The following is a 57,671-nucleotide window of genomic DNA, read 5'->3' as shown; positions in this document are numbered from 1 at the left end:
GCGACTCGTGAGTCATGAAGAAGAGGGTGCTGTACCCGTTGTCCTGCAAGATGGTGGGCAGCCCGGCGAAGAAGGGGATGACGGCCCCTTTCATCGAGTTGCGTTTCATGAGGGCCGGGTAGGAGTATAGTGTCGAGTGAATGGCGTGGTTGGTGTGCGTGCCGGCCGAGAAAAATCGGTTGAAGCAGAGCGATTTCGTGGCGATGGTATCGAGGAAGGGGGTCAGTTGCCAGGGGTTGCCGAAGTGCCCCATCAGTTCGGCCGACATCGACTCCATGAAGATGAGCACCACATTCTGGCGGGTTGGTTCGCCCGGATTCTCTACCCGGCGGGCGATGGGCGACACGTCGGGGAGCGAGTCGGTGATGTGGAACTCTCGGCGTACCTGGGCGATAGCCTCGTGGTCGTCCATGAGGTCGATTTCGCGATTCTCCGACTTCGAGGCCTCCAGCGAACTGCGCAGCAGGTTGAATGACGGGCTCACCCCCAGTTGGTTCAGGAACGTGTTGTTGCAATAGTAGGCGGCACTCACCTTGATGGGGTTGTAGCCCACCCGTCCCCGTATGCCGAACATGCACCCGCCTATCAGCACAATCGAGGCCAGCAGCGTGAGCAGCTCGTTGCCCCAATGAAATTTCTCGGCCGATACCCGGTGGATGTCGAGGCAGGTGCGTTGCCGCAGCAGACGGGCCAGATAGACAAACAGGAACGAGAGCGCGAGGAAGAGCACGAAGGCAACGATGTAGGAAAACTCGCCAAACATGAGCCCCAGCGTGGTGCCCGCATAACCGAACCAGTTGAATATCGAGGCGTTGATGTGTTTGAAGAAATAGGCAAAGTAGGGGATATCGGCCGCCGATATGGCAAAGGCCAGTACATAGAATATCGAGAAGAAGATATTCACTCCCTTGAACAGCGCCTTGCCGTAGTAGCCCATCAGAGCGCATACCGATACCACCGTGAGCGGCAGTATCATGATGTAGCAGGCCACCACGTTGTCGAGCCAAAGCCCGCGGGCAAAGGCCTCGGCCCGAGTGAGTACCGACAGGTTCTCACCCGCAAGGTAGTCGTAGCCTTGCAGAAACAACACCAGGCGGAAAGCCGCGAAGAAGAGAAGTCCCAGCAGGTGTATCGACACCAGATAACGCAGGGCATATAGATATCGTTTCATCGGTCGTAATAGGATTAAGCGCTGTAAAGATAGTGAAAGGTGAGAGTCGAGGCAAATGGAAACAGAATTTCCTGCTTTTTGTGTTACTCTGCACTTCCAGCAGGGCCGACCCGGGGGGGGACAGGCCTACTTCATCGGGCGGTAATGTGGAAGCACCCTTGGCGAATCTCGTACTTCACATAGCACTTGTGTGCCTGGCGCAGGTCGTAGAGCACTTCGCCCAGCAGGAGACGCAGGCGGTCGGAGGGAACGGTATAGGTCGAGTCGGTCACGTTGTAGCGGTTGTAGGCAATGTCGAACGTGGTGCCGTAGCGGTGGGCCGAATTTTCGCTGGCGTTGGTGTTGCGCCGGCGTAGCGACCGGATGGACTCGTCGGAGCGGAGTGCGCTGGTGAGGATTATCTGTCGTCCACCCGTGCCGCGACTCATCAGCGAGTCGTTGAAGTTCTTCCCGATGGTCATGAGCAACCATTTGGTCTTGGGGGTGAGGTAGGGAATCGAGTGGGTGAGTTTATCGACGGTGAAGTATTCGCAGCTGTCGATCTTGGCCAGATTCCAAAATCCCAGTTGCCGGGCTTCGTCGAGCGACTCGAGAGGCTCGATGCCGTTTTTGCGGGCACTGGCCAGGTGGCGGTCGTTGAGGTCGTTGAATAGCTTGCGGAAACTGGTATATTGGATGGGACTCTTGGGCCAGCCGGTGACACGGGGTTGAGTTTGCTGCTTCATCTCGAAGGTGTCGATGAGTGAACTCTCGGGATATTCAGGCTCGACCTGCTTGCCTTTGCAGCCGGTGATCAGGAGGATGGAGCAGATGACAAATAGAGACAGTAGGGTGTGACGCATGAGACGAGGTGGTTTCCGGGAGTGGTTATTGAGCCGGATAGCCGACCGTTTGTGTCAATATTACCTTTTGTCGATCGTTCAGTTTCAAGACTTGGGCCAACTCGGCGGCATCGAACGAACCACGCACCACGCTTCCCAATCCGGCCGAGGCACAGTAGAGATAGATGTTTTGGACAATACAGCCGCAATCGACAAACATCATGTCGTTGCCGGGGGCCTTGTCGAGGTCGGCCACAAAAACGATATTGAGCGGAGCTGTGTGAACAAAGGGTTGCATGCCTGCGCTCTTGCGGAAGTCGCCGGCGGCTACCTGTGTCAGCACATTGCGCCGAGCGTCGTAGCCATAGGCTCCCTGGTCGGTAATCACATAGAGCGAAATTTCCTGCCGGTTGAGAGCCGAGGGGGCCGTGCGCTTATCCTCACGGTTGTAGCCCCAGGCTGCCCAAAGCAGGTTGGCCATGGTTTGCGGCTCGATAGCCCGGGTGGTATCGAACTGGCGGGTCGAAGCCCGTTGGGCAAGCGCCTGCATGAGCGGTTGGCCCCCCTGTTTTTGCGGAGCGGGCAACTCAATGTCTTGGGCCGGAGCGAAAAGCGGGGCCATTATGAGTAGTGATAAGAGTAAACCTTTGATTTTCATAATACTTTTTTGTGTGCGATGAGCAAAGATAACGATTTATTTGGAAGAGGCCGATAATAAAATTATAAAAATTATCAAAGTCAAAGAAAATAAAAGAGTGGGCACAAGGGGTAATCGGGTGGAATGTTGTACTTTTACAGCGGTTTTCAATCTCGATGAAAAAAGAGTGCTTATGAAAGTGAAACTATGCGTGATCGCACTGCTCTCGGCTATGTTATGGGGAGCAACCGTGCGGGCGCAAGAGATATCGCAGAGACAAGATTCGATACAACGGGAGGCGGACACGTTGCAGGTGAGCCTGCTCACGTGCGGCCCTGGTACAGAGGTGTATGAGTTGTTTGGCCACACCGCATTGCGGGTGAGAAAATCGGCACCTCGAGCTTTTGACTATGTGTTCAATTACGGGATGTTCGACTTCAACGCGCCCGCTTTTGTGTGGCGCTTTACCAAGGGAGAGACCGACTATTGCCTGGGGGTAAACGATTTCAGGGACTTTCTGCTTAACTATGTCATGCGCGAGTCGCGGGTCGATGAGCAGATTCTCAACCTCACTCCCGAGCAGGAGGCGGCCTTGTATCGGGCCTTGCTCGACAATGCCCAGCCGCAGAATCGGGTATATCGCTATAACTTCCTGTTTGACAACTGTGCCACGCGGCCCCGCAATATGGTCGAGGCAACCCTCGGCAACCGGGTGCGTTATCGCGAACCCGAGGGGGTGTTGCCCACCTTCCGTGAAGAGATTGACCGCTATGCCGAGCGCTGTCCGTGGCTCATATTCGGCATCGACCTGGCGTTGGGCAGCGGGCTGGACCGCCCCATGACCTATCGCGAGCAGATGTTTGGACCTGCAATATTGAAGGAGGCCTTTGACCAGGCCGAGATTCAACTCTCGCCCGATTCGGCCAGTGTGCCGCTGGTGAGTCGTGCCCAGGTGCTCTACGACCCCGAGGTCCCGGCCGAGCCGGGGATAACCCCCTTTTTCCTCACCCCTCTTTTCGTCGCCTGGCTGTTGGCTGCGGTGGTGGCCGGGGTATCGGTCTATGACATCGTTCGGCGACGCAGCTCCCGGGTGTTCGACACGGTATTGTTTGCGGCCTATGGATTGGGAGGGTTGATTATCTTCTTCCTCATGTTCGTTTCGGTACATCCGGCCACCTATCCCAACTATTCGGCCTTTTGGCTCCACCCCCTTTGGTTGCTGGTAGCCCTCTTTATTTGGTTTAAATCTCTTAAAAATATCGTCAGATACTATCATTTTGCTAACTTTGCGGGGCTGTTGATATTCCTGGTGCTGTGGCACTGGATTCCACAGCAGTTCAATGCCGCATTCATTCCGCTGGTGCTGGTGTTGGTGATGCGCTCGTTTACCTACCTGTGGGTAGAACGGGCACCTAAAAAGGCGGAACAGGACGAATATGAAAAATAAAGTATTAGCGACACTACTCCTTTCGCTTCTGGTTGTCCCTTTGGCACAGTCGGCCGACCGCGCTCCACGTCTGGTGGTGGGAATCACGGTCGATCAGCTGCGCACCGACTATCTGGAGGCTCTGCAAAACCTCTTCGGCGAAAAGGGCTTCAAGCGACTGATGAAGGAAGGGGTGGTTTGCGAGAATCTGGTTTTCGATTATCCCAATGTCGATAAGGCTTCGGCCACGGCAACTCTCTATACGGGCACGATGCCTTTCTTTCACGGCATCCCCTCGGAGCGGTTCTTCAACACGACTTTCCAGCGCGAAGAGCTCATCTTGAACGACCCCTCCAAGATAGGCAACTATACCCAGGAGACTTTCTCGCCCGAGCGGCTCAAAACCTCGACCATCAGCGACGAGGTGAAGATTGTGAGCGGTGGCTTGGGTCGGGTCTATTCGGTGGCTCCCGATGCCCAGCAGTCCATCCTCAGTGCCGGGCATGCCGGCAACTGTGCCTTTTGGATCAACGACCGCAACGGCAAGTGGGCCACGACCACCTACTATCGTGATGTGCCCGCCTATATCGAGCAGTTCAATTATGTGCGTTCGCTCTCGGTACGCATCGATACCCTCGCCTGGACGCCGGTCTATACGCCCGACCTCTATACGGCGATACCCTATCTCACCAACGATTTCTCGTTCAAACGCACCTTCTCGCACGACAACCGCGACCGCTTTGTACAGTTCAAGACCACGGCACTGGTCAACCAGGAGATTACCGATGTGGCCGTGGAGTTCCTCGACAAAGGCCTTTTGGGGCGCCGGGGTGTGCTCGACATGCTCAACGTGGGCTATACGGCCGGGGTCTATCTCAATAAAACCGTGCAGGAGTATGGCCTGGAGTTGCAGGATGCCTATGTGCGTCTCGACCGCGACATAGCCCGGCTGCTCGACGAGATCGACAAAACCGTGGGATTCGACCACACGGTCGTGTTCCTGGCCTCGACAGGCTATTTCAAGGGCGAAGCCAAAGAGTCGCCCATCTATAATATCCCCTCGGGCGAGTTCTACCCGAAGCGGGCCGTCGCCCTGCTCAACGTCTATCTCATGGCCCTCTATGGCCAGGGCGACTGGGTAATCGGTTATCAGAACCGGCAGATCTTTCTCAACCGCAAACTCATCAAAGAGCGTGATCTCGATGCCGATGAGATGCGCAACAAGGCGGCCTCGTTTCTCATTCAGATGGCCGGTGTGCAGGATGTATATACCTCGCAACGGCTGTTGTTGAGCCACGGTACCGACCGGCTCGCCTCGATGCGCAACGGTTATTGCCCCAAGCTGTCGGGCGACCTCGTGCTCGACCTTTGTCCCGGTTGGGAGGTGGTGTATGAGGATAATAACGACACTCGCGAGTATGTGCGCATCAATGCCATCCCCGCTCCGTGTTTTATCCTCGCTCCCGACGTGAAACCCGTTCGCATCGCCACTCCCGTGCGGGCTACAGCCATTGCACCCACCGTTTCGCGCCTGTTGCGCATCCGTTCGCCCAACGGTTCTTCCGAGTCTCCGCTCTCCGAAATTCAATACTAATTTCTTCCTTTTTGCGGAGTTAGCAAAATTTGCACTATTTTTGCAGGGACAGATATATCTCCCTGTGTAGGAGGAATCTTTATTAACGAATAAAATAAACACTTTATATGGGATTTAACGATTTAATGAAAAAACTGTTCGGGAACAAGTCGCAGCGCGACTTGAAGGAGATCGAGCCTTATATCCGGAAGATCAAGGCCATATCGCCCGAACTCGAAAAACTTACCAACGATGAGCTGCGCCATCGCATCGATGTAGTCAAGCAGCACATCCAGGATACGGTCGCTCCCGACCGTCAGCGTATCGCCGAGCTCAAAGAGCATGTCGAGACACTCGATTACGACAAGCGTGAATCGACGTGGGAAGAGATTGATAAAATCGAGAAAGAGATCTTGAAAAAGATCGAAGACGTGCTCGACGAGTCGCTCCCCGAAGTCTTTGCCGTCGTGAAAGAGACCGCCCGTCGGTTCTGCAACAACGAGACCATCGAGGTAACGGCCAACGACTTTGACCGCAATCTGGCCGTCGATCACGATTTCGTCCACATCGAAGGCGACAAGGCCATCTATGTGAACCACTGGATGGCCGGTGGCAATGAAGTGGTGTGGGACATGGTACACTACGACGTACAGCTCATTGGTGGCGTGGTGCTGCATAAGGGCAAAATCGCCGAGATGGCAACCGGTGAAGGTAAAACCCTGGTGGCCACCCTGCCGGTATTCCTTAACGCCCTTTCGGGCAACGGTGTACATGTGGTAACCGTCAACGACTACCTGTCGAAACGTGACTCGGAGTGGATGGGCCCGATCTATATGTTCCACGGCCTGTCGGTCGATTGCATCGACAAGCACGAACCCAACTCCGAAGCCCGTCGCAACGCCTACAACGCCGATATTACCTTCGGTACCAACAACGAGTTTGGTTTCGACTACCTGCGTGACAACATGGCCAGTTCGCCGCTCGATCTGGTACAGCGCATGCACAACTACGCCATTGTCGATGAGGTCGATTCGGTGTTGATCGACGACGCCCGTACCCCGTTGATTATTTCGGGCCCTACACCCAAGGGCGACGACCAGATGTTCGAACAGTTCCAACCCAAAGTCGAGGAACTGGTGAAGATGCAGAAAACCTTGGTGACCAAGTTGCTGGCCGAGGCCAAGAGCAAAATAGCCTCCGACGACAAGAAGACCCGCGACGAGGGTGCCGTGTTGCTCTATCGTTGCTTCAAGGGTCTGCCCAAGAATGGAGCTCTCATTAAATACCTCAGCGAGCCGGGCATCAAGCCTTTGATGCTCGAGACCGAGGCTATCTATATGGCCGACAACAATCGCCGTATGCCCGAGATTACCGACGACCTCTATTTCGTGATCGACGAGAAAAACAACAGTATCGACCTCACCGATAAGGGTATCGACGTGATGACCGGCAAGTCGGACGACCCCAACTTCTTCGTGTTGCCCAACATCAGCGAAGAGTTGTCGGACCTCGAGAACCAGGGCCTTTCGCCCGAGGAGAAGCAGAACCGTAAAGACGAGTTGCTGCAGAACTACGCCATCAAGGCCGAGCGCGTTCACACCGTGCATCAGCTGTTGAAGGCCTACACCCTCTTCGAACTCAACGACCAGTATGTGGTTATCGACAACAAGGTGAAAATCGTCGATGAGCAAACCGGTCGTATCATGGAGGGCCGCCGTTACTCCGACGGTCTGCACCAGGCCATCGAGGCCAAGGAACATGTGAAGGTCGAGGCTGCCACGCAGACCTTTGCCACCATCACCTTGCAGAACTACTTCCGCATGTATCACAAGCTGGCCGGTATGACCGGTACGGCCGAGACCGAAGCCGGTGAGTTCTGGGATATCTATAAACTCGACGTTGTGACCATCCCCACCAACAAGCCGGTAGCCCGTATCGATATGAACGACCGGGTTTACAAGACCAAGCGTGCCAAGTACAACGCCGTGATCGAGGAGATTGTGAAGATGGTCGAGGCCGGTCGTCCGGTACTGGTAGGTACCACCTCGGTCGAGATTTCGGAGTTGTTGAGCCGTATGCTCACCATGCGCAAGATTAAGCACAATGTATTGAATGCCAAATACCACCAGCGTGAGGCCGAAATCGTGGCCCAGGCCGGTCAAACGGGAACCGTGACCATTGCCACCAACATGGCCGGTCGTGGTACCGATATCAAGCTGTCGCCTGCCGTGCGCGAGGCCGGTGGTTTGGCCATCATCGGTACCGAGCGTCACGAGTCGCGTCGGGTCGATCGCCAGTTGCGTGGTCGTGCCGGACGTCAGGGCGACCCGGGATCGTCGGTGTTCTTCGTCTCGTTCGAAGATACGGTCATGCGTCTGTTTGCTACCGACCGCGTGGTGAAGATGCTCGACCGTCTAGGACTTAAAGAGGACGAAATGATCGAGCACCGCATGGTGTCCAAGTCGATCGAGAATGCTCAGCGTCGGGTCGAGGAGAACAACTTCGGTATTCGTAAACGGTTGCTCGAGTACGACGACGTGATGAACGCCCAACGTAACGTAATCTATACCAAGCGTCACCATGCCCTCATGGGCGAGCGCATCGGCATCGATATCATGAACATGTTTTACGACACCATCGAGTCGCTGGTTGAGGCTTATGGCGGCAGCAACGACTACGAAGCGCTGTCGATGGAAGTGTTCAAGATTTTTGCCATCGAGATGCCTTTCGACGAGGCCCAGTTCCGTTCGATGCGGAAGAACGAGATTATCGACAGTCTCTACGATGCCGTAGTCACCACCTTCAAGCGCAAGGGCGAACGCATGGCCGAGATTGCCCACATGAATATCAAACCTTTTGTAGAGCAACGGGGCTTGTCAACCGGCATGATACGGGTGCCCATTACCGACGGCAAACGGGTATTCGGTATCGCCTGCGACATCAACGAGGCCTACAAGAGCGAGTCGCAATCGGTGGTTAAGCAGTTCCAGAAAGCCGTGCTGCTCATGACTATCGACGAGGCTTGGAAAGAGCACCTGCGCGAGCTCGACCAGTTGCGTCAGTCGGTACAGAATGCCAGCTACGAGCAGAAAGACCCGCTGTTGATCTACAAGCTCGAGTCGTTCAACCTCTTCAAAGAGATGGTCGAGACGATGAATCGCAAGGCAATCGCCATCCTCATGCGGGGTCAGATCTATATTCAGGAGCCGCAAGATGTGCGCGAGGCTGCTCCCGAGCGTCGCGAGGATTACAGCAAGTACCGCACGCAAAAGGACGACTATCCCGGCCAGACGTCACAAACGGCTCAACCCGGCCAGCCCGGCCAGCCTGCGGCTGCACCGCAACGTCCCCGGGTTACCGAACCTATCAAGGCTGCTCCCCGGGTAGGGCGCAACGATCCCTGTCCCTGCGGTAGCGGTAAGAAGTACAAAAACTGTCACGGGAGAGGTCTTTAATCTCCCTTTTGCCATACGCACGCAACAGGCGATTCCCCTGGGGGGAGTCGCCTGTTGTATTTTTGTGCCACAACGTATGGAGATGGTCGGGTGGAGCAGGAGCTGTGGAGCTCGGGTAGAGGCCGCTGCCGTGACCTTTAGAAGGGATAGCCAATGGCCAGGTGGAAGGCCAGACTGTTCTTGAACGAAGTCATGTTGTAGTATCCCTTGCGACCCGTGTCGTAGGGAGCGTGGATGCCTATACCCAGGTCGCCGCGCAACACCAGCATGCCGATGTCGTAGCGCAGCCCCACGCCGGTGCCCAGGGCAATGTCTTTGAAGAAGGTGCGACCGTCGAGTTCGCCGCCGGGGCGGTTAGGGTCGCGCTTCAGCAGCCAAATGTTACCGGCATCGACAAAGGCGGCCCCGTGCAGGTCGCCCCAGATGGGGAAGCGATATTCGAGGTTGGCCTCGAGTTTGAAGGTTCCCGTCTGGTCGAAGTAGCCGTCAATATCGTCCTGGGGTGGCAGGTAGCTGCCCGGGCCCAGCGAACGGATGGTGAAGGCGCGTATGCTGTTGGCGCCACCTATGTAGAATTGCTCGCTGTACGGCACCTCCTGGGAGTTGCCGTAGGCATGTTCGGCCCCCACGAATACACGGCCCACCAGCCAGTGGTCGGGGCGGAAGCGATGGTAATAGACCATCTCGGCACTCCCCTTGACAAACTGGGAGAAACTGCTGCCGAAAATGCGTTTCTCGCCCTTCTGTCCCAGCAGCGAAGTGATGCCGCTCAGGATATTACCGGCCGACATACCCATCAGCTGCCATACGAAACGGTTATCGACCTCGCGACCGTAGGAGGTATCGTAGGTATAGGTGTAGCTCGACGAGGGGATGAACTGGTCGCGGAAACTGAGGGCAATGGCGGGATTCTCCTCCATCGTCTTGTCGAACGACTCGGTGGTGTTGAGCAGTTTGGTATAGACCAGCTTGAACGGGGTGACCGAGTGGCCGGCCCGCAGCGAGGTGCGGTACTCGTAACTCATCGACCCGTTGAACGATACCATGCGGAAGTAGTGCGGCCGGTTCATGAGGTTGGCTCCCAACTGGAACCGGGTGAAGGCGGGATAGCGGCGGGTACGGGGCATCTGCGGCAGGAATCCCGGCACGATGCGGGGATAGGAGAGCGACGAGTTGAGGCCGAACTCATAGGAGTTGAAGAGCGAGGCTTTGCCGTGTTGCGAGCCTCCGCCCGTTTGCCATTCGTAGCTGCCGTTGAGTTTTACCGACAGCTTCTCGCCCCCACCGAAGAGGTTGTTGTGGTTGATACCCAGGATGAGTCCCGGTCCTATGTAACTGTTCGACTTGGACGACACGTTGGCCTCGATGGTAGCCTCGAGCGGCACATCGAAGGTGGCCTGTATGGTCACGTCGAGCGAATCGCGTTGCGCGAGCGAGTCGAGCGGGGTCACCTCGACATTCACCGAGCGGAATATGCCCAGCCGTCCCAGGTTCGACTGGGTGGTATTCTGGGTCGTCACCGAGTAGATGCTGCCCGGCCTGAAGGTGATGTTGCGGGGCAGGATCCATTGCTTCAGGTGGATGGGCTTGAAATAAGACACCGTCATGTGGGGATACCGGATGGTATCGGGGGTGCCTCCACGTGTAGCCGGGTTGAGCTGCACGTTGATGTGCCCCACATAGTAGGGCTTGAGCGCTTGTGCGGGGATACCCTTCTTGAGAGTCATGCGCAGGGCCACCTTGCCGGGCGAGAGGGTGGTGTCGGCCAGATACTCGATATACTCGGGGCGGAAGTAGAAATAACCGTTGTCGCGCAGGGCACTGGTGATGCGGTTGCGTTCGGCCGAGAGAGAATCGAGGCAGTAGCGGTCGCCCCGTTGCAGCAGGGTGGCGGTGTTGATGCTGTCGATAAAGCGGGTGATGGGGGTGGTGGGTGCCGGCAGTTCGACGGTGTCGAGGGTATAGGCCGGCGGCACCTCTATCTTATAGGAGATGCGGGCTTTGCGGGGATTGCGCTTGTTGTAGATGAGCTCATAGTTAGCCTCGGCCCCAAAGTAGCCGTTGTTGGCCAGGATATCCTTGATGACACTCATGCGCAGCTCGGGCTGTACGCTCGAGACGAGTACCGGTTCTTTGGCCAACTTCTCATAAATCCAGTGTTTCAACCCCTTGTCGCTTTTGGGCTCCAGGTAGTTCCACACCCATAGCCCGATGGGAAAGGGGGTGCGCACATAGGGCGAAAAGAGGGGATTGTTGGGCGCCACCGAGAGGGTGCTCTTGACCTCGGACTTCACGTTGTCGGCAATCTTCACCCCCGAGTCGGGGATGATCTCTATCTTCTTCACGCCCGTGTAGAGTACCTCGTCGTCGGTGAGGCGCCGGGTGGTGGAGCAGCCGATGAAGATTACTGTCGCAACGAGGGCGACCAGACCGTATGCTATTCTCTTTTTCATGGGGCAGCCTCCTTTCGTTGTTTGCGGGAGCGGAAGAGTTCCCAAAGATTGCTCAGCCGTTTCTTCACGACGAAGCCTACGCCGGTTTGGGTGATTTCGCCCTCGAGAATACTCTCGTAGCCGGTGTGACGGAATACCTTGACGTACATGTTGTCGCGCTGGTTGAGGTAATACTCCAGCGAAATGTCGTCGATAAAGTTCTCTTTGAAGTTGACGTCGGCGTTGTCGTCGGGGCTGAGGCTACCGCCGATGACCACCTTCACCCGGTTGTTGAAGAGGCTCTTGGCCGCCCGGTAGGAGTAGTCGGTGCGGGTGTTGATGCCCGACGCATCGGTGTAGGAGTCGATACCAAACGAGAGGTCGATGCCCTTCAGCCCCTGGGCCCACTGGTTGAGCTCTTTTTCGAGGAACGAGTTGAGCGGGTTGCCCAGCAGGTCCGACCGCGTGGTCGAGGTACCGGGGCCGGTGTAGGTGTTGTAGATGAGCAGACTCATGGCTTGCGAGGCCCGTTGCTCGGCGGTGAGCGAGGTGAGCTGGTTTTGCAGGGTGAGGTCTTCGGGAGCCGAGAGGTCGAACGATACCGAGAGGTTCTCGAGCGTGTTTTGAATGATGATGCTGATGTCGAAGTTGACCTGACGCGAGTTCTTGTCGTCCTCGGTAATGGTGGTGCGCACCGTCTCGACGGCGGTAATCGACATCTGGGGGTCGGCGATATTGCCGTTCCACGAGACGAAGCTGCCGTCTTGTATCTTGAAGAGTTTCTCCGAGATGATGGGCGGGTTGTAGCGCACGAATCCTCCCGAGAGGTTGTAACGGCCCGAGAAGCGGCTGTCGCCCAGGGCGTTCATGGTGTAGGTGAGGTTGCCGCCGCCTTCGAGGTCGATGCGGTTCTTCCCGTCGGGCGAGAGGTTTACCCCCATCTTGACGGTGGGCGATATGTTGATGTTGACCTGGATGTCCATGCCCAACATGCTGCTCTGGGGCAGGGTGTCGCTCTCGGTCACCTCGGTGCTGTCGTTGAACGAGACGAAGGTGACGATGTTGTTCTCCTGCTGTTGCAGGGCAAACGGCGAGTCCTGCATCACATAGGTGACCTCGGTGCCGGTGAGCAGACCCACGTTGCCGCCAATCTTCAAGGCGTCGAGCGGGCCGTTTACCCGCATGTTCAGGTCGGCGATGACCGAGCCATAGACTGTGGCTTTGGAACTGCGGGCCGCCTTCACGGGCTGGAAGGCCGACGCGAAAATGTGCAGGTCGGTATTGATTTTTCCGAAATCCTTGAAGTCGATTTGCCCGTCGATGTGCAGCGGGTTTTTGTTGGCTCCGGTAATCTGGTAGTCGTCGAACCGCAATACGTTTTTCTCGACGCGTATGGGGGTAGCGGGGAAGTTGAGGCTTGCCCCCATCGACTTGGAGTTGGCCGCCGCTCCCTCCATTTGCAGGTATCCGTCGAGCAGGGGGGCCGAGGTGCTGCCCCCTATCTGCATCTGTCCGTTGAGGTATCCTTGCAGCTGGGCCATCCCGGCGGGAAGGAAGGGGTTGGCTGTGGCCAGGGGCAGGCGGTCGATATTCATGCGGAGCGAAACGGGCGAATCGGCCTTGTCGTCGAGCAGTCCCGACAGGGTCAGTACCGATACGCTGTCGATTTGCAGGGCGGCCTTCGCCTCCTGTCGTCCGAGCGAGTCGAGCTGGTAATTCACCTTCAGGTCAAAGTCGCCCACCCGTTGCTTGCCATAGTAGAACTGCGATATACCCACGTTGCCGGCCACTTCGGTGCCGCCTTGCGGGAGTTTGACCAGCAGGTTGGCCGACACACTGCCGGCAATTTGCGGCGAGAAGGGCGACAGGGCCAGCCAGGGAGCAATCTCCATGCCGTTGATATCGACCTTGAGCGGCTCTTGTCGATCCAGGTCGTGGCCGGTCTCGTCGTGCAGCGTGGTGACGATGAGGTGCCGGTCGCCGTGGGTGAGGGCGATGTCGGCATCGAAGTGGTTGCTGTAATAGTATGAGAAGAAGTTGTTGGGGTTCAGCGACCAGGTCTCGAAGCCGATGATGGGGTTCTTGGGAAAGAATGACACCTGCACGAGCGAGTCGAGGAAATTGGCCTGGCAACCGATGCGGAATCCTTCTTGTCCCTGCCGGTTCTTCTGTACGCAGAAGAGTTTGGTGGTGTTGCCCGACAGGAATCCGTTGAGAACGACCGAGGCCAGCTGGTCGAGGTTGCCGGGTTTGTTGCCCACCTGGAGTGAATAGTAGAGCCGTTCTTCCCGTTCGTGCCGCTCGAAGAGCGAGAGTTGCAGGGTGTCAATCACAATACCGCCGGTCGAGAAACGATCGACCTGACTCGTGGCGTTGAGCAGCGAGTCGTTGCGGGCGGTGAGGGCGAACTGGTTGAATCCCATGCCCATGCCTTTGAGATATTGTTGCACGGGGTTGTTGCGCTTGGCGCTGACGTTGAGGTCGAACGGGGGCAGGGCCTGGTGCAGGGCTTCCATGTCGAGTCGCTTCTTCTCCTGCACCGAGGCGAGGATGGGCATTGCCTGGTCGAGTTTCTCGAGAAACGGGGTGAGACCTGTTGACGAGGTAAAGCGCATGGCCAGGTCGCCGCTTTGGAGAGAGGCCTGGATGTGGGTCGAGTCGGTCTCGGCCGCCAGCGACAGGTCGCTGGTTTGCACATGGGCTGTAGGTAACAGGGCAGACAGTTTGTCGAGTTGCAGCGAGGCTTGGTATAAATCGTTGTCGGGTTCTACCCGTCCCGAAAGCGAGAGTGATGTCGATATCTGGCAGGTCTCGGGGGTAAACTTCAGGGCTTGGAGGTCGGTGTGAATATCGCCCGAGAGGGCAAAGAGATACCTCTGCGGCAGGAGCGAGGCCGACAGGCTGAGCCCCGTCAGCAGATTGGGGTCGGTACAGGCGATGTATCCTGTAGCCCGGCCTCGGTTGAGGTGGGCATCGACCGTCATTCCCGAGTAGCAGTACCCGGCATATTGGGCCGTGTCGATGGCCAGGTGGGCTGTCAACCGGGCCAGCGAGTCGAGCGGGTTGTATCGCTCTCCGTCGATTTGTGCCGATGCCGAGAGCAGACCCAGCGAATCGTGGGGAAGAAAGTGGTGGAGGGGGAAGCGGTCGATATTCAGCCGTCCCCGATATTGTTGCTGCCGGGTGTCGAGCCGGGCCCGCAGCGAGATGGCCCCTTCGCCGGTCTCTATCCGGGCTTGCGACCGGACAATGGGTCCGGCAAGGCTGGCCCTGCCCGAAAATCGGGTGGGTGGCAGGTAGAGGCGGTTGCGCAGCGAGTCGGGCATGAGGTGGGCGATGAGGGGCGACTCTCTGAGGGCGATGCCCCATTGCAGGTCACCGGCCAGACGCTCGGTGTCGGGTAGATTCTGCACACGGCCGGTGGTGCGGGCGGTCAGAGTCCCGGGCAGAGTCAGGTCGCCCTGGGTGAGGTGCAGGTCGTTCAGTGTACCGTCCATGGCCAGGTCGGATTGCAGGGTGGTCGAGAGGAGCAGTCCTCGGGTATAGGGGCTGTATTGGGGGAAGAGCCCGACGAGGTCGCCCACGGCGATGCGGGCGTGCAGTTGGGCTTTGATGGGGGTTTGAGGCGATTGGGCCAAGATGCCGCTCCCGGCTTCGAGTTGGGCTGATATCTCCGACAGGGAGGTCTGCAACAGAAAGTCGTGCAGAGCGATTCTCGTCGAGTCCATCGTAAAGAGTCCCTGGGTGTGAATCACGGCCAGTCCCGAGCGCTCGACAAAGGCCAACTGCCGGATGGGTACCCGTATCGCACTACCCTGGTTGTAGAGCGAGTCGATAGCTATCTCTATCCCGCTGAGCGAGAGGTAGCCGGGGTCGAGTCCCTTTTGCGGGATCTTTGTCGGCAGGGCATAGAGGGCGCTGTTCTGGTGCAGTCGCAGGCGGTAAACCTGCACGGTCCAGGGGGACGATGCGGTTGTGTCGGCGGGTGCCTCCTCGGTTGTGTCGCCGGCAGTCTCGCCGCTGCCCGGGTAGTAGCGGTAGTCGCCCCGGTCGATGGTCGCCTCGGCTACCTCGACCCGTTGGTGGTAGAGGTCTATGTGGCCCTCTTGCAGGGTAGCCTTTTCAATAGAGGCGTCGAGTTGCTCGATGAGGGGACTCATCTGCATGTTGAAGTGGATTTGCGACAGCTCTATTTGGCCCACGGCGATGCGCCAGTCGAGGGGTTCGCTTGAGGTTTCGGTCGTATCGGGCGATTGGCCCAGGATGTCGAGGGTGATATCGCCCCCTCGCAGTTGGCTCGAGGGGAGCTCGATGCTCGAGTTCTTCAGGTCGATGCGGGCCTGCCGGGTGGCAAACTGCTCGACTCGGGCCGAGAAGGTGAGGGTCGAATCGGCACTCGTGAAGCTGAATCGGCTGCCCTGCAGGGCAATCTCGTTTACCTGTACTTCGCCTCTCAATAGTCGGGCCGGAGCAATGCCTACCTGAACCTTTGCGCTTTGCAACAGAGTGTCGCCGGGCGAGGTGAGCAGCAGGATGTCGTCGATTTGCAGTTTGAAGGGAAAGCGCAGCGAGAGTTCCCCGATAGAGAGTTGCATGCCGGTCGATTGGTTCACATAGCGGCATATCTCGGTTTTCCCCCAGCGCTGCACGGCGGGAATATAGATGCACAGTGGCAGGACCAACAGCAGCGCTAAAAGCGAGGCGAGGGAGATGGCGATATATTTTAGCGCTCGTTTCATGAGGGAGGAATCTTTTTTCAGCTTTTTCGGTACACCATATTTAACGATATTCCCGGGATTGGCATATAAACATTGGCTCGAAGGAATTTGTTTTGGGGATATACCGAAAACCTAAAAACCGAGGTAAATATATGAAAAATTATTTGTATCTGATCGTTTTGTTCTCGATGATTGCATTGGGTATAGGGCCGGGGCGGGGCGAAAACAAAACGGGCGATCGCAAAATCTCACTGTCGGAGCTTCCCCAACCGGCCCGACTATTGCTCAAAACCTATTTCCCGGGAGCCCGGGTGTTGCAGTGTGTACATTCGCGCACGTGGGACGAGTATGGGGTGAAGGTTTCGGGTGGTTACGAACTGGGGTTTGACCGCAAAGGCCATTGGGAGGAGATTGGCTCGGGCGACCGACCGCTCTCGTCCGAGCTGGTGAAGTTGCTTCCCGCTGCGGTAACCGAGTATCTCAATCAACACTATCCCGGAGCCAGGGTCGAAAGCATGGAGCAGCGCAAGAATATCTATAAACTCACGCTCGCCTCTCCCCAAACGCATCTCTATTTTGCCAAGTCGGGCGAGTTTGTCAAGGCCAGGATGGACGATTGACGTTTAGCGTCCCGAGTAGCACATGCCAAAGCCGATGAGCTTGTCGTAGCGTTCGCTTTGCGGGCGGTGATATACCTTCACCAGGTATTCGTTGACGGTTTGGTAGTAGTTGCCCTCGATGGGTGCAGCCGTGGCCGAGCTGGCCCCGTCGGGGAGGAACACATATTGGTAGTTGTAGGAACCCTGTTTCAAGAACAGGGTTTTCTCATATTGGCCCGACTGCGGGTTATACACCATCTCGTTGGAGGGGGTATAGAGGTGGTTGGTGAGGTCGCCGTCGATATAGACCTTGCCCCCCGATATGGGGTCGGAGTCGAGGGTAAAGTGTACCACGAAGTAGTCGGCCTCGGTATCGCTGTCGTTGGCCCCGCTCTGCCGGATGACAAAGCGTCCGTTTTGAGTCTTGTCGTAGAGGTAGCTCGTCTCGGCCCGGGGTTCCGACGTGGTCAATACCACATGGTAATAGGGATCGAAGTGGTAAATGTTTTTGACACCCAGTCCGGCATAGCGGGTGGCTACCATCTCGAACCGGCGGAACTCGTTGCCGGCCTCGAAGATGAGGTTGCGGTCGTGATCAAAGATGACCTGGCTGCCCTGTACCCGCAGGGGGCGGGTTACAATCACCTCCTGGTCGCGGCGGCTGTTGGGGGTGACGCTCACTTTCAACTCGGTATAGGGATTCTGTATGCGGTAGTTGTTGGCGTTGAGAGTGACGCTCACCTGCTGGTGCTCCCGGTTGTAGTCGATGTCGGTGCGCGAGGTCACGCTGGGAGCTACCAGGATATCGTTTTCATAGACCGAGAAACACACTTGCAGCAAGATGTGCTCGGGTTCGTTCTCGGGATAGACCAGCAGCACATAGTTGCCCGATACCTTGAACTGTACATCCTCGTTGGGGAGGGTGAGGCTGTAATGCACATAGTGGGCAAAGGTGGCCATCGAGAAATCGAAATTATCGATGGAGTTGGTGTTGAAGCCGTCGAGGTATTCGAGTTCCGACAGGGCAGAAGGGCGCCAGTCGGCATTGCAGTGGACGATGGAGTATTGCAGGTAGGAGGCCTCCTCGGTCATCTCGTCGAACGAAATAGTGATATGTTCGTTGCTGTTCAATTCGATGATGGGCGGGAAGAGGTCACGCCCCTCGACCTCGGTGCGCAGGGTCCTGAATCGGTCGGAGAAAGCGCGGGTTTCGTAGGGTTGGTTCGGCAGGTTTTGGCCCCATGAGGCCAGCGGGCACGACAAAAAGGCCACGGTTACCAGCGAGTAGAGTATGTGCGTTAGTTTCATAAAGTGTCGGATTGAAAGTTCTTAGTTGCAAATATACGAAATTTCATGCCGGTTTCCTAATAACTGTTACACAAACGACCACTTTGTCGCGTCATATGAAAATAATATCTATATTTGTGGGCTGTTTTTAATTAAAGACCTATATGAATTGTAGATATTTAACTATCGCTTGTGCATTGTCCGTAGCCTCGGTGTGCGCCTGGGCTGGAGAGAATGAGAAAGATTCCGTAGGGTATCAGTTTACCGTTACGAAAGAGTTGAAAACCAATCCTGTGAAGGATCAGAGCCGGTCGGGGACGTGCTGGAGTTTCTCCACGCTGTCGTTTATCGAGGACGATCTTTTGCGTCAGGGAAAGCCTGCCGTCGATTTGTCCGAGATGTTTGTCGTGCGCAACGACTATATTGAGAAAGCCATCAAATATGTGCGCATGCACGGCGACATTGCCTTCTCGGCAGGCGGTAGTGCCTATGACGTACTCTATATCATCGACAAATACGGCATTGTGCCCGAGGAGGTTTACACCGGTCTGAACTACGGGACCGACAAGCATCAGCACGGCGAGCTCGATGCCATACTCAAAGGCTATGTCGATGCCATTATCGCCAATCCCAACAAGAAACTTTCGACGGCCTGGCTCGACGGCTTCAAGGCTGTGCTCGATACCTACCTGGGTAAGGTGCCCGAGAAGTTTACCTACAACGGGGTGGAATACACGCCCAAGTCGTTTGCCGAGTCGCTGGGCATCAAGTCGAGCGATTATATTCCGTTGACTTCGTTTACACACCACGAGTTCTACAAACCGTTTGCCATCGAGGTGCCCGACAACTGGTTGTGGTCGCAATACTACAATATCCCGCTCAACGAGCTCATGGAGACTATCGACTATGCCATCGACAAGGGCTACACGGTGATGTGGGCATCGGATGTGAGCGAGAAGGGATTCCAGTATCTCAAGGGTTTTGCCGTTGTACCGGTTGAGAAGAAGAACGACAATCTCTCGGGCACCGAGTTGGCTCGTTGGGTGAAACTGTCGAAAGCCGAGAAAGAGGGCGAACTCTATAAATTCGAAGCTCCCGAAGAGGAGATGGTTATCGACCAGAAGATACGCCAGGAGGCGTTTGACAACTACGAGACGACCGACGACCACGGCATGGTGTTCGTGGGAACGGCAGTCGATCAGAACGGCACGAAATACTACAAGGTGAAAAACTCGTGGGGGACCGAGCAGATTTATGGCGGATTCTTCTATGCCTCCGAGGCATTTGTCAAGTACAAAACCATGAATATCCTCGTGCGTAAGGATGCTGTTCCCTCCAAGATATTGAAGAAACTGCATCTGGAGTAAAAGTATGAAGCGGCGCTTGGGTGCCGCTTTTCTATTGCTCTTGTGCCTGCCGCTATTGACAATCCCCCTGTGTAACGACAAGGTGGTGGAGCATTATATCAATAAGATATGGTTGCACCGTACCAATACGATAGAAAAGCTGCACGAGTTTGAAGAGGAGTATAAAAATTTTGAGTGCGACGTGCTGTTTGTGCCCGAATTGGCCGATTTCAGAATCGGCCACGATACCCCTTCGTCCGAATCGCTGAAACTCTATCTCGATTTTCTGGGCGCGAATCCCGACCGCGAATTGTGGATTGATTTGAAAAACTTGACCGAGGCCAACTGCCTGAAGGCCGAGTCGCTCTTGACCAAGATGTTGGCGCAATCGGGAGCCTATAAAGATCAACTCATAGTCGAGTCGCGCGACTGGAAAGCCCTGCGGCATTTCACTCAGGAGGGGTATTATACCTCGTGTTACCTCGACATCCCTCATCTCAACGAGATGGACGATCAGGAACGTGCAGCCCGGCTCGACTCGGTGCAGCAGATAGCTCGCAGCGGAGCCGTCGAGGCCATTTCGTTCCCGGCATCGTATTATGTATTTTTGAGAGATCTTGACTTCCACGTCGATATGCTCACCTGGGAGCATCGTCGGTGGGCGTGGCAATTACCCTTCTTTTCTCGTTCGAGGGCTATCCTTAAGGATGGTCGGGTGAAGGTAGTACTGGTCAAGGAGAAGGGCCATTATCACCAGTGAACTCGCTTGTAGAACGAGGTTAATAACCACCTATAAATCCAGGCAATTGCCAGGCAAAGAACCAGATAGAGCAGGCCCGACCATTCGGCGGGGAGCGCCTGGGTGTAAAAGAGTACCCGATCACGCACAAAACTGTGGGTAATAAACAGAGCTGCCGACAGTCCGCCCAACCACAAGGTAACTTTCGCGGCAATCCCTTTTTGGAACAACGGTAGCACGGCAATGACGGGAATCAATGCCAGCACCGGACTGAATACCCACAGATAGGGATTGAAGAGGCTGCACACAAAGAGCAGACATCCCGGCACGAGCCATCGCCACGACAACCGCAGGGGGTGTCGGGCCGCGAGCATCCCGAAGCAGAACACGGGCAGCCATCCCACAAAATTATAGCGGAAGGCAAAGACCCAGCGGTCGAGCCCCAGTCCCTGTAAGACGAGAAGCAACGTCCATGCTGCGGCCGAGGCTATCCACAATGTGCGGTCGGTAGCTCGCCGCAAAAACAGCACATAGACCACATAGAGCTGGAAGGCCATCCCGAAGTACCACCACGGACCGGCGAGAATAAAGCGGTCGGCCAGACCGTTTGCCGTGAAGGTGAGCATGAACAGTATGTCGGTCCATATCTTTTGATTATCCAGATATTGATAGGTAAAGTGGGGGTGACCCGAGTAGCGGTCGAGCAGGAGCAGTAGGGTTATGGGAATAATCCATTTCCATAACTGGATGGCCCGGTGCAATAGAATACGCCACCACACGTCGGGGCTTTGTTCGTAGCGTTTGCACAGTCCGTATCCGCTCACGAATACAAAAATAGAGACACCGTAGTGCCCCAGAAACGAGAAGAGCGACAGCAGAATGGTGCGCACATTACACGATAACATGGCATCGGCAAATCGCGATACATTCTCGGGAATGTATTTGAACTCGCACTCGGGCGGGAATTCGGGAAATGTGTGGAAAAAGTTGTGCAGGATGATGAGTAAGATGCCTATGCCTTTTAGAATTAGAGAATCGTTGCGTGAATATTGTAAATAGGACATAATTGATTAATTGTTTTTATTCTCTTCGTTGAGCTTCTCCCCAATCAATCGGGCAGCCGAGGCTACATAGTCGGCACAAGGCCGGCGCTTGTAGTAGGCTTCGGTGCGGGCTTCGGGAGTTGGGACGTCGCTTTTGTGGTCGAGGCCCAGCAGTTCACGGCAAATAATCGAGCCGTTGAGTGCCTTTGATTTTTCGGCCAGCTCCTGTACTGTGGCATAGACGATTTTTCGTTTGGCCAGGTCGGACGGGACATCGTTCTTATAATACAGGCCGGCAATCATAAACATGCCGCTTACGGCGCCGCATACTTCGCGCAGCCGTCCCATGCCTCCGCCCAACGGAGCGCTTATCGAGGCGGCCAAAGAGGGGTCGAGATTAAACAGATCGCTGTAAGCCAGCACCACCGATTGTGCACAATTATAACCCTCGTGAAACAGTTGGCGTGCCTTTTCGGCTCTTTGTTCTACATCTATCTTTTCCATATGCCTGTATCGTGTATTGAATGATTATTTGCTAAATCATGAGTTTACCATTGGATCGGTTCTATCCCGTGAGCCACCAGGTATTGGTTGGTCTTACTGAAGTGATGGTTCCCAAAGAATCCCCGGTGTGCCGATAGGGGCGAGGGGTGAGGCGATTGCAGCACCAGATGCCGGTTGCGGTCGATGAACTCGCCCTTGCGTTGGGCATAGGCTCCCCACAGGATAAAGACAAGGTGCTCGCGCTCCTCGGCCAGTTTGTGTATGACGGCGTCGGTAAAGGTCTCCCATCCTTTGCCCTGGTGCGAAGCGGCGCGATGAGCCTCGACCGTGAGTGTGGCGTTGAGCAACAGCACTCCTTGCCGGGCCCAGCGGGTGAGATTCCCGCTTTTGGGAACGGGAATACCCAAGTCACTCTCAATCTCCTTGAAAATGTTTTGCAGCGATGGTGGGAAGGGAATCTGGTCATTGACCGAGAAGCAGAGTCCGTGGGCCTGATTGGGTTCGTGATAAGGGTCCTGCCCCAGGATGACTACTTTTACCCGATCGAAGGGACAGGCATCGAATGCGGCGAAAATCTGACTGCCGGGAGGATAGACCGTCTTGGTGGCATACTCGTGCCGCACGAAGTCGGTCAGCTTTTCGAAATAGGGCTTGTCAAACTCCGGCTGCAACCGTTGTTGCCAGCTGGATTCGATGCGAACATACATAATCTTTGTGTGAGATTTTAACCGTAATTGTTTGCAAAGCTACAAATATTTCTTACTTTTGCCACGCAATTGGGAATAGTTTCTCACCAAGGTGGCGAAATTTTTCCCGATTTCGTTTAGCGGCACCCGTAGTTCAATGGATAGAATAAAGGATTCCGGTTCCTTCGATTGGGGTTCGACTCCCCACGGGTGTACAAAGGCGTTCCAAGAGGGGGGATACCCCGCGAGGAACGCTTTTTTATTACTGATAAAATCCATACCTTTGCGGCATGAAAAATAGACAGATCGATTGGAGCCGTACCGATGCACTCATTTTTGATATGGACGGCACTTTGTGGGATGCGGTCGATACCTATGCCCGCATCTGGAACGAAGTCTTTTTGCGGGCTGGCCGGGAGGTTCACGTTACCCGCGAGACCCTCATTGGCTACATAGGCAAGCCCATTCCCCGCATTGTGGAAAACCTTTTCCCCGATATTACCCCCGACGAGGCCGAGCGATTCTCTACTGAGTTGGCCCGTGAGGAGCCCACGTTGCTGGCCCGTTACGGAGGCTCTCCCTATCCGGGTGTGGTCGAGGGGTTGGAGCGGCTGTCGCACAAGTACAAACTCTTTCTGGTGAGCAATTGCGACAGTCACACCCTGCCGGTGTTTATGAACTGCATAGGCATCACCCCTTATATTACCGATGGGGTGGCCTTTGGCAATACCCATAAGCCCAAGGGCGACAACATGTTGCTGCTCAAGGAGAAATACCACCTGCAACAACCTCTCTACATGGGCGATATCGAGGCCGACGGGCAGGAGACCCACCGGGTGGGACTGCCTTTTGTATATGCCCGCTACGGTTTTGGCCAGACCGACGACTATGAACTGGCCTTCGATTCATTCATCGATTTTACCGAATTCTTCTTAAATTGTAAATAGTTATGTTCTCGAGTGAATTTCATGCCGAGATTTTGCGGCGTAGCGAAAAAATTCAGGCAGGTTTGAAGACCGTTGGGGCCGATGCTGCTTTGATTCACACGAATGTCAATCTCTATTACACGTCGGGTCGGGTGTTCAACGGTTACACCTACATCCCGGTAGAGGGTGAGCCGCACTACTTCGTGCGACGTCCCGTGGGGCTGAAAGGCGATACCGTGCACTACATTCACAAGCCCGAGCAGATACCGGCCCTGCTCCCCGAGCTGGGCCTGGCACAGCCACGGCGTATTGCGCTGGAGTGGGATGCTCCGCATGGCGACTATGTGCGGCTGGCGGCTCTCTTCCCCGACGCCGAGGTGGTGAACGCATCGGCCGTGATGCGCGGGGTGCGTGCGGTGAAAACCGAGTATGAGCTGGCCCGGTTGCGGGAGTCGGCCGTGAAACATGCCGAGGTCTATCACCGCATCGAGTCGGTCTATCGCGATGGCATGACCGATATCGAGCTGCAAATCGAAATCGAGCGTCTGTTGCGTCTGCATGGAAACCTGGGCCTCTTCCGCATCAACGGGCAGAGTATGGAGATTTTCATGGGCAATGTGCTGTGTGGCGATAATGCCGACACCCCTACACCCTACGACTTTGCTATGGGCGGTGCCGGTATGGACTGTTCGATTCCGGTGGGAGCCAACGGCACACTCATGCGTCCGGGTATGGCTGTGATGGTCGATATGTGCGGTAACTTTACCGGCTACATGACCGATATGACCCGGGTCTATTCGATTGGGCAGTTGCCCGAGAAAGCTCTCGAGGCCCATCGTTGCTCTATCGAGATACACCGTGAGTTGAGTCGCATGGGCAAGCCGGGTGTGGCTACGGCCGACCTCTATCACCGGGCTGTCGAGATGGCTCGCGAGGCTGGATTTGACGACTACTTCATGGGGCACAGCCAGAAGGCCGGCTTCATAGGTCATGGTGTGGGTCTCGAGGTGAACGAGGCACCGGTGCTGGCACCTCGTTCGAAAGAGGTGTTGGCCGAGAACCAGGTTATCGCCCTGGAGCCCAAGTTTGTCATTCCGCATGTGGGTGCCGTGGGTATCGAGGATACCTATGTGGTTACCCCCAATGGACTGCAGGCAATTACCAACGCACCGGTCGATATCGCACAGCTTTTCTGATATCCCGACTCTCGGCGACAGGCATACAATCCCCATTCGGCGGGCCAGGTGGCTATAGCTCCCTGGCCCGCTTTTTCTTTTGATAAACGGGGGTTTATAAGTTGTTCAAAAATCTTGAGGCAACTGCTTCCTCCTATGCGAATATCTTTGTAACTTTAAGCCCACGAAATTAAATCCTATCTTATTTATGCAACCCTTTGTTCATCTGCACGTTCACTCCCAGTACTCTATACTTGACGGACAGGCTTCGATTCCGGCTTTGGTCGATAAGGCCATGAAAGACGGTATGAAGGGCCTGGCGTTGACCGATCATGGCGACATGTTCGGCATAAAAGAGTTTTTCAATCTGGTGAAGAAGAAAAACGGAGCGGTGAAAGACGATATCAAGGCGGCGCAGAAACGCATTGCGGCAATCGAGAGCGGAGCCGAAGAGGTGGCCGACAAGGAGGCCGAGCTGGCTGCCCTGCGTCAGGAGGTGACTCGCCTCGAGGGAAAGATATTCAAACCGATTTTCGGTTGTGAGATGTATGTGGCCCGTCGCCGACTCACCGACAAGGAAGCCACTCCGCGCGAGGTGCGGGGCGCCGTTGTCAACGAGGTAGAGGGTATCTCGGTACGGAGCGGAGCCGTCGATGAGGGTGGTTATCACCTGGTGGTCCTGGCCAAGAACTTGAAAGGATATCACAATCTTATCAAGCTAGTTTCGAAAGGTTGGACCGAGGGGTTTTATTCCCGGCCGCGTACCGACAAATATGAACTCGAAAAATATCACGAGGGGTTGATTGTCTGCTCGGCCTGTTTGGGCGGTGAGATTCCCCGCAAGATACTTACCGGCGATATCGCCGGGGCCGAGGAGGCCATCCTGTGGTTCAAGCGGGTTTTCGGCGACGACTATTACCTGGAGCTGCAGCGCCACAAGGCGACTGTTCAGCGGGCCAACCACGAGACTTTCGTGTTGCAGAACGAGGTGAACAAACATCTTATCGAGTTGTCGCACAAGCACGGTATCAAGTTGGTGTGTACCAACGATGTACACTTTGTTGAGGAGGAGAATGCCGAGGCTCACGACCGCCTCATCTGCCTGAGTACGGGCAAGGATCTCGACGATCCCACCCGCATGCTCTATACCAAGCAGGAGTGGCTCAAGACCCAGCAGGAGATGAACGACATCTTTGTCGATGTGCCCGAGGCTCTCTCCAATACACTCGAGATTCTCGACAAGGTCGAGTTCTACTCGATAGACCATGCCCCGCTCATGCCTACCTTCCCTATCCCCGAGAGCTTCGGTACCGAGGAGGAGTACCGCCGCAAATATACCGACGAGGATATCTTCAACGAGTTTACGCGCGACGAGAACGGCAATGTGGTGATGGACGAGGAGTCGGCCCGCAAGAAAATCGAGAAGCTGGGCGGCTATGAGAAGCTCTACCGTATCAAGCTCGAGGCCGATTACCTGAAGGAGCTCACCTTCAAGGGAGCGCACGAGCGGTATGGTGAAAACCTCTCGCCCGAGGTGATGGAGCGCATCACCTTCGAGCTGCACATCATGAAGACGATGGGTTTCCCCGGCTACTTCCTCATTGTGCAGGACTTTATCAATGCGGCCCGCAATGAGCTCGACGTGTCGGTAGGGCCCGGCCGTGGTTCGGCCGCCGGTTCGGTGGTGGCCTACTGCCTCAAGATAACCCAGATCGACCCCATGAAGTACGATCTGCTGTTCGAGCGTTTCCTCAACCCCGACCGTATCTCGTTGCCCGATATCGATGTCGATTTCGACGACGATGGCCGCGGCCGCGTGTTGCAGTGGGTAACCGAGAAGTATGGCGCCGAGAAGGTGGCACACATCATCACCTACGGTACAATGGCTACCAAACTGGCCATCAAGGATGTGGCCCGGGTACAGAAACTGCCGCTCTCGGAGTCGGACCGCCTCACCCGTCTCATCCCCGACCGCTTGCCCGAGAAGAACGGCAAGCCCCAAAAGATAAATCTGAAGAACTGTATCGAGAATGTCAAGGAGCTGCAAGATGCCTGCAACTCGAGCGACAAGCTCCTGGCCGATACGATGAAATATGCCCAGATGCTCGAAGGCAACGTGCGCAATACCGGCGTGCACGCCTGCGGTGTCATCATCGGGCGTGACGATATTACCGACTGGGTGCCCGTGAGCACGGCCGATGACAAGGAGACCGGCGAGAAGATGCTCGTGACCCAGTATGAGGGTAGTGTGATTGAAGACACCGGCCTCATCAAGATGGACTTTCTGGGGCTGAAAACCCTGTCGATTATCAAGGAGGCGGTCGAGAATATCAGGCAGACGCGCCATATCGATCTCGATATTGACTCTATCCCCATCGACGACCCCAAGACCTACGAGCTTTACAGCGCCGGCCGCACGACCGGTACCTTCCAGTTCGAGTCGGCCGGCATGCAGAAGTATCTGCGCGAACTGCACCCCTCGACCTTCGAAGACCTCATCGCCATGAACGCCCTCTACCGGCCGGGCCCCATGGAATATATCCCGCAGTTCATTGCCCGCAAGCAGGGCAAGGAGCCCATTGTCTATGATATTCCCATCATGGAGAAGTATCTGAAGGATACCTACGGCATCACCGTGTATCAGGAGCAGGTGATGTTGCTCTCGCGACTGTTGGCCAACTTCACCCGAGGCCAGTCCGACGGTTTGCGTAAAGCCATGGGTAAAAAGCTCAAAGACAAGCTCGATGCCTTGAAACCGCTCTTCATCTCGGGAGGCGAAAAGAACGGCCACAAGAAAGAGGTACTCGAGAAGATTTGGGCCGACTGGGAGAAATTTGCCTCCTACGCCTTCAACAAGAGCCACGCCACCTGCTACTCGTGGGTAGCCTTCCAGACGGCCTACCTCAAGGCCAATTACCCCTCGGAGTATATGGCGGCCGTGCTCAGCCGAAACCTCAACAACATCTCCGAAATCACCAAGTTCATGGACGAGTGCAAGGCCATGAAGATTCAGGTGCTGGGCCCCGATGTCAACGAGAGTCAGTACAAGTTCTCAGTCAACAAGAAGGGGAACATCCGCTTCGGGTTGGGGGCCATCAAAGGAGTGGGCGACTCGGCCGTGCAGGCCATCGTTCGCGAGCGCGAAGCCAATGGTCCCTACAAGGGCATATTCGATTTTGTCGAGCGGGTCAACCTCTCGGCTTGCGGCAAGAAGACCATCGAGTCGCTGGCCATCTCGGGAGCCTTCGACTCGTTCAAGGAGATACATCGCGAGGACTTCTCGGCCCTCAACAGCAAGGGCGAACCCTTCCTCGATACCCTCGTGCGCTATGGCGTGAAGGTGCAGAGCGACAAGCTTTCGCAGGTGGCTTCGCTCTTCGGTAGCGAGGCACCCATCGTCACCACCCCGCCCGAGATTCCCCGGGGAGTACCCCTCTCCGACATCGAGCGACTCGACAAGGAGCGCGAACTCGTGGGTATGTACCTCTCGGCTCACCCCCTCGATGCCTATAAACTCGAGTTGCTCTATGGCTGCAACACCCGCATGACCGACCTGAAGAATCGCGAGGCTCTGCTCGACAAGGAGATAACCTTCGGTGGGGTAGTGGTCGATTACCGCACGGGCATAGGCAAGCGTGGCGGGCAGTATGGATTCCTCAAGATCGAGGACTATTCGGGAGCCGACGACATCCCCCTCTTCGGGCAAGACTTCATCGACTATGGCAAGTATGGCGCCAACAACGGTACATTCGTGTGGGTGCGTGCCCGTTGTGTCCCCTCGAAGTTCACCCCCGGGCGCATCGACCTCAAGATTCTCGAGATGAAACTGCTCTCGGAGCTGAAGGGGACGATGCTCAACTCCATCACCATCGAGATGCCCGCCCGTCTGGTCAAGAACGGCTTCATCCAGACCCTCTCCGATTTCATGCCGCCGGCCCACCAGCACAAGGCCGAACTCAACTTCAAGATCTACGACTCGGAGCTGGGCAAGTCGGTGCGGTTGCGGTCACGCCGTCGTCCCATGATTACCGAGGAGCTTATCGATTTTCTCAACGAGAACGAAGAGGTAACCTTCAAAATAAATGAATAATCGTTTGCGACTCAACCATAGAATCCCTAATTTTGTTCCGTAAAAAGAGACAATAATAAAAATATAAAAAATAACATTATGGCATTGAAAATCAATGATGAAAATGCAAAGGAACTGATTGCTTCGGGCAAACCCGTGGTGATTGATTTCTGGGCAGAGTGGTGTGGCCCCTGCCGGGCTATCGCCCCGTCGATCGAAGAACTTGCCGAGGAGTATGACGGCAAAGTGGTTATTGGTAAATACAATATCGACGACGATGCCGACTTGAGTGTAGAGTACAGCATCCGCAGTATCCCCACCTTGCTCTTCTTCAAAGAGGGCAAATTGGTAGATCGGCATGTAGGTTCGGCCTCGAAAGCCGATATCGAGGCTAAGGTGAAAGCTCTGCTTTAATCGTTGCAAGAAATTTGTAGAACGGGCCGACTCGAAAAATCGAGTCGGCCCGTTGTGTGTTGTGGAGTCGCCCCGCACCACGGTGCGGGGCCCAGTCTTGAGGGCGAAGCGATGGTATTCCCGACCGTGGTATATGGGGAATACCCAACCCGTTACAGTTTCAAATACTCTTTAAGCGCCTCGACATACTGCTCAAAGGCTTCGCGCCCCCGTTCGGTTATCTGGCAGGAGGTGCGGGTCTTTTTACCCACAAACTCCTTGGTCACCTCAATATATCCGGCGGTCGCCAGTTTGTCGAGTTGTACGCTCAGGTTACCCGCTGTGGCACCCGTCTGCTCCTTCAGATAGACAAAGTCGGCCTCTTCGACCGAGAGAAGTATCGAGACGATAGCCAGTCGCAGTTGCGAGTGTAGTAGAGGATCCAGTTCGCGTAACATCACTTGTGGTATTTAGCGTTGAGGTTATGCCCGGGAATAACCATCATAATCAGAAATGAAATGCCAAAATAGAGATGCCAGGTGGCCGGCACATGTTGCAAGGCCGGTAGGGTCATCAGCATGTAGATGGCAAAGACCAGCCCGAAGAGCGGCAGGTAGGCCAGCACCGAGTCTTTAATCACCAGCCCTGTGATCGAAGTGCCTATACCGCAGTAGATGAGGGCCAGCGGCATCATCAGTCCGAAGTTGACACTACCCAGGGCATAGCCCAGAATCATCATGGTCAGCACGGTAATGACAAAGAGGGTGCCTATCACCTTCCACGTCTCGTCGATCATGCGGTCGGTATAGGTAATCACGGTCGGGCGGTGTTTGCGGTCATACACGGTTGTATAGATAAAGGGGGCAAACATGAGAAACCAGGCACTCGCCCACATCGAGCTTCCGGTGGTGCGAACCAGAGCAAAGACCACGACGGCAAGTACCACGGCCAGATAGCCGTAGAGCAGGAATCTGTTCCCGCTGCCAGTCCCGATATTTTTTCGGCTCTGCCGTATCATTTGGGTGATGAGCTCCAGACTCTCTTTTTCGTTCAGTTTTTTCTCTTCCATACGTCGAATTTTAAGGTTTGCAAATTGGTTTATTTTATAAACTATATAGCTATATGTTTTCTCTTTTGCTGTTTTGAATATTGCAAATATAAATCGGTTTATAATATAAACCAAATATTTTGGAATATTTTTTTATGTGAGGGTAGATTTTTTTTGAGGGAGGGGGGCCGCTCTGCATCCGATGGGGGCTTTGTGCCACCTGCACTCCGATGCGCACTGTGTCACCCCGCACCCCGATGCGGGGTCCAGCTTCTGGAGGTGGCAGTGGGTGGAGTAGGGACGCACGGCTCGCGTCCTGAGTTATATCTTGCCCGGATATTTCTGGATTCCGCGTCGTAGCGCGGAATGACGAGAGTGTCACCCCGCACCCCGATGCGGGGTCCAGAGGGTGCAGGCGGGGAATTTATTTACGTAGTCTCTTGCCGGTGAATCATGGGGGTGTGCTTAACGAGAGGTGCCGATTTTGTTTTTTTAAGAAAAAGCACTACTTTTGTTTCGTTCGCCCGAGGGGCGGGCAGACATATTACGACATAAAAAGCGCATTGGCTTTTCTTTCTTACTGATGAAACTTGGCGGTTTAATTGGATAAAGAAAAAGCAAAGTTGATGCTCGCGCTGTTCATACGGCGTGGGCGTTTGCATTATCTCTTTATCCAGGTACGCCAAGACCTCATCAGTGGATATGCAAATTGTCCACGTTTTTTTTGTCTGGAGTAGCACTAAGTTTAATCCTTAATATTTACTGTTATGAAGACAAAATTTTTTATGATGATGGCGCTGGTTGTCCTGCTGATAGGGGGCAATGCCTGTACGGAGGAGGATAAGGGGCTTGTTCCGGATGATGGTACCTCATTGGGGAATGGAGGTGATGCAGTTCCCGATCCAGAGGGGACAATCCTTGTTTCGGTTCGTAACGCGAACAATGGTAAAACAGTTGTCGGTCTGTTTGAGACTGGTGGTTTTTATATTGATGGAGGAGATAATTTCGTTCCTTACCATTATGGCTATTATGCTGATGATATTGACTTTTGTTCGGTAGGAGCGGTCAATGGCTTGGGTAATGTGCGAGAGGCTCCCTCCAAAGGGTGGGCTTCTACGGTTGCTGTACAAGAGGGACATGGTTATTTTGTTCGATATAAAACGAATAACGGTTATTACGTCTATGCACGTTTGTATGTGGAGAAATATATTTTGTCGGCAGCCAACACGATATTGGGGGCCTATGTCAAATACCAGTCGCCGTATGAACCTGAAAATATAGAAGATATTCTCGTGGATATTCCTGATGCACAATTCAGGGCATATCTTGCTGCAGAGTTCGATACAAATTCCGATGGTATATTGACACCTCAGGAGGCCGTTTCGGTTACGGCTATCTGGTGTTCCAGTCGTCAAATATCTTCTTTACAGGGGATAGAGCTATTTACAAATTTGACAATATTGGATTGTTCGTTTAATGAGATAACAGAATTTGCCCCAATTGCCTTCCAAGCTAACGACATTGAATTGCTCGAGTAATAATATAGCAGGATTAACCAATTTGCCTACCACACTGACGACGTTGAAATGTGCATATAATGATTTGTCTTCTTTTGATTTTTCAAAGCTGACGACTTTGAAAAATTTGGAAGAGTTGGATTGATCGTCTAATAACTTAGTTGAGTTTAATGTACCTGATTTAGATAACTTGAAGATATTGAAGCTTTCGGGCAATCAATTTACACAATTATCTGTATCTCTCTCAAAATTGGAAGAATTGAACTGTAATGATAACCAATTGACCGATTTGGATGTTTCATCTTGTAGTCGGTTGTATGATCTTATGTGTAATAATAATCTTTTGACTCAGCTATCTCTTCAAAGCAATAAGGCACTTACATTCCTTTATTGCGAATCGAATCAATTGACGGAATTGGATTTGAGCCAATGTGGGTTGATTTTTTACAGTAATATGGGTGTTTTGGATAAAAATCAACAGCGGATATATGCATACTGTACGGGAAATCCCGATTTGGCCGTTATCTATCTGTCGGCCAGTACGCCTCAATATTCGACGGATATGATAAAAAAAGACGATTTTACGCAGATAGCCTATAAGTAAACACACAACAGGCGGGAGGTTCTTCAAAGAGTCTCCCGCCTGTTTGGCTTATTCAACAATAACTAACTGTTTGTTACAAGATGCCTTGTGCCATCATGGCCTTGGCCACTTTCATGAAGCCGGCGATGTTGGCGCCCTTCACGTAGTTGGTATAGGTATCGCTCTCTTTACCGTAGCGGGTACACTGCTCGTGAATGTCGTGCATGATTTGTTTCAGTTTCTGGTCCACCTCTTCGGCTGTCCAGCTTATCTTCATGGAGTTCTGTGTCATCTCCAATCCGCTCACCGACACGCCACCGGCGTTGGCGGCTTTGCCCGGAGCGTAGAGAATCTTGGCGGCGAGGAACTGCTCGATAGCCTCGGGGGTTGAGGGCATGTTGGCTCCCTCCGACACGGCGAAACATCCGTTGGCCAGCAGCGTGCGGGCGTCGTCGCCGTCGAGCTCGTTCTGAGTAGCGCTGGGCATGGCGATATCACACTTCTCGCCCCAGGGACGTCCGCCCTCGACATATTTGCAACCATACTCTTCGGCATATTCGCGTATGCGACCGCGGTAGAGGTTCTTGAGTTCGAAGATATAGGCCAGTTTCTTCTCGTCGATACCGTCGGGGTCGTAGATGTAGCCGTCGCTGTCGGACATGGTCACCACTTTGGCCCCCAGTGAGATGAGCTTCTGCACGGTGTATTGGGCCACATTACCCGAGCCCGATACCGTAACCACCTTGCCTTTGAGGTCGATGCCGCGGGTCTTGAGCATCTCGAGCAGGAAATAGACGTTGCCGTAGCCGGTAGCCTCGGGGCGGATGAGCGAGCCTCCAAATTCGAGACCTTTGCCGGTGAAGGTTCCCGTGTTTTCGCGGGCCAGTTTCTTGTACATGCCATACATGTAGCTTACCTCGCGGCCGCCTACGCCGATATCGCCTGCGGGTACGTCGGTGTCGGGGCCGATGTAGCGCCACAGTTCGGTGACGAAGGCCTGGCAGAAGCGCATGATTTCCATGTCGGATTTCCCTTTGGGGTTGAAGTCCGACCCTCCTTTACCGCCACCCATGGGCAGGGTGGTGAGGGCGTTTTTAAAGGTTTGTTCAAAGGCGAGGAACTTGAGGATAGAAGGATTGACCGACGAGTGGAAGCGGATACCTCCCTTGTACGGGCCGATGGCGTTGTTGTGTTGCACGCGGTAGCCCATGTTGGTTTGTACGCGGCCCTGGTCATCGACCCAGGTTACTCGGAACGAGAAGATGCGGTCGGGGATACACAGGCGTTCGATCAGGTTGTAGCGGTCGAATTCGGGGTGCTGGTTATAGACCTCCTCGATTGTCGATAATACCTCTTCCACAGCTTGGTGGTACTCCGGCTCGTTGGGGAACCGGCGCTTCAGTTCGTTCAATACTTCTGTCGTTTTCATTGATAAGTATGTTTTTTGGTTTGATGGATGTCGTAGCTGGTGCAACTCACTGCATGTCGATAGCTATCTGGTTGTGGCATAATGCCATTTGGTTGTCAAGTCTGGTAGCAATTTGTCTTGCAAAACTCGACTTGACTTTTGGTTGTGCCGGCAAAGATAATAAAAATAAATAAAGTGAAAGCTTTTTCGAATAAAAACTTCCACTTTATAAATAAAATTGACAGAACTATATCTTTTTGAGCGATTTATTCGGTAAAATGTAAAAATATTTTATATCTATTCTATTTCGCAACCGGTTGCAGGCCCATGGTTGCAGCGGTCTCGAGCATGAATTGGCGGGCAGCTTCGTGTTCGTTGGGAATCTTCCCGTCGAGAATGGCCTCTTTGATGGCCGACAGAATTTCGCCTACCGGTCGCGAGGGAGGTAGTCCGAAGGTCTCCATAATCTCCTCGCCGCGGACGGGCAATTTCATGTTGCGTATGCTATCCTTTTCTTCGATTTCGCGCAGCTTGGTGCGCACGAGTTCGAAGTTGTCGAGAAACCGTTTCACCTTTTCGCGATTCTTCGAGGTGATGTCCGATTCGCACAGCGTCATGAGGTCGTCGATATCGTCGCCCGCGTCGAAGAGCAGCCGGCGTACGGCCGAGTCGGTAACCACCTCTTCGGCCAGGACGATGGGACGCATGTGCAGTCCCACAAGTTTCTGCACATATTTCATCTTGTCGTTGAGCGGCAGTTTCATGCGGCGGAAGATACCGGGAATCATCTTTTCGCCCACGTAGTTGTGGTTGTGGAAAGTCCAACCCAGGCGGGCGTCGTAGCGTTTGGTGCGGGGTTTGCCAATATCGTGCAGCAGGGCGGCCCACCGCAACCACTCGTTGCGGCTGCGCAGCGCCACATTGTCGAGCACGGCGAGCGAGTGGTAGAAGTTGTCTTTGTGGCCGCGACCCTCGACGGTTTCAACTCCTTTGAGAGCCGCCACTTCGGGGAAGATGATGGGCAGCAGTTTGCAGTCGTCGAGCAGGATGAATCCCTTCGAGGGGATGTCGGAGCGGATGATCTTGCCCAGTTCGTCGATGATGCGCTCTTTTGAGATGATTTCGATGCGCGAGCGGTTGCGCTTAATGGCGGCGAAGGTCTCGCTCTCGATGCGGAAGTTGAGTTGGGTGGCAAAGCGTATGGCCCGCATCATGCGCAGAGGATCGTCGCTGAAGGTGACGTCGGGGTCGAGTGGCGTGCGTATGATGCCATGCTCCAGGTCGTCCATGCCGCCGAATGGATCGACCAGTTCGCCCCAGCGGTCGTGGTTCAGACACAGGGCCAGGGCGTTGATGGTGAAGTCGCGCCGGTTCTGGTCGTCCTGCAAGGTGCCATCCTCGACCACCGGTTTGCGCGAGTCGTGGCTATACGACTCCTTGCGGGCTCCCACAAATTCGATTTCGAAATTTTCGCCCCGCCGGTTGTACTTCACCTGCGCCGTGCCGAAGTTGCGGAAGGTCGAGAGGTGGGCCCGTTTGCCCAGTCGGGCGGTGAGGGCCTCGGCCAGTTCGATGCCGCTGCCCAGGGTCACAATGTCGATATCTTTGGAGGGGCGGTTGAGAAAGATGTCGCGCACATAGCCGCCTATGACGAAGCAGGGGCGGTTCATGGCGTCGGCCACCTCGCCGATGAGGTGGAATATGGGTTGATCCAGATGATCGAGTATAAGCTGTTTGTCGGCTTGCATAATTGTGGGGTTAATCGTGGGGTAAAAGTACGATTTTTTCGCCATTGCGGCAAGCGGGTCCCCCGGTTAATACCAGTCGAGACGATCGTAGGAGTTGCCTCGTTTGTCATACTTGAGGTCTTGCAGCAGCGACGATTTCACGCTGATGTGGAAGTTGTATGACTTGTAGGGCCCCACGGGCACGAAGCTGGCACTCATCGACCAGCAGTGCAGGTCGCGGGTGATGTTGCAGTTCATGTAGGCAATCTTCTTGGCTTCGAAATCGTAGCTGGCCGAGAAGTTGAACGACCAGTTTTTCGTGAGGTTGATATTGCCCGATAGACTGAGGTTCTGGGTGAACTTGCCGTTGTACTCCATCTTCTTGCGGTTGAAGGTACCGTAGCCATAGTTGATCGAGTAGTTGATTGACAGACTCCACGGCACCTCCCAGATGGCGTAACCGTCGGGTCCGAATTGTACCTCGTCGTTGCCCGAGCTATCCTCTTCTTCTTCGTCCATGTTGGGGTCGGGCGGCATGTTGGGCTGTTGCAAGGGCTGTTGTGCCTTTTTGTCGCTGGAGCCTTTATCTTTCTTTTTGAACGTGTCGTTGTTGAAGGTGTAGGAGAACGAGGTACCGGTGCTCGAGAGTCGTCCCAGACCCTTGCCTACGGTCCAGCGGGGTTTGTTCACCCGCACGGGGTTGCCATAGCGGTCGAGCTGGTAGGTATAGGTATCCCAGGTGGCACTCATCTGCAGGTTGAAACTCTTGGTGAGCTTGATAAGAATCGAGGTGTTCAGGTTGCTCCACTTCATCGAGTCGGCAGCCATGTTGTAGCTCATGTTGGCCGAGAGGTTTTCGATGAGCGAGATTTTGCGCACACCGGTCGAGTCGCGGTCCGACTTGACCTTCATCTCCAGGTTGTTCGATACGGCAAACGATACCGTTCCCTGCTTGCCTTGCGACACGGTGCCATATACCCCGTTTGAGAAGGGTGAGTATTTGGTGGTTACCGTTTCGCCCTGGGCATTGACATAGGAGTAGGAGTCCCAGAAACCATATCGCGGAGCACTGAAGTCGGGGGCTGCACTGAACGATACCGAGGGGGTGAAGATGTGGCGGATGGCCTGCACCTTGTCGCCGAAAATTTTCCACGGGGTGTAGAAACCATAGAGTTTGGTATCGGCACTCAGCGAACCATAGTAGTTATAGACGTTGTAGAATCCATAAACGGTATCTTGCACGACGCGTGCCTGTTGGGTGTCCCACGACTGCATCACCTTGTTGGAGTACATGCGGTCGGTAAAGTTGAAGCTGGCGGTGAGGTTGAGGTACTTGAGCACGTTGAACGTGGCCGAGATGGGTATGTTGTGGTACATGCCGTTGCGCCAGTCTTTGATGAGGTTCGACTTGAGTATCTGGTCTTGTTTGGTGAGAATCGAGTTTTGGAATCGTCCGCTGTACGACATCTGTATCCTTTCGTACCAACGCTCGTTGCCCACTACCGTTTTGCGCTTGAAGGGGTAAATCTGTCCCATCGAGATGGTGAGGTTGGGGAACGAGACATTTAGCGTAGAGTCTTGGGTACGCTGAGTCACATTGGCCGTGGCCGAGAAACTCCACGGCGAGTTGGGAATACGATAGGTCATGTTGACCGTCGAACTCTTGGTATTCTCGGTAAAGCTGTTGGCGTTGTAATAGCTGTTCAGGTCGTTTCGGGTGTAACCACTGGTGGTGTAGTTCACACTGGCCGAGAGCGACATGTTGGGGTTGTTTTTGGTATCTTGGGTGTGGGTCCAGGCAATTTTGAAGTTCTTCATCTTGGAGTAGTCGGGCAATCCCTTGTCGCCTGTGATGGTGGTGATGAAGCTCAAATCGACGTTACCCGAGTATTTGTATCGTTTGATATAGGCCGACTTGGCATTGACTCCCCACGATCCTTTGGTGTAGATTTCGCCGGTGAGGGCCAAATCGACATAGTCGTTGATGGCAAAGTAGTAACCGCCGTCGCGCAGGTAGTAGCCGCGCGCCAACTCGTCGCCGAAGGTGGGCATGATGATACCCGACGAATATTTCTCGGTGAAAGGGAAGAATCCGAAGGGAATGGCCAGGGGCAATGGCACGTCGGCCAGCACCATGTAGGCGGGACCTGTGACAATGTTTTTCTTGGGACGCACCTTGGCCTGGGTCAGTTGCAGGTAGAAGTGGGGATGCTCGTGATTGTCGCAGGTGGTGTATTTGCCGTCCTTCATGTAGAACTCGTCGTTGTCCATCTTCTTGGTCTTTCCGCCGGTGAGGTATCCCTCGCCCTGTTGGGTCACGATGTTGGTGATATATCCCTTCTTGGTCTTGAAGTTGTAGTTCATGGTCTCCGACTCGTACTCGCCGCTCTTATCCTTGAATACCGGGCGACCCACGATGTCGCCTACCGAGTCGGGACGGCCCACGGCATAGACTAGACTGCTGTCCATGTTCATCTCTATCTGGTCGGCGTTCAGCTCCATGCCGTCGAACTGTACCACGCCTTTGCCATACATATAGACCTCGTTGCCGTTGGTAAAGACAATCGAGTCGTTGGCCTTGTAGTCAACGACCGAGGTGAGTCCCGCCTTTTTCTTTTTTGGGGGCACCGAGTCGGCTACCAGAGAATCGGTAGCGAGCGAGTCGGTTGCCAGTGAGTCGATGGAGATGCTGTCGGGGAGTGGCGGCAGGACGAGACGATTGTCTGCGGTGCTGTCGCTGCCTGCTGTCGTATCGGACGATAAAGACTGGTTATAACCCGAATACCTGTCTTGTGCAATGAGCGGCACAAACAGGGAAGAGAATAGAAGCGATAGAAGTATGGCGTATTTCTTGCTCTCTTTTGGCATCGGGCTGTCCATCTGTAATCAACGTGCAAAAATACACATTTTCTATGACTTATCGGCTTTTGGACTTTATTTAATATATTTTATTCTATATTGTGGAGGGACCGTAGCAAGGCCTTAACTCCTTGCTGGTTAGAGAAAGAGTGCAGCCAGTTCTTCGAATCGACGCAGCGAATCCTCGCCATATCGGGCTACGCTTTTACGCACTTTGTCGAGGGGCTTTTCCCGGTCGGGATTCGATTTGGAGTAGAACTTGTCGGCAAAGCAGACGAGTTTCTCTTCGAGGCTCACCGGACACATGTCGCGGTGGGGCAGGGGCAGGTTTTGGGCTATGATGTCGGCGACGGTAAGTCCCGTGCCGGTGTGACGTTCGCACACAAGAGCGTGACGGGGGTAGCCGTCGGCCCGCATCAGCTCGGCTCCCAATACACCGTGACAGATGTAGGGCTGGTCGCCCATGCAATAGATTTCGGGGGCGTGGGTGAGAAATACCCCGATGTCGTGAAGCATGGCGGCTTCGTAAACAAAATCTTTGTCGATGGCGAGCTCGGGGTGTGCCTGGGCCAGTTGCAGAGCTTTGTCGGCCACCAGTTTGCTGTGCGACCACACGCTGTGATAGAGGGGGGTGCCGGGTTGGTAGTATTTGTTGAAAACAGTTTGGATATCCATGATGGTGATGTGGGACGATAAAACAGCAGCCCGAAGCGTATGCCTTCGGGCTGCCTGAATATGGTTTTTGGTAATTACTCTACGATGGTCACCCAATTGTGGGTATCGGGCTCGTCGCCATATTGTATGGCACGCAGCTTGTGATACAGTTTCTCGCAAATGGGGCCGGGTTTGCCGTCTTTGGAGAATACATACGACTTGTTCTCGTCGAGATCGTCGATGCGGGCGATAGGGCTGATAACAGCGGCTGTTCCGCAAGCACCGGCTTCGTCGAACGTGGCGAGCTCTTCCTCGGGAACCTGACGAACCTCGACGGTCATGCCCAGGTCTTCGGCCAGTTGCATGAGGCTTTTGTTGGTAATCGAGGGGAGAATCGAGGTCGATTTAGGCGTGATGTAGCTGTTGCCACGGATACCGAAGAAGTTGGCCGGGCCGCACTCGTCGATATATTTCTTCTCTTTTGCGTCGAGGTAAAGCACTGCCGAGTAGCCCATGGCGTGGGCTTTCTCGCCCGATACCAGACTGGCGGCATAGTTGCCTCCCACTTTGTAGCGTCCCGTGCCGAGCGGTGCGGCGCGGTCGTATTGGCGCAGGATAACCATGGGGGTGGGCTTGAATCCCTCTTTGAAGTAGGGGCCTACCGGCGAAACGAAAACGATGAAGAGGTACTCTTTGGCCGGTTTTACACCTACCTGGGCCGAAGTGCCTATGAGCAACGGGCGAATATAGAGCGAGGCTCCACTTTCGTAGGGGGGCACAAAGCGCTCGTTTTTCTTAACCACCGTGAGAATGGCTTCGTTGAACTTCTCGGTGGGCAGCTCGGGCATCATGATACCCCGGCACGAACTTTGCAAGCGGGCGGCGTTCTCGTCCATGCGGAAGATGCGAATCTTACCGTCCTTGCCCCGGAAGGCTTTCATACCCTCGAATGCCTCTTGCCCGTAGTGCAGGCAGGTGGCAGCCATGTGTATTTCGAATGTTTGAGAACTGGTAACTGTGATGTCGCCCCATTTCCCGTCTTTGTAGGTGCATCGTACGTTGTAGTCGGTGGGCATATAGCCGAATGACAGGTTTGACCAATCGATACTTTCCATAGTTTCGTTGTTTTTGTGTTTGACTTTATAGGTACAAAGATAGTAAAAGGTACAGGTAAAAAGCCAAGCTGAGCTGAGTTTTTTACTGAACTCGCCTTCTGTTCCTACAAAGATAGCGATAAAAGCCGAAAATCGAAACTTGAGCCCTATTAGTTTGGGCTAAATTTCAGCTTCTTGTAAAGGTCGGTTTGATGTTTTTTGCGGTTGGGGTGGCTGAAGTGATATGAGTCGGTGCGGGCGGCTGTCGCAGCCAGGTCGTGTCGCCGATGGACTACAAGGCCACTTTCTGGGTTTTGCCTTCGATTTTGACGAGGTAGATACCACGGGTGCCGATTTTCAACTCCGAGATGCCCGGGTTGAGTGTGCGCTCGGTAACGATTTGTCCCAGAATGGTATAGACCGTGACTTGTACTCGCCGAGGGGTGCGGATGTAGATATTCCCGTCTTTGCTCGAGACTTCGATCTCATTGTCGCGGACGTTGTCGTCTGTGCGGTCTCCTTCACTGAGAGACCACGCCGTCCTCTCTGTCAAGGCTTGTGCCGAAGCTTGCAGAGCAGCACCGCAACCGAGTGCCAATGCCAATAGAATAGCGTATAGATGTTTCATGACGACAACAATATCTTTTGCAAAGATAACCTTTTTTTGGTTTATTGTTGCAGGATAGGCCGTTAAATGTAACGCTTTTGGCGCTAAAATTTGTAGGTGCGCTTGGGATTTTTGGGGAACCACCCTTTTTGTACCCGTTTTTCTTGGTCGAACAGCTCCTTGATGGTCCAGAACGAAGAGAAGCCAAACACGCCGGCCAGTGCCGACAGGGTGACGCTCTCGACCCACAGCGACACCACGATGCCTGCCAGCCCGAGCAGCAGGAATATCCACCAGCAGCGGGTGCCCCAATAGTATTCGGCCTTTACTACAATCGGGTGAAACAGCCCGATGATGAGGAAGGTGCAGACTCCTATCACAAGTCCTTGCAGGTGGTTGTCGAGTATAAAATCCATAGCGATGTGGTAAAAAAACTGGTTGTCGATTTCTGCTCCGCTTCGGGAGTCCCGAGCGACGTGCCGGGATGTCCCTGATGCGCGGGATGCAAAAATAGAAATTCCCGTCGAAAGTAAAAACTCTCGAACGGGATCTTAGTTCGTTCAAAACTTATATTTCTTTGAAACAGCTTGCCGGTGCCTGGCATACGGGGCACTTGAAATCGTCGGGCAACTCGCCTTCGTGTATGTAGCCACACACCTCGCATACGTAGCGCTTGGTGCTGGCTTGTGAGTCGGGTGCTTGCTCCTTGGCGGGCTTTGTCTCTTCCTCGGCCACATAGGTGGGAGCGTTTTTAGGCGCTTTGCCTTTGACCACCTGGTGGTAGTAGGCATAGGTCATGGGGGTCCCGTCGTCGGGCAGGGTGTCGATGACACGGGCAAAGAGCACGTCGTGAGTCTCGTTGTCGGCCATGCTCAGCAGTTCGCACACGATGTGTCCGGCAAACTTCCCTTGGAGGATAGGGGTGTCGTGCAGCCAGGTATGGTTGCGCCCCTCGTATTTGTTGCGGTCGCGTCCGCACTGGAACCCGAAGGTAGTGATGAGGCTCGTGTCGCTCTCTTCGGCCAGAATGGCCAGGCTGAAGCGGCGGTGCTGCACAATGACATCGTGGGTATAGTTGTTCTTGTTCATCGAGATAGCGATGATGGGATTTTCGCTGGTCACCTGGAAACAGGTGTTGATGATACAGCCCGTAGGTCGGCCGTTGTCGTTGGTCCCTACCACATAGAGGCCATAGGTGATTTGTCGTAAGGCGGTTATATCCATGGAACGTGTTGTTGAGCTAAACAGAATCGGCCTGCCCCCACAGAGCAGGCCGATGGAAGTCTAAAAGATTTACACTGAATTAAAATTAGTAGTTGTTCTTTTTGCGCTCGAAGTAGGCACGCGGGTGAGCACAGGCGGGGCAGGCTTCGGGAGCCGTCTTGCCGCGATACACATATCCGCAGTTGCGGCATTGCCATTCGATCTCCTCACTGTCGGAGAATACAGTGCCGTTCTCTACGTTGGCCAGCAGTTTGCGGTAGCGTTTCTCGTGCTCGGCCTCAACCTTGGCTACGTTGCGGAAGGTAAGGGCTACGGCAGGGAATCCCTCTTGCTCGGCCACATCGGCAAAGTGGGGATAGAGATCGACCCACTCTTCGTTTTCACCCTCGGCAGCAGCCTTCAGATTCTCGGCTGTGGTACCGATGACGCCGGCCGGGAAGGCTGCGGTAATCTCGACCATGCCTCCTTCGAGATATTTGAAGAATTTCTTGGCGTGCTCTTTCTCTTGCTCGGCTGTCTCCATGAAGATGGCGCTTATCTGTTCGAAACCCTCTTTCTTGGCTACGCTGGCAAAGAAGGTATAACGGGTACGGGCTTGTGATTCACCGGCGAAAGATTTCAACAGATTCTGTTCGGTTTGGGTTCCTTTGATACTTTTCATGACGTTTCGTTTTTATTGTTGTGTTTGTTATTTCTGATGCAAATATAATTGGAATAATTCTAAAACTAAAATTATTATTGAATAAAATGACCGGGTTTAAGAATTTTTCATAATTATAGGTAAAGATAGATTCTTTTTTGAAAGAAACAAATAGTTGTGTATCAAAATGTAATTTGAGTTTGAAAGTGGTTTGAGATTGGAATTTATGGAGAGAGTACAAATTGATTTTACAACCTCCTTATACTGTTTTGTCTCTTTTCTTTTATATTTTTGTGGGAAATAAATGCAGCCTCATTCGGGGAGATATTTTTGAAGATGTGTTTCTTTGAATAAAAGAGCTATACCATGATAATCGAAAAAATACAGGGAACCGAACCTCGGCTCTATACGCTTGTTGCTCCACTGACGATGAGTATTCCCATCATTCGTCAGAACAACAATTACCCGTTCAAGACTTCGCGCAAACATGTGTGGTTTGTGGCTTCAGACGGGAATGGGGTCGAAGGGTTCATGCCAGTCGAGCGTCGTATGGCCGGGGCATTTATCGACAATTATTATGCGTCGGGCGATTCGCCCGAGTTGTTGACGGCTTTGGTCAACGCGGCTATTGATGAGTTTGCATCAAAGTATCCGCTCTATGCGATGGCTCACATTCGGCATGAAGAGGCGTTTGTGTCCTGTGGATTTACCGAGGTGAAACGTTGGAAGTTGTATGTCAAAATGAAGTATGTAGGGAGATGAACACGTTCAGAAGCAGTGTGTATGATGTGGCCATGGAGCGCCTCGAACGGGTATTTACCGACTTCGACAACGTGTATGTCTCCTTTTCGGGCGGGAAAGACAGCGGGGTGTTGCTCAACCTCTGCATCGACTATCTGCGACGTCGGCAGCCGGGGCGTCGGCTGGGTGTGTTTCATATAGACTATGAGGTGCAATACCAGGAGACTACCCGTTACGTCGATCGTGTGCTGGCTTCCAATGCCGACATATTGGACGTTTATCGGGTGTGCGTGCCCTGCAAGGTCTCTACCTGTACCTCGATGTTCCAGTCCTATTGGCGACCGTGGGAAGAGTCGAAGCGCGATTTGTGGGTGAGAGACCTGCCCGAGGGGGCCTATACGCAGGCCGATTTCGATTTCTTTACCGATGCCTTGTGGGATTATGAGTTCCAAATCAAGTTTGCCGAGTGGCTGCATCGGCGCATGGGTGCCCGACGCACCTGCTGCCTGATAGGCATACGCACCCAGGAGAGTCTGAATCGCTGGCGCACCGTGCACAGCGACCGCAATTACAAGAAGTACAAGGGCCTCAAGTGGATTCGCGAGATGAAACATGTCATCTGCAATGCCTATCCCATACACGACTGGCTCACAACCGATATCTGGGTGGCCAACGGCCGTTTCGGCTGGGACTACAATCGCCTCTACGATCTTTACTATCGGGCAGGCGTACCACTCGACAAGCAGCGGGTTGCCAGTCCCTTCATCTCGCAGGCCGTAGCCAGTTTGCGGCTCTACCGGGTGATCGACCCCGATATGTGGGGCAAGATGGTGAGTAGGGTCAATGGGGTGAATTTTGCCGGGCTCTATGGGCGCACTTCGATGATGGGATGGCATTCGATCAAGTTGCCGCCCGGCATGACGTGGGAGGGTTATCTTGATTTCCTGTTGAAAACGCTGCCCGAGAAGACGCGTCGCAATTATCAGCGCAAACTGTCTGTGAGCATCAACTTCTGGCGGGAAAAGGGAGGGTGCCTCTCCGACGAAACCATCCAGAAACTGGAGGCCTTGGGAATCCCTATCGTCGTGGGCGACCACTCCAACTACAAGACCAGTAAACGGCCCGTGAAGATGGGGTATCTCGACGATATCGACCTGCCCGAGTTCAAGGAGTTGCCCTCCTTCAAACGCATGTGTATCTGTATTCTCAAGAACGATCACACCTGCAAGTATATGGGGTTCTCGCTCACCAAGGCCGAGAAGGAGTTGAAAGATCAAGTGTTGGAAAAATATAAAGCGTTGACAAAGTAAAATGGAAGCATATAAAAGTCCTGTCTATCATGTGCGGGCCGTGCCCGTAGAGAAGGTGGTGGCCAATACCTATAACCCCAATGTCGTGGCTCCGCCCGAGATGCGGCTGCTCGAACTCTCTATTTGGGAGGATGGTTATACGATGCCTTGCGTGTGTTACTATCTGCCCGAGACCGACCAGTATGAACTGGTCGATGGCTATCACCGCTACAAGGTGATGCTTACCTCGCGGCGTATATATGAACGGGAAAAGGGGCTGCTGCCGGTGGTGGTCATCGACAAGGATATCTCGAACCGCATGGCTTCGACCATTCGTCACAACCGGGCCCGTGGTACACACAATGTCGAACTGATGTGCGAGATTGTTTCAGAACTCACCCGAGCCGGAATGTCGGACAGTTGGATTATGAAAAATATCGGGATGGACAAGGACGAACTGTTGCGCTACAAACAGATTTCGGGTTTGGCCGAACTCTTTGCCGATAAAGAGTTCAGCCTCACGAAGGAGTTGTAGCGAGGTATTCCGCTTGTATGTAAGGTAGGATACAAAAAGTACCTAAAAATAATCAATAATATTTATATGTCTTTTTGTTTGACATATAGAAAATGTCAGTTGTGCGTGATTTTTAACATACAATATATTCTTAAATACATTTAAAATCTCTTATTTTGTCCCTATAATAGAGTTCTGTCAATATTTACAGATTATTTTGTTGAAGAGAAGGGGCGCTTTTTCTGTATTGTTCTGTAAATTGAGTGAATCTAAGATTCTAAAAATTAATCTTAAGAATAATCATATATGCTAAAACGTTCGACCTTATTTGTGAAAATTTTTCTTTTTCTTTCTTTGCTCTTGTCTTTTTCATGTATTCATTTTCGTAGTCATGAAAAAGAGTCGGAACAATTGTATGATTTGTATGAGGTACGTATAAAATCAAGTTTGAATGTGCGGTCGAAACCGTCTTCTAATAGTCTTAAAATAGGCTCACTATATAATGAAGATAAGGTTTATGTAATTGATATAGAGGGTAATTGGGCTAAGATACAGTATGAATCCAAAGAGGCATATGTGTCGGCGAAATATCTGACTCTTGTTTCTCGAGCTTATTATGCAGAAAAAGAATCGGAAACAGAACAAGCATCGTCTGAATCAGTACAGCAGGAGGCAAAAGAGTCTTTTGCTGTCAAGCCTCCTGAAATATTGATCTATGATAATGCTGGAGTTCTTTCATTGGCAGATAGTTTGGATATTTGTCAAATTTTTGATGGAAAAAACGTGAGTGTAGTATTATGGACTATAGACACTATTGATAAAGGAGTTATTTTAGATTATAACAGTTCTGTTAGAAAAATCTTAAAACAAGAGCTTGCTCATAAACTGCCTAATGTCGCAGATGAGGATATATATTTGGTTACTTTCATTAAAGATATAGGTCTGATGCAAGTGCAGAATGAAGGCAATGCTATGAAGTTTATAGAGATGGCTATGCCAGATAAATTATTGAATATTCAATTAGAGGCAAGAAATACGGGTTTAGTGAAGTCTATGCAAGATTTGTTGTTATTGATAGATAAGGCTTCTAAAGAATATGAAAAGTCTAGCTGGATGGTTAGAAGAAATGTTAGCTGGGTTTCTTTGGGAGATTTGATAAGTGAAACATTGACGAAAGAAGTTATATTACCTTCTAATAGTTTCTTTTATAAATATGTATTTTCTTGGGTAATAGCTATACCTCGCATATTTGTCAATTTTTTAATTTCTGTTGTTCATTCTGTTACTATAGCAGTAATCTTATTAAGTGCATTATGTGCTATTCTTTTGGTCGTGGTGGCAAATGTTGTTGGTGGAGGATATGATAAAAATAATGTGAAAGTAAAATTCCATCTCTCTTTACTATCTGTAGCTTTGTCTTTTGCGATTACATGTATTACTATAGTGCTATTTTATGCAATGTGTAATTTGGCGGATATTACAGTTATGCAATTATATGGTTGGAATCATGAAATGACTATTACTGTTACTCAGCAGAATATGCATAATAATATTCCAAGATCATGGTGGCTTTCTTTGATTTTCTTTATAGGGGTGGTTGGATATAAATTACCAAGTGCATGGATCCTTGTTGCTGGGACTTTGCCTAACGGAATACAAAAAGCGTTGGCTAAATTGAATCCCTCACATTTTGAAGGGCATGAAGGTTGCCTATCCAAACCAGATCCATACGCAGAGTTATTAACTAAAAAAGTGGGGCCGTCGGTAGGCTTTTCTTTGGTATCTCTTACTATTTTGACCTTGTTATTGAATGGTTCTGCAATGTTATATGTTACCATTTTTACTTGGTCGATACTCCTTCCCAAAATATATTCTATGAGAGTCCTTTATTCTGCGTGGAAGGCACAAGGTCTGTATAAAGAATGAACTGATTTTATTGTTGACAATATCAATGCTACAGATTCAATACTTTTTTGAATATTCTCTGTAATAATATTTTGTTAATCTTGTAAAGAATAATGGCCAAAATAAACGACAATGCTATTACTGTAAATATCGATATATAGGTTCCAAATTCATTCGTTAAATTATGAATTAGCTTCTGATATAAATATTCATGAACAATATATAACTCTAAAGAAATACTTCCTATCTTGGCAAATAGTGAAGAAATGGATTTAGGTATTTTATCCATGACAATGGCTATGATTATACTTAATATGGGGGCTATGATGATAAATGGCAAAAAATAAAGAGCACAAGTCCAAAGGTAGTCTCTACAAAAATGTAAGAAATATTCAAGCAATATTATTGATCCAGTAAATATCAGTAAGGCAAAAGCTATTTTCTTGCGCGTAATTTTAATATCAATAGCATTTTTTACCCAATAGCCTGCAATAGTTCCTATAAAAAAGATAGGAATACGAGCTATTGTTAGAATTAAATCCCTCCCTTTATTGGTATTATTGAAATAAAAGATCATTACCCATGCATAAATAATGATGAGAATAAATCCAGCAATTTCAATAAGTATAGGAATCTTAAAACCATATTTTTTGAAGAGCTTAAAATAGACGGGGAATATGGCATAAAAAAATAGGATACACGATATATACCATAAAGTATATGGAACATTCGGTACCCAGTAGCCAATTGTCGTTGCTTGACAGATAAGATTCCAAAAACTATGAATATCGAAATTCATAGATACGACATATGTAACAATTAAAAATAGCCAGAATTCAGGTAGAATTCTACAGAATCTCTTTTTGTAATATTGTGCTAAATCTGTATTCTTTTTTGACAAAGAAAAATATAATCCGAAACCCGATAAGAATAAAAATAGATCTACACCTCCATAACCGATGTCCATAATATCATTGACTATTGGCATATTGGGCCGAAAAGGGAGATGAAACATCATTATCCAAATTATTGCGATACCCATAATATTGTCACGATATTTAGATAATAGCAATAAATAGTTATTCATGATATTTTAAGTAATAAGTTAGTATTATACCTTTGTTCAGTTTATAAAGGAAGATCAATTGGGAACAAAATAGATTGATATTATCCATGTTCACAATTGACATGGATAATATCAATCATTTATATAGGAGCATTATTTCATCGGGCATGACCGGCCGGCTGGTGCATGCCGGCCAGGAACAGGTGGTTCTGGCGGGCATAGTCGAGGTAGTAGCGACGCTGTTTGACGGCGGCTTGCGGATCCATGTCGTAGGCGGCACAAATCTCGGGGTGAGCCAGTTGCAGGGCAGCGCCGTGTACCAGGTCACCCACGATGAGGAAACGGCCGGCCTGGTAGGCGGTATGGCCCGGGGTGTGTCCGGCACAGTCGAGCGCTATTACGCCGCAAGGCAACGTGTCACCATAGGCTACGAGATGCACGGTCTTTATAGGCCTCCATTGTGGTTGCGACTTGGACCTTCTTGTCGTCGGGCATCTGCATCCAACTGTCATACTCCTGCTGGGCGGCATAGACTTCGGCCCTCGGAAAAACGATGCTGTCGCCCTTCATCATACCGCCGATGTGGTCGCCGTGGAAGTGAGACAGATAGATGTAGTCGATATCATCGGGAGTGGCTCCGGCGGCCGACAGGTTGGCCAGCGATCGGCTGTCGGGAGCACCCATGCCGGTGTCGAACAAGATGCGTTTCCCGTCAATCTCCAGCAGGAATGCACTTATCGAGGCCGGGACTCCCTGGCTTATCCCCAGACTGTCGATGAGCTCTTGCGGCAGTTCGCCGAAGAGACTCAACTGCATGAGCCGCTCCTGGGCATTGTCTCTGATTTGGGTCAGTTTTACACTGTCACACACGGTGGTGACGCTGTCGGTGCAGGCAAATACGGTCTGCTCTTCGTCGGTAGCCGTGGCCTGCTTTTGCGACGAGTGACAACCGGCTCCGCACAACGAAGCCAGCAAGACACTCGATAGTAGAAATACGCCTTTTCTCATCATACGATTAATCATGTGTTATAGATTTTCGATGGAACAAAAATAAAACTTTTCGGGCTGCCTGTCAAGAGGGTGAGAGGTAGAAGCGAAAAGCGAGACTCCCCCCAGCAGGGAGAGCCTCGCTTTGTGTATGGTTTGTCTGGTCGGGAGCGGCAATTACATGATGCCTCTTTCGCGCAGTTTCAGTTGCCATTTCCAGGCCGAAGCCAGTGTATCCTCGATGCTCTCCTGAGCCGTCCAGCCCAGCACCTTGTTGGCTTTTTCGGGGTTGGCCCACACTTGTTCTATATCGCCTTCGCGGCGGCCTACGATCTTGTGGGGAACTTTCACGCCCGTAGCCTTTTCGAAGGCAGCGATGAGCTCGAGTACCGAGACGCCGCGGCCCGTACCCAGGTTGAAGATTTCGATAGCCTCGGGCGATTTCTTCTCGAGCATGCGGTTCATGGCGATCACGTGAGCCTTGGCCAGGTCAACTACGTTGATGTAGTCGCGTATGCACGAGCCGTCGGGGGTGTTGTAGTCGTCGCCGAATACGCTCAACTCCTTGCGGATGCCGATAGCCGTCTGCGTGAGGTAGGGGATGAGGTTCTGGGGTACGCCGTTGGGCAACTCGCCGATTTCGGCACTGGGGTGAGCACCAATGGGATTGAAGTAGCGGAGGATAATCGATTTGAAAGGAGCGTTGGCATGAATCGTATCTTTGATAATCTCCTCGCTTATCTGTTTGGTATTGCCATAGGGCGAGAGAGCCGGTTTGATGGGAGCCGTCTCATCGACCGGCAGCACGTCGGGCTGACCGTAAACCGTGCACGACGACGAGAATACGATACCCTCGACACCAAACTCGGGCATGAGCGTGAGCAGATTGATGAGCGACAGCAGGTTGTTGCGATAGTAGAGCAGCGGTTTCTGTACCGATTCGCCCACCGCTTTGCTGGCAGCGAAGTGGATGATACCCTTGATGCCCTGATTCTCGGTGAAGAGTTTGCGCAGAGCCTCGATGTCGGTGCAGTCGGCCTGTACGAAAGTGGGGCGGATGCCCGTGATGCGTTCGATACCGTCGAGTACCTCGATGTTCGAGTTGGAGAGATTGTCGATGATAACAACTTCGTAGCCTGCATTTTGCAGTTCTACGGTCGAGTGGGAGCCGATGTAACCGGTTCCACCGGTAACCAAAATTTTTCCTTTCATGACGATAGGTCTATTTTTAAGTTTTTTATTGAGTTACAAAGATAATGAAAGTCAAGTGCAGAGACAAAGAAAAACGAATTTTTCAACTTTAGTTCTGCCAAACCGCCTCGTGTTGCTTGCGAAGATACGGGGAGGACACACTTTTATCTCTGGCGGTCTCTCTCGTGGTGGTGTGGGGTGGCAGCCGGTCGTGCCGCATCGGGGATACGGCATGCTGCTGTGTGCAGGGGCGGGGGCAGAGGTCGAGAGAAAATAAAGTTTTCAAGCGCAATCCTGTCGGGGCCTCCTGCCGGTTGGTGAATATTATCGAGGCCTGTCGGACCAAATTCTCGACTAAGCTATTGTGCGTTAGAAAATAAAATAGTAACTTTGCCCCGCTTTTTGAAAATTCCGTGTGATGGGAAATTAAGGAGCAAGAGAAAACAACTTAATTTTGAGTAACACAAAACAACAAAACAATGAAAACATTTCAACTGAATGGTACGGCCCGTACCGATCTGGGCAAGAAAGCTGTAAAAGGCCTGCGTAAACAAAACCTCATCCCCGCCGTGCTCAATGGTGGCGAATTGGTTGACCTGCCTTACAACGGCACGTTGAAACCCTGCGAGAAACTGGTAGAACTCACCGGTGGTAAAAAAGGTATCATCGTTACCGATTTTACAGTAACTAAAGACTCTGTTCGCAAATTGGTTTATACTCCCGATATCTTTGCCGTAGAGCTGAACATCGACGGTGAGAAGAAGATGGCCGTTTTGAAAGACCTGCAATTCCACCCCGTTACCGACGCTATCCTGCACATGGATTTCCTCGAAGTAACCGACAAGAAACCGGTTGTTATGGATGTTCCCGTTCAACTCGAAGGTCACTCCGAAGGTGTGCGTGCCGGTGGTAAATTGAGCCTCTCGATGAGAAAACTCAAAGTAAAAGCCCTCTACACCAACATCCCCGAGCGTCTGGTTATCAACATCGACAACCTGGGATTGGGTAAAACGCTGCAGGTTGGCGACCTCCACTTCGAAGGTCTCGAACTGATGAATGCCAAGAACGCTGTGGTTTGCGCCGTTAACTTGACTCGTGCAGCTCGTGGTGCTCAGGCTAAACAAGACTAATCAACCCCCATCTTTTTGTAGATGAAATATCTGATTGTAGGGCTGGGTAATATCGGTTACGAATACGAGAACACCCGGCATAACATAGGATTCAGAGTATTGGACGCCTTGGCTAAGGCGTCCAATCTCGTTTTTACCGACGGCCGTTACGGGGCAACCTGCGAGCTGCGCCTCAAGGGGCGTACCCTTGTGTTGCTCAAACCCTCGACCTATATGAACTTGAGCGGCAATGCCGTGCGTTACTGGTTGCAAAAGGAGAATATTCCCATCGAAAACCTGCTCGTCGTAGTCGATGACCTGGCTCTCCCCTTCGGTACCCTTCGGCTGAAACCCAAAGGCAGCGATGCCGGGCACAACGGGTTGAAGCACATTTGCGAAACCTTGGGCACACAGGTCTATTCGCGTCTGCGTTTCGGTATCGGTAACGATTTCCCGCGGGGCGGTCAGGTCGATTTCGTGCTGGGGGCTTTCCCTCCTGACCAGGAGGCACAACTGCCCGAGAAACTCGAACGGGCCGGCGAGATTATCAAGAGCTTTTGTCTGGCCGGTGTGCAGCAAACGATGAACCAGTATAACAACAAATAGCAGCTATGGCAAAAGAGGAGGTAAGAATCGATAAATTCATGTGGGCCACCCGCATCTTCAAGACCCGTACCATTGCTACCGAGGCCTGCAAGAAAGGACGGGTGATGGTCGATGGTGTAGGGGTGAAACCCTCGCGCACCGTCAAGGTGGGCGACACGATACAGGTGCGCAAGCCGCCCGTGACCTACTCGTTCAAGATTTTGGCCCTGGCCGAGAATCGCATGGGGGCCAAACTGGTGCCTGGTTATCTCGAAAATACCACGCCGCCCGAACAGTACGAACTGCTCGATATGGTGCGCATCAGCGGTTTTGTCAACCGGCAGAAGGGGTTGGGGCGTCCCACCAAGCGCGACGGGCGGCAAATGGCACAGTTCCTCGAGTCGCAGTATGCCGACGACGGATTCGACTTCGACTTCGATTTCGATGATGATATCGACGACGAGTAGCTCTATTAAATATGTTTAAATAATATTCAAAAGCATAGGAATTATTACCCCCTTATGCCAAATCGGGTTTACCTTTGCCAAGGTAGATCAATTCCTTATGTGGGCTAAGAAGCTGAAAATAGTATTTTTGCTGCTGGCAGGTTGTTTGGGAGTGCTCTCGACGGTGCTTCCCCATCACCACCATGCCGACGGTATGATATGCCTCGAGCTCACTATCCCCGGGTGTGACGATTCCCATTCCCAGCCTGCCGATGATGACCCCAGCGATTGCACTACTTGCAATTGGTTTTCATATAAAAATCCGGTCGATTTGGCCTCGTTGCATCAGCACCATATGCTCAAGTTTGCGCCGGTAAAGATTCTGCTGGGCACATGGGCCGTGTTGCCCGATCTGACCGATGACACTCCCGACGAGTCGCCCGCACCGGGCGTCTATATCGAACGGCTGCATACGGCGGTCGTTCTCAAGACCCTCGGCCTGAGGGCCCCTCCCGTTGCATAGGTATATAAACTGAATAGCAGTTGTTCCCTCGTTTGTGAATGAACGGTGGAATACACGCGTGTGCGTGTCTGCACAGGCGAGAATTATTTATCCATACATATAACATATATACCTATGAAACGAACGGTTTTATTAACGATAACACTATTATCCTATATTATGTGGAGTTGCTCGGGCTCGTCGTCGCATACGACCGGCGAGGCTCACGAGCACAGCGAACACCTCGAGGAGCATGACCATGAGCATAATGAGCACGAGGGGCACGACCATGCCGCCGAAGGTCATGGCAACGAAATCATTTTGAAAAAAGCTGAAGCCGAAGCTATTGGGCTGACTACCAAAACCATCCGCCCCGAAAAGTTTCACAGTGTCATTCCCTGCTCGGGGACGCTCTCGGCTGCACAGGGCGACGAGATGACGGTGGTGGCTCCCGTGGCTGGAGTCGTATCGCTGGCCGGGCGGCATATTGCCGACGGTAGTCAGGTGGCCAAAGGCAGTGTGTTGTTGCGCCTCTCGGCCGAGAAGATGGCGGCCGGTGACCCCGCCCGCAGGGCATATATTGATTATGAGACGGCCCGTAAGGCCTACGAACGGGCCAGCGAGTTGGTGAAAGACCAAATTATCTCGCGCCAGGAGTATGAGAAGATCGCCAAGGATTACGAGACGGCCCGGCTTGCCTACGAGGCAATGGGGGGCAGCCAGTCGGGGAGTGCCGTTACGGCCCCGATGACCGGCTATCTGAAAAACATTCTGGTGAGCGATGGCGACTTTGTGGAGATGGGACAGCCGCTCATGACCCTCTCGCAGAACCGTCGGCTGCAATTGCGGGCCGAGGTTCCTCAACGCTATTACAAGTCGTTGCCTACGGTGATGTCGGCCCATTTCAAAACCACCTACGACGACCAGGTATATGACCTCTCTCAACTCAACGGCAAGCTGCTCAGTTACGGGCGTGGAACCTTGGCCGGTGGAGCCTATGTGCCTGTCGTCTTCGAGTTCGACAATCGGGGCGAGGTGGTACCCGGTGCCTGTGTCGAGGTCTATCTGCTCTCCTCGGCCATCGACAATGCGCTGGTAGTGCCCGTCTCGGCACTCACCGAGGAGCAAGGACTCTACTTTGTTTATCTGCGGCTCGACGAGGAGGGCTATAAGAAACAGGAAGTCACGGTAGGCGATACCGACGGAGCCCAGGTGCGCATCCTCTCGGGTCTGCACGAGGGCGACCGGGTGGTTACCCGCGGGGTCTATCAAGTGAAACTGGCCGCCAATAGCGGTGTCATTCCCGAAGGTCATTCTCACAACCACTAATCTGCAGCCGCCATGTTGAATAAGATTATCCGATATTCACTGAACAATCGGCTGCTGGTGCTGGTAGCTTCGATCTTGTTGATGTGTGCGGGGATATATACCTCGCTCAAAATGGACGTCGATGTCTTTCCCGACCTCAATGCTCCCACGGTGGTAGTGATGACCGAGGCTCCGGGTATGGCTCCCGAGGAGGTGGAACGCCTGGTGACCTTCCCGGTAGAGACGGCGCTCAACGGCGCCACCGACGTGCGTCGGGTGCGCTCGTCATCGACCACCGGCTTCTCGGTCGTGTGGGTCGAGTTTGATTGGGGTACCGATATCTATCGGGCCCGTCAGATTACCTCCGAAAAACTGGCCGTCGTGGGTGAGAGTCTGCCCCAAGGAGTGGGCACTCCCACGCTGGGTCCGCAGTCCTCTATCCTGGGCGAGATGATGATTATCGGTCTCACCTCCGACTCTACCTCGATGCGCGACCTGCGCACGCTGGCCGACTGGACCATTCGTCCCCGTCTCCTCTCCATCGGCGGGGTAGCACAGGTTACCGTCATCGGCGGGGAGATGAAGGAGTACCAGATTCTGCTCGACCTGCCGCGCATGAAGCAGTATGGAGTCTCCCTCGACGAGGTGCTCGCCGCTGCCCGCGAGATGAACCGCAATGCCAACGGGGGTATTCTCTATGAGTATGGCAACGAATATATCATACGGGGTGCCGTGGCCACGACCGATATCGATGCCATCGCCAAGGCGGTGGTGAAACGGGTCGATGGGGTGCCCCTCTTGATGGGCGATATTGCCGAGGTGAAGATTGGCGACAAGGCGCCCAAGCTGGGATGTGCTTCGGTCGAGGCGCATCCGGCCGTGCTCCTCACCGTAACCAAGCAGCCCAACACCAGTACGCTCGACCTCACCGACAAGCTGTTGGAGTCGGTCGATGAACTGAAAAAGAACATGCCCTCCGATGTGACCGTCTCGACCGATATTTTTCGCCAGTCGCACTTTATCGAGAGCTCGATCGACAACGTGAAGAAGTCGCTCTACGAAGGGGCCATCTTTGTGGTCATCGTTCTCTTCTTCTTCCTGATGAATGTGCGCACCACGGTTATTTCACTGGTAGCCCTACCGCTGTCGCTGCTCTTTTCGATACTGGCCCTGCACTTCATGGGCTTTACCATCAACACGATGAGCCTCGGTGGCATGGCCATCGCCATCGGGTCGTTGGTCGATGATGCCATTGTCGATGTCGAGAACGTCTATAAGCACCTGCGGGAGAATCGGCAATTGCCCCCGGGCGAGCGAAAGTCCGTTATCGAGGTGGTATTCAATGCCTCGCGCGAGGTGCGTATGCCTATCCTCAACTCGACGCTTATCATTATCGTTACCTTTATCCCCCTCTTCTTCCTCACGGGAATGGAAGGTCGCATGCTGGTGCCTCTGGGTATCGCCTTCATCGTGGCGCTGTTTGCCTCGACCGTGGTGGCACTCACCCTCACGCCGGTGCTGTGCAGCTACCTGTTGGGCAAAGGGGGCGACGATCGTCAGATGACTCGTGAGCCTATTGTGGCCCGCACGCTCAAGAAGTATTACGAGCGGGCGCTGGAGTGGTCGTTGCATCATCGCCGCGAGGTGCTGGGCGGCACGATTGTGCTGTTTGTCGCTGCATTGATTACCTTCTTTACCTTGGGACGCAGTTTCTTGCCCTCGTTCAACGAAGGGTCGTTTACCATTAATGTGAGTACCCTCCCGGGCATCTCGCTCGAAGAGTCGGACAACATAGGCCGTCGGGCCGAGCAGCTGTTGCTCGAGGTGCCCGAAATCAAGACCGTAGCCCGCAAGACGGGCCGGGCCGAGCTCGACGAACATGCCCTTGGGGTGAACACCTCGGAGATTGAGGCCCCGTTTGAGTTGAAAGACCGCTCGCATGCCGAGGTGGTGGCCGATGTGCGTAAGAAACTCTCGATTCTCCCCGGAGTCAACATCGAGATAGGCCAACCCATCTCGCACCGCATCGACGCTATGCTCTCGGGCACTCAGGCCCGCATCGCCATCAAGCTCTTTGGCGACGACCTCAACCACATGTTCATGCTGGGCAACCAGATTAAGAAAAATATCTCGACCATCGACGGTGTGGTTGACCTGAACGTCGAGCAACAGATCGAGCGCCCCCAGCTCAAGATTACGCCGCGGCGCGAGATGCTGGCCCGCTACGGGGTGACTCTGGCCGAATTCTCGCAGTTTATCGATGTGGCTTTGGCCGGCGAGGTAGTGTCGCAGGTCTATGAAGGTAGCCGCACCTTCGACCTCACCGTGAAGGTGAAGGACGACGAGCGCGCGTCGGCTGCCCGCATTGGCGACCTCATGATCGACACGCAGGAGGGAAAGGTGCCGTTGAGCACGCTGGCCGAAATCAAATCGGCTACCGGTCCCAACACCATCAACCGCGAGAATGTGAAGCGCAAGATTGTCATCTCGGCCAACGTGAGCGACCGCGACCTGCGCAGTGTGGTTGACGACATCCGGGAGCGCATCGACGAGACCGTTACCCTGCCCGAGGGTTACTTTATCGAGTATGGCGGGCAGTTCGAAAGCGAGGCGGCTGCGTCGCGCACCCTGTCGGTGGTGTCGCTCTTCTCGTTGCTGGTTGTGTTCCTGCTGCTGTACAACCAGTTCCGCAGCGCCTCGCAGTCGGCCGTTATTCTGCTGAACCTCCCCTTGGCCCTTATCGGTGGAGTCTTCATCCTCCGCTTTACCACGGGCGAGATAAGTATCCCTGCCATCATCGGCTTCATCTCGCTCTTTGGTATTGCCACCCGCAACGGCATGTTGCTTGTTTCGCACTACAACACCATGCTGGCCGAGGGTCACTCGTTGCACGATACCGTGCTGCATGGGTCGCTCGACCGGTTGAATCCTATTCTGATGACGGCCCTCACCTCGGCTCTGGCCCTTATCCCGCTGGCCTTGGGGGGCGACCTGCCGGGCAACGAGATACAGAGCCCGATGGCCAAGGTGATTTTGGGCGGATTGATAACCTCGACCTTCCTCAATGCCTTTGTGGTTCCGGTCGTTTACTGGATTATGAACCGTAAAAAAGAAAACCGATGAGAAAAACGCTTTTCCTGCTCTGTGCGCTCGCCGTTGCGGGTGCGGGAGCTCAAAATAACATAGCCGACATCTTGACGAGCATCGAGGTAAACAATCCTCAATTGAAGGCCGGGGCACAGATGGTGCTGAGCCAGAAGGCCGAGGTGTCGTCGCAAAACTCGCTCGAAGATCCCACTTTCGAGTTGGAACACTTGTGGGGAGCCCAAAGCGCGGGCGACCGCAAATACGACATCACCGTGTCGCAGGCCTTTGATTTTCCCTCGCTCTATGTGCAGCGCAACCGGGTGGGCAACCTCAAACGCACGCTTTACGACGGGCAGCAGGCACTGTTGCGGCAGCAGGTGCTGTTGCAGGCCAAGGAGCTGTGCCTCCGCATCGTCTATCTGAACCGTTGCATCGACTTGAGCGACAAGCGGCTTAAGGCTGCCGACCAGTTGGCCCGGCTCTATCGCGAGAAACTCGAGTCGGGCGATGCCGCCATTCTCGACGTGAACAAGATTGAAATCGAATTGCTCAACGTGACCACGGCCAATACCCGGCTGCG

At 53.1% G+C, this 57,671-nt stretch carries 47 protein-coding genes and 1 tRNA gene (2 of these 48 running past the window's edge); 24 read left to right on the top strand and 24 right to left on the bottom strand.

The genetic code is table 11. The features are described from left to right. The 3 genes from B5G10_RS02235 to B5G10_RS02225 form a co-directional block, all read right to left on the bottom strand. Window positions 1-1,171 carry the 5' portion of an alkaline phosphatase family protein gene (locus tag B5G10_RS02235; protein ID WP_087423139.1) on the bottom strand. 809 nt of this gene lie to the left of the window's left edge, so 1,171 of the gene's 1,980 nt are visible here — the first part of the coding sequence; it begins with the start codon at window positions 1,169-1,171; its stop codon lies off the left edge, out of view. Window positions 1,172-1,302: 131 nt separating this feature from the next. Further along, window positions 1,303-2,013, bottom strand: coding sequence for a DUF5715 family protein (locus B5G10_RS02230; protein WP_087423138.1), 711 nt, complete (start codon window positions 2,011-2,013; stop codon window positions 1,303-1,305). Between the two features lie 25 nt (window positions 2,014-2,038). After that, entirely contained in the window at window positions 2,039-2,650 is a 612-nt protein-coding gene (locus B5G10_RS02225; protein ID WP_087423137.1) for a SagB/ThcOx family dehydrogenase, read from the bottom strand. 172 nt (window positions 2,651-2,822) lie between these two features. Between B5G10_RS02225 and B5G10_RS02220 the strand changes: the two genes are divergently transcribed. From B5G10_RS02220 to secA, 3 genes are all read left to right on the top strand, one after another. Next, window positions 2,823-4,076 (top strand): DUF4105 domain-containing protein, encoded by a 1,254-nt coding sequence (locus tag B5G10_RS02220; RefSeq protein ID WP_087423136.1) that lies wholly within the window; start codon window positions 2,823-2,825, stop codon window positions 4,074-4,076. After that, on the top strand, window positions 4,066-5,649 hold the full coding sequence (locus tag B5G10_RS02215) for an alkaline phosphatase family protein (RefSeq protein ID WP_087423135.1): 1,584 nt from the start codon (window positions 4,066-4,068) through the stop codon (window positions 5,647-5,649). The genes B5G10_RS02220 and B5G10_RS02215 overlap by 11 nt, the downstream gene beginning before the upstream one ends. A 107-nt stretch (window positions 5,650-5,756) precedes the next feature. Further along, window positions 5,757-9,083 carry a preprotein translocase subunit SecA gene (gene secA / locus B5G10_RS02210; RefSeq protein WP_087423134.1) on the top strand — a complete coding sequence of 1,109 codons (3,327 nt, stop codon included), beginning with the start codon at window positions 5,757-5,759 and terminating at the stop codon, window positions 9,081-9,083. A 137-nt stretch (window positions 9,084-9,220) separates the two neighbouring features. Here the strand turns inward: secA and B5G10_RS02205 are convergent, their stop codons facing one another. Beyond that, entirely contained in the window at window positions 9,221-11,536 is a 2,316-nt protein-coding gene (locus B5G10_RS02205; protein ID WP_087423133.1) for a BamA/TamA family outer membrane protein, read from the bottom strand. Then, window positions 11,533-16,254, bottom strand: coding sequence for a translocation/assembly module TamB domain-containing protein (locus B5G10_RS02200; protein ID WP_087423132.1), 4,722 nt, complete (start codon window positions 16,252-16,254; stop codon window positions 11,533-11,535). The genes B5G10_RS02205 and B5G10_RS02200 overlap by 4 nt, the downstream gene beginning before the upstream one ends. Before the next feature lie 131 nt (window positions 16,255-16,385). On the opposite strand from B5G10_RS02200, the gene B5G10_RS02195 reads away from it, so the two are divergent. Further along, window positions 16,386-16,853 carry a PepSY-like domain-containing protein gene (locus tag B5G10_RS02195; protein ID WP_087423131.1) on the top strand — a complete coding sequence of 156 codons (468 nt, stop codon included), beginning with the start codon at window positions 16,386-16,388 and terminating at the stop codon, window positions 16,851-16,853. Window positions 16,854-16,856: 3 nt separating this feature from the next. Here B5G10_RS02195 and B5G10_RS02190 read toward each other — a convergent pair whose 3' ends face one another. Beyond that, window positions 16,857-18,140: a DUF5103 domain-containing protein gene (locus B5G10_RS02190; RefSeq protein ID WP_087423130.1), complete on the bottom strand. Its 1,284-nt coding sequence runs from the start codon at window positions 18,138-18,140 to the stop codon at window positions 16,857-16,859. Between the two features lie 143 nt (window positions 18,141-18,283). On the opposite strand from B5G10_RS02190, the gene B5G10_RS02185 reads away from it, so the two are divergent. Together B5G10_RS02185 and B5G10_RS02180 are read left to right on the top strand one after the other, a co-directional pair. After that, complete coding sequence (locus tag B5G10_RS02185) at window positions 18,284-19,486, top strand: C1 family peptidase (RefSeq protein ID WP_087423129.1); 1,203 nt, start codon at window positions 18,284-18,286, stop codon at window positions 19,484-19,486. A gap of 4 nt (window positions 19,487-19,490) precedes the next feature. Further along, a complete protein-coding gene (locus tag B5G10_RS02180; protein ID WP_087423128.1) occupies window positions 19,491-20,225 on the top strand; it encodes a hypothetical protein in 735 nt (244 codons plus the stop codon). Here the strand turns inward: B5G10_RS02180 and B5G10_RS02175 are convergent. Genes B5G10_RS02175 through ung form a run of 3 tightly spaced genes read right to left on the bottom strand, consistent with a single transcriptional unit; the run spans window position 20,216 to window position 22,458 of the window. After that, a complete protein-coding gene (locus B5G10_RS02175) occupies window positions 20,216-21,268 on the bottom strand; it encodes an acyltransferase family protein (RefSeq protein ID WP_087423127.1) in 1,053 nt (350 codons plus the stop codon). The two genes, B5G10_RS02180 and B5G10_RS02175, sit on opposite strands and share 10 nt — an antisense overlap. 6 nt (window positions 21,269-21,274) lie before the next feature. Next, entirely contained in the window at window positions 21,275-21,751 is a 477-nt protein-coding gene (locus B5G10_RS02170; protein WP_087423126.1) for a C-GCAxxG-C-C family protein, read from the bottom strand. 44 nt (window positions 21,752-21,795) lie between these two features. Further along, window positions 21,796-22,458, bottom strand: coding sequence for a uracil-DNA glycosylase (gene ung / locus B5G10_RS02165; RefSeq protein ID WP_087423125.1), 663 nt, complete (start codon window positions 22,456-22,458; stop codon window positions 21,796-21,798). 122 nt (window positions 22,459-22,580) lie between these two features. Here ung and B5G10_RS02160 point away from each other — a divergent pair. The 5 genes from B5G10_RS02160 to trxA all read left to right on the top strand — a co-directional run bounded on the left by B5G10_RS02160 (window position 22,581) and on the right by trxA (window position 29,021). Continuing rightward, window positions 22,581-22,652 (top strand) — tRNA-Arg (locus tag B5G10_RS02160). A 75-nt stretch (window positions 22,653-22,727) separates the two neighbouring features. Beyond that, window positions 22,728-23,384, top strand: a complete 657-nt coding sequence (locus B5G10_RS02155; RefSeq protein WP_087423124.1) for an HAD family hydrolase — start codon at window positions 22,728-22,730, stop codon at window positions 23,382-23,384. A 2-nt stretch (window positions 23,385-23,386) separates the two neighbouring features. Then, a complete protein-coding gene (locus tag B5G10_RS02150) occupies window positions 23,387-24,559 on the top strand; it encodes a Xaa-Pro peptidase family protein (RefSeq protein WP_087423123.1) in 1,173 nt (390 codons plus the stop codon). A 187-nt stretch (window positions 24,560-24,746) separates the two neighbouring features. Beyond that, window positions 24,747-28,628, top strand: coding sequence for a DNA polymerase III subunit alpha (gene dnaE / locus B5G10_RS02145; protein ID WP_087423122.1), 3,882 nt, complete (start codon window positions 24,747-24,749; stop codon window positions 28,626-28,628). Between the two features lie 78 nt (window positions 28,629-28,706). Beyond that, complete coding sequence (gene trxA / locus B5G10_RS02140; RefSeq protein WP_087423121.1) at window positions 28,707-29,021, top strand: thioredoxin; 315 nt, start codon at window positions 28,707-28,709, stop codon at window positions 29,019-29,021. A gap of 152 nt (window positions 29,022-29,173) precedes the next feature. Here the strand turns inward: trxA and B5G10_RS02135 are convergent, their stop codons facing one another. Further along, complete coding sequence (locus tag B5G10_RS02135; RefSeq protein ID WP_087423120.1) at window positions 29,174-29,458, bottom strand: transcriptional regulator; 285 nt, start codon at window positions 29,456-29,458, stop codon at window positions 29,174-29,176. Beyond that, complete coding sequence (locus B5G10_RS02130; protein WP_087423119.1) at window positions 29,458-30,069, bottom strand: hypothetical protein; 612 nt, start codon at window positions 30,067-30,069, stop codon at window positions 29,458-29,460. The genes B5G10_RS02135 and B5G10_RS02130 overlap by 1 nt, the downstream gene beginning before the upstream one ends. 746 nt (window positions 30,070-30,815) lie before the next feature. Between B5G10_RS02130 and B5G10_RS02120 the strand changes: the two genes are divergently transcribed. Further along, on the top strand, window positions 30,816-31,586 hold the full coding sequence (locus B5G10_RS02120) for a DUF5036 family protein (protein WP_143241031.1): 771 nt from the start codon (window positions 30,816-30,818) through the stop codon (window positions 31,584-31,586). A gap of 656 nt (window positions 31,587-32,242) precedes the next feature. Here B5G10_RS02120 and B5G10_RS02115 read toward each other — a convergent pair. The 9 genes from B5G10_RS02115 to rbr all read right to left on the bottom strand — a co-directional run bounded on the left by B5G10_RS02115 (window position 32,243) and on the right by rbr (window position 42,382). Further along, complete coding sequence (locus B5G10_RS02115; RefSeq protein ID WP_087423116.1) at window positions 32,243-33,577, bottom strand: NADP-specific glutamate dehydrogenase; 1,335 nt, start codon at window positions 33,575-33,577, stop codon at window positions 32,243-32,245. Window positions 33,578-33,858: 281 nt separating this feature from the next. Then, entirely contained in the window at window positions 33,859-35,304 is a 1,446-nt protein-coding gene (locus B5G10_RS02110) for an HD domain-containing protein (RefSeq protein WP_087423115.1), read from the bottom strand. Window positions 35,305-35,370: 66 nt separating this feature from the next. Beyond that, entirely contained in the window at window positions 35,371-38,151 is a 2,781-nt protein-coding gene (locus B5G10_RS02105; protein WP_087423164.1) for a putative LPS assembly protein LptD, read from the bottom strand. 129 nt (window positions 38,152-38,280) lie between these two features. Further along, window positions 38,281-38,817, bottom strand: coding sequence for an HDIG domain-containing metalloprotein (locus B5G10_RS02100; protein ID WP_087423114.1), 537 nt, complete (start codon window positions 38,815-38,817; stop codon window positions 38,281-38,283). 74 nt (window positions 38,818-38,891) lie between these two features. Continuing rightward, window positions 38,892-40,025 (bottom strand): branched-chain amino acid aminotransferase, encoded by a 1,134-nt coding sequence (locus B5G10_RS02095; RefSeq protein WP_087423113.1) that lies wholly within the window; start codon window positions 40,023-40,025, stop codon window positions 38,892-38,894. A 157-nt stretch (window positions 40,026-40,182) separates the two neighbouring features. Continuing rightward, window positions 40,183-40,518 (bottom strand): DUF6383 domain-containing protein, encoded by a 336-nt coding sequence (locus B5G10_RS02090; RefSeq protein ID WP_143241030.1) that lies wholly within the window; start codon window positions 40,516-40,518, stop codon window positions 40,183-40,185. An 83-nt stretch (window positions 40,519-40,601) separates the two neighbouring features. Then, a complete protein-coding gene (locus B5G10_RS02085) occupies window positions 40,602-40,913 on the bottom strand; it encodes a DUF4491 family protein (protein WP_087423111.1) in 312 nt (103 codons plus the stop codon). Between the two features lie 151 nt (window positions 40,914-41,064). Next, window positions 41,065-41,721 (bottom strand): flavin reductase, encoded by a 657-nt coding sequence (locus B5G10_RS02080; RefSeq protein WP_087423110.1) that lies wholly within the window; start codon window positions 41,719-41,721, stop codon window positions 41,065-41,067. An 85-nt stretch (window positions 41,722-41,806) separates the two neighbouring features. After that, entirely contained in the window at window positions 41,807-42,382 is a 576-nt protein-coding gene (gene rbr / locus B5G10_RS02075; protein ID WP_087423109.1) for a rubrerythrin, read from the bottom strand. Between the two features lie 345 nt (window positions 42,383-42,727). Between rbr and B5G10_RS02070 the strand changes: the two genes are divergently transcribed. The 4 genes from B5G10_RS02070 to B5G10_RS02055 all read left to right on the top strand — a co-directional run bounded on the left by B5G10_RS02070 (window position 42,728) and on the right by B5G10_RS02055 (window position 46,831). Next, a complete protein-coding gene (locus B5G10_RS02070) occupies window positions 42,728-43,123 on the top strand; it encodes a hypothetical protein (protein WP_087423108.1) in 396 nt (131 codons plus the stop codon). After that, entirely contained in the window at window positions 43,120-44,412 is a 1,293-nt protein-coding gene (locus B5G10_RS02065) for a DUF3440 domain-containing protein (protein WP_087423107.1), read from the top strand. Before B5G10_RS02070 ends, B5G10_RS02065 begins: the two co-directional genes overlap by 4 nt. 1 nt (window position 44,413) lies before the next feature. Then, window positions 44,414-44,926 (top strand): ParB/RepB/Spo0J family partition protein, encoded by a 513-nt coding sequence (locus tag B5G10_RS02060; protein WP_087423106.1) that lies wholly within the window; start codon window positions 44,414-44,416, stop codon window positions 44,924-44,926. Between the two features lie 285 nt (window positions 44,927-45,211). After that, window positions 45,212-46,831 (top strand): SH3 domain-containing protein, encoded by a 1,620-nt coding sequence (locus B5G10_RS02055; RefSeq protein ID WP_087423105.1) that lies wholly within the window; start codon window positions 45,212-45,214, stop codon window positions 46,829-46,831. 28 nt (window positions 46,832-46,859) lie between these two features. On the opposite strand, the gene B5G10_RS02050 is transcribed toward B5G10_RS02055, so the two are convergent. The 4 genes from B5G10_RS02050 to galE form a co-directional block, all read right to left on the bottom strand. Continuing rightward, window positions 46,860-47,897 carry an acyltransferase gene (locus B5G10_RS02050; protein WP_087423104.1) on the bottom strand — a complete coding sequence of 346 codons (1,038 nt, stop codon included), beginning with the start codon at window positions 47,895-47,897 and terminating at the stop codon, window positions 46,860-46,862. Window positions 47,898-48,034: 137 nt separating this feature from the next. Beyond that, a complete protein-coding gene (locus B5G10_RS12805; protein WP_241147702.1) occupies window positions 48,035-48,316 on the bottom strand; it encodes a hypothetical protein in 282 nt (93 codons plus the stop codon). Next, window positions 48,294-48,899 carry an MBL fold metallo-hydrolase gene (locus B5G10_RS02045; protein ID WP_241147701.1) on the bottom strand — a complete coding sequence of 202 codons (606 nt, stop codon included), beginning with the start codon at window positions 48,897-48,899 and terminating at the stop codon, window positions 48,294-48,296. Before B5G10_RS02045 ends, B5G10_RS12805 begins: the two co-directional genes overlap by 23 nt. A gap of 141 nt (window positions 48,900-49,040) precedes the next feature. Further along, window positions 49,041-50,075: a UDP-glucose 4-epimerase GalE gene (gene galE / locus B5G10_RS02040; protein ID WP_087423103.1), complete on the bottom strand. Its 1,035-nt coding sequence runs from the start codon at window positions 50,073-50,075 to the stop codon at window positions 49,041-49,043. On the opposite strand from galE, the gene B5G10_RS02035 reads away from it, so the two are divergent. From B5G10_RS02035 to B5G10_RS02000, 8 genes are all read left to right on the top strand, one after another. Beyond that, window positions 50,074-50,331 (top strand): hypothetical protein, encoded by a 258-nt coding sequence (locus B5G10_RS02035; RefSeq protein WP_087423102.1) that lies wholly within the window; start codon window positions 50,074-50,076, stop codon window positions 50,329-50,331. The two genes, galE and B5G10_RS02035, sit on opposite strands and share 2 nt — an antisense overlap. 202 nt (window positions 50,332-50,533) lie before the next feature. Further along, on the top strand, window positions 50,534-51,184 hold the full coding sequence (locus B5G10_RS02030; RefSeq protein ID WP_087423101.1) for a 50S ribosomal protein L25/general stress protein Ctc: 651 nt from the start codon (window positions 50,534-50,536) through the stop codon (window positions 51,182-51,184). 21 nt (window positions 51,185-51,205) lie between these two features. Further along, the gene (gene pth / locus B5G10_RS02025; protein WP_087423100.1) at window positions 51,206-51,769 is read left to right on the top strand and encodes an aminoacyl-tRNA hydrolase; all 564 of its coding nucleotides are present in this window, start codon (window positions 51,206-51,208) and stop codon (window positions 51,767-51,769) included. A 5-nt stretch (window positions 51,770-51,774) separates the two neighbouring features. After that, entirely contained in the window at window positions 51,775-52,215 is a 441-nt protein-coding gene (locus tag B5G10_RS02020) for an RNA-binding S4 domain-containing protein (RefSeq protein WP_087423099.1), read from the top strand. 97 nt (window positions 52,216-52,312) lie between these two features. Beyond that, on the top strand, window positions 52,313-52,717 hold the full coding sequence (locus tag B5G10_RS02015; protein ID WP_087423098.1) for a DUF6769 family protein: 405 nt from the start codon (window positions 52,313-52,315) through the stop codon (window positions 52,715-52,717). Between the two features lie 114 nt (window positions 52,718-52,831). After that, window positions 52,832-54,025: an efflux RND transporter periplasmic adaptor subunit gene (locus tag B5G10_RS02010; RefSeq protein ID WP_087423097.1), complete on the top strand. Its 1,194-nt coding sequence runs from the start codon at window positions 52,832-52,834 to the stop codon at window positions 54,023-54,025. Between the two features lie 12 nt (window positions 54,026-54,037). Then, window positions 54,038-57,127: an efflux RND transporter permease subunit gene (locus B5G10_RS02005; protein WP_087423096.1), complete on the top strand. Its 3,090-nt coding sequence runs from the start codon at window positions 54,038-54,040 to the stop codon at window positions 57,125-57,127. Beyond that, window positions 57,124-57,671 carry the 5' end (the start) of a TolC family protein gene (locus tag B5G10_RS02000; RefSeq protein ID WP_087423095.1) on the top strand. 634 nt of this gene lie beyond the right edge of the window, so 548 of the gene's 1,182 nt are visible here — the first part of the coding sequence; it begins with the start codon at window positions 57,124-57,126; the stop codon falls past the right edge of the window. The genes B5G10_RS02005 and B5G10_RS02000 overlap by 4 nt, the downstream gene beginning before the upstream one ends.

It is taken from the genome of Barnesiella sp. An55 (assembly GCF_002161555.1).
Classification (GTDB): domain Bacteria; phylum Bacteroidota; class Bacteroidia; order Bacteroidales; family Barnesiellaceae; genus Barnesiella; species Barnesiella merdipullorum.
This window is presented reverse-complemented; position numbering and strand designations above follow the sequence as displayed.

Coding starts and splice junctions, on each gene's coding strand:
- B5G10_RS02220 (WP_087423136.1), top strand. CDS start 2,823: ATGAAAGTGAAACTATGCGTGATCGCACTGCTCTCGGCTATGTTATGG.
- secA (WP_087423134.1), top strand. CDS start 5,757: ATGGGATTTAACGATTTAATGAAAAAACTGTTCGGGAACAAGTCGCAG.
- B5G10_RS02070 (WP_087423108.1), top strand. CDS start 42,728: ATGATAATCGAAAAAATACAGGGAACCGAACCTCGGCTCTATACGCTT.
- B5G10_RS02150 (WP_087423123.1), top strand. CDS start 23,387: ATGTTCTCGAGTGAATTTCATGCCGAGATTTTGCGGCGTAGCGAAAAA.
- B5G10_RS02180 (WP_087423128.1), top strand. CDS start 19,491: ATGAAGCGGCGCTTGGGTGCCGCTTTTCTATTGCTCTTGTGCCTGCCG.
- pth (WP_087423100.1), top strand. CDS start 51,206: ATGAAATATCTGATTGTAGGGCTGGGTAATATCGGTTACGAATACGAG.
- B5G10_RS02065 (WP_087423107.1), top strand. CDS start 43,120: ATGAACACGTTCAGAAGCAGTGTGTATGATGTGGCCATGGAGCGCCTC.
- B5G10_RS02060 (WP_087423106.1), top strand. CDS start 44,414: ATGGAAGCATATAAAAGTCCTGTCTATCATGTGCGGGCCGTGCCCGTA.
- B5G10_RS02200 (WP_087423132.1), bottom strand. CDS start 16,254: ATGAAACGAGCGCTAAAATATATCGCCATCTCCCTCGCCTCGCTTTTA.
- B5G10_RS02230 (WP_087423138.1), bottom strand. CDS start 2,013: ATGCGTCACACCCTACTGTCTCTATTTGTCATCTGCTCCATCCTCCTG.
- ung (WP_087423125.1), bottom strand. CDS start 22,458: ATGTATGTTCGCATCGAATCCAGCTGGCAACAACGGTTGCAGCCGGAG.
- B5G10_RS02085 (WP_087423111.1), bottom strand. CDS start 40,913: ATGGATTTTATACTCGACAACCACCTGCAAGGACTTGTGATAGGAGTC.
- B5G10_RS02170 (WP_087423126.1), bottom strand. CDS start 21,751: ATGGAAAAGATAGATGTAGAACAAAGAGCCGAAAAGGCACGCCAACTG.
- B5G10_RS02195 (WP_087423131.1), top strand. CDS start 16,386: ATGAAAAATTATTTGTATCTGATCGTTTTGTTCTCGATGATTGCATTG.
- B5G10_RS02055 (WP_087423105.1), top strand. CDS start 45,212: ATGCTAAAACGTTCGACCTTATTTGTGAAAATTTTTCTTTTTCTTTCT.
- B5G10_RS02115 (WP_087423116.1), bottom strand. CDS start 33,577: ATGAAAACGACAGAAGTATTGAACGAACTGAAGCGCCGGTTCCCCAAC.
- B5G10_RS02190 (WP_087423130.1), bottom strand. CDS start 18,140: ATGAAACTAACGCACATACTCTACTCGCTGGTAACCGTGGCCTTTTTG.
- B5G10_RS02110 (WP_087423115.1), bottom strand. CDS start 35,304: ATGCAAGCCGACAAACAGCTTATACTCGATCATCTGGATCAACCCATA.
- B5G10_RS02090 (WP_143241030.1), bottom strand. CDS start 40,518: ATGAAACATCTATACGCTATTCTATTGGCATTGGCACTCGGTTGCGGT.
- B5G10_RS02010 (WP_087423097.1), top strand. CDS start 52,832: ATGAAACGAACGGTTTTATTAACGATAACACTATTATCCTATATTATG.
- galE (WP_087423103.1), bottom strand. CDS start 50,075: ATGAAAGGAAAAATTTTGGTTACCGGTGGAACCGGTTACATCGGCTCC.
- B5G10_RS02215 (WP_087423135.1), top strand. CDS start 4,066: ATGAAAAATAAAGTATTAGCGACACTACTCCTTTCGCTTCTGGTTGTC.
- dnaE (WP_087423122.1), top strand. CDS start 24,747: ATGCAACCCTTTGTTCATCTGCACGTTCACTCCCAGTACTCTATACTT.
- B5G10_RS02030 (WP_087423101.1), top strand. CDS start 50,534: ATGAAAACATTTCAACTGAATGGTACGGCCCGTACCGATCTGGGCAAG.
- B5G10_RS02035 (WP_087423102.1), top strand. CDS start 50,074: ATGACGATAGGTCTATTTTTAAGTTTTTTATTGAGTTACAAAGATAAT.
- B5G10_RS02020 (WP_087423099.1), top strand. CDS start 51,775: ATGGCAAAAGAGGAGGTAAGAATCGATAAATTCATGTGGGCCACCCGC.
- B5G10_RS02155 (WP_087423124.1), top strand. CDS start 22,728: ATGAAAAATAGACAGATCGATTGGAGCCGTACCGATGCACTCATTTTT.
- B5G10_RS02135 (WP_087423120.1), bottom strand. CDS start 29,458: ATGTTACGCGAACTGGATCCTCTACTACACTCGCAACTGCGACTGGCT.
- B5G10_RS02105 (WP_087423164.1), bottom strand. CDS start 38,151: ATGCCAAAAGAGAGCAAGAAATACGCCATACTTCTATCGCTTCTATTC.
- B5G10_RS02225 (WP_087423137.1), bottom strand. CDS start 2,650: ATGAAAATCAAAGGTTTACTCTTATCACTACTCATAATGGCCCCGCTT.
- B5G10_RS02185 (WP_087423129.1), top strand. CDS start 18,284: ATGAATTGTAGATATTTAACTATCGCTTGTGCATTGTCCGTAGCCTCG.
- rbr (WP_087423109.1), bottom strand. CDS start 42,382: ATGAAAAGTATCAAAGGAACCCAAACCGAACAGAATCTGTTGAAATCT.
- B5G10_RS02005 (WP_087423096.1), top strand. CDS start 54,038: ATGTTGAATAAGATTATCCGATATTCACTGAACAATCGGCTGCTGGTG.
- B5G10_RS02100 (WP_087423114.1), bottom strand. CDS start 38,817: ATGGATATCCAAACTGTTTTCAACAAATACTACCAACCCGGCACCCCC.
- trxA (WP_087423121.1), top strand. CDS start 28,707: ATGGCATTGAAAATCAATGATGAAAATGCAAAGGAACTGATTGCTTCG.
- B5G10_RS02080 (WP_087423110.1), bottom strand. CDS start 41,721: ATGGATATAACCGCCTTACGACAAATCACCTATGGCCTCTATGTGGTA.
- B5G10_RS02015 (WP_087423098.1), top strand. CDS start 52,313: ATGTGGGCTAAGAAGCTGAAAATAGTATTTTTGCTGCTGGCAGGTTGT.
- B5G10_RS02175 (WP_087423127.1), bottom strand. CDS start 21,268: ATGTCCTATTTACAATATTCACGCAACGATTCTCTAATTCTAAAAGGC.
- B5G10_RS02205 (WP_087423133.1), bottom strand. CDS start 11,536: ATGAAAAAGAGAATAGCATACGGTCTGGTCGCCCTCGTTGCGACAGTA.
- B5G10_RS02050 (WP_087423104.1), bottom strand. CDS start 47,897: ATGAATAACTATTTATTGCTATTATCTAAATATCGTGACAATATTATG.
- B5G10_RS02120 (WP_143241031.1), top strand. CDS start 30,816: ATGAAGACAAAATTTTTTATGATGATGGCGCTGGTTGTCCTGCTGATA.
- B5G10_RS02045 (WP_241147701.1), bottom strand. CDS start 48,899: ATGATTAATCGTATGATGAGAAAAGGCGTATTTCTACTATCGAGTGTC.
- B5G10_RS02130 (WP_087423119.1), bottom strand. CDS start 30,069: ATGGAAGAGAAAAAACTGAACGAAAAAGAGAGTCTGGAGCTCATCACC.